Source organism: Coprococcus sp. AF38-1 (genome assembly GCF_003603945.1).
GTDB lineage: Bacteria > Bacillota > Clostridia > Lachnospirales > Lachnospiraceae > Coprococcus > Coprococcus aceti.
Window position 1 is genome coordinate 172,725 of sequence record NZ_QVGO01000002.1, and the last position, 57,671, is coordinate 230,395.

A 57,671-nucleotide genomic window follows, 5' to 3' on the forward strand; every position below is an offset into this window, starting at 1 on the left:
GATCTTCTCACCCATGACCTTCATGCTTGAGAACCAGTCTTCTGAGTCAAGGAAGAGATCCTTCTTGTACTCCTCGATAACCTCTGTGATCATCTCCGGTGTGTACTTCTCGTCTATCTCATACTGGAGATCCAGCTCATCCTCAGGTGTGTACAGATAACCGAACATCGCGCGCAGATCTGACCATTTGCCGACGTCCTTGCGGACCTTCTTGCCTGACATCTTCCACAGGTTGATGGTCTTCATGAAGCCGTCCTTGTCCTGTGTGCCAAATGTGTATATGTTCTCGTCATGCTCCTTTGCCCACTCCATGATGAGGTCGTAACACTCCTCGGCTGTGAGCTTTGAGATCATCTCCTTGCTGACATCATTAAGCTTCACCATGTCAAAAAGTGCGCCGCTGACAGGCATCTTCTTGAGTGATAATGTAAAGTCGTCTATTGTCTTGTCTGCATGTGCTGCATGCCACTCTTCGTAGTTGGAGTTTGCTATTGTCATAAGGTACTCAAGCACGCTGACTGATGGGAATCCCTGCTCTGCATAGAAGCCAACCGCAGCCTCCGGGTCCTTTCTCTTGCTGAGCTTTCTCTTTCTCTGGTGCTCGCCCTCCTCGTCCACTGTAACCTCAAGCTTCATGATAGGTGCGATGTGCGCATACTTTGGAAGCGCAAATCCACACAGATCAAAGAGCTGCTTGTGGAGTGGATATGATGCAAGCCACTCGTCACCTCTGATGACAAGATTTGTCCTCATGAAATGATCGTCAACTGCATGTGCAAAATGGTATGTAGGTATTCCGTCTGACTTCAGAAGTACCACATCCATGACATTCTCAGGCATCTCGATCTTGCCCCTGATAGGATCGCTGTAGATAACAGTCTTTCCTGCCTCGCCCGGACTCTTGAGTCTAACAACATATGGCTCGCCCGCTGCAAGCTTCTCCTCTATCTGCTCGTATGTCAGATTTCTTCCTACTGCATACTCGCCGTAATATCCTATGTCAACCTTTGCAGCCTCCTGCTTTGCCCTGATCTCATCAAGCTCCTCGGCTGTTGTAAAGTCAGGATATGCATATCCCTCCTGCATAAGCTTCTTGACACAGGTCTGATATATCTCTTTTCTCTCGCTCTGCTTATATGGGCCATATATAGTCTCGCCACCCTCAAATGGTCCCTCGTCAAATCCAAGGTCAAACTTCTTCAGCGAATTGATGATCTCATTTACACCATCCTCAAGCTCTCTCTTTCTGTCAGTGTCCTCTATTCTGAGGTAGAACACGCCGCCACTCTGCTTTGCAAGCTTTCTTGAGATCATGGCTGCATACAGTCCACCGATGTGCATGTATCCTGTAGGGCTTGGCGCAAATCTTGTTACCCTTGCCCCCTCTGGAAGCTCTCTCTCCGGAAATCTCTTCTCAAGGTCATCCACTGTATCTGTTATATCTGCAAATATCAAATCCGCTAATTTGTTGTAATCCATCTCCTGTTTTCACCTTTCTGCTATATCACTTATCATCAAGAGTCTGCTTGATGATCGCTTCATTATATCCTGTCTGATTATAATTTGTATTATGTTTTACGTCAATTCCTTAAACCACAATGGCAATTGCATAGATTCCATATACTTATCGCCTTGACTTACACGTAAAATTTTCCACAACTATCTCATACACATTTACCGCTGCCAGCATCTGGTCTGAGTAGTTATACTTCTTCTTTTCTACCTTGTCAAACGATCTCATATTCTCGGTATTTCTCGCAAGCTGATGATTCATAAGGCAGTTGAGTGCCTCGCACTTTTCCTCAGGATCTGTCAGCTTTCTGGCTGTGCCATTTCCCATGATACTGCTGTAGAGATAACCAAAGCTGCAGGCATTTGGTCCCTCAACCAGATAGTGATCTGTATCCATCTCTATGGCCACATTCGGATCCGCTGCCAGAGCATCCACCTTCCTGCCCTCACCGGCAGAGTGGAAATAAAGCTTCAGAACATCCTCCTCGTAGGTATAACCGAAATTCAGCGGAACTATGTACATTCCCTCTTCATCGTGAACCGCCATCCGGAACACCTTACACGAATCAAGTACATCCACTATCTCTTCACGATCTGTTATCATCCTGTCACTTCTCCGCATCTCCCGCATACAATACCTCCTTTTTCAGCGTACAATCTATTAAAATAGTATAAATGACGTCAGCATATTTGCAAGTTTTTTGAACTTTATATTATTCGGATTTTCAAAACTTTTTTATTTCTGATCCAGGCTCCACGCTTTAACTTTATATGATGTAACTCCAAGTATCGTCTCGCCGTCTATCTGAAGTGGTGTCGGACGATCAAATTCAACCTCAACCTCTTTTGCGTTGAATATATCAACATACTTTTCGTACTTGACATGCTCTCCCTTGAATATAGAAGGAAAGATCATAAGGGTTCCAAGCTTGCCCTTGCCGCGGAACACCATAACCGAAACTGTATGCTCCGGATTCAGTCTGTCCTGCCCGGGGGCAGCCATCATTCCGCCGCCATAATATCTGCCATTCATGGTTGGCACGAGCCAGGCATTTTTATATTCATGACGGACTCCATCCACTTTCACCACAGCATTTCTCGGTTTGAATGCGTAGAGCAGGCCTTTGATAGCTATAGCCGTATAGTTCACAGGCTTGTTCTTATGAGTTTTCTCATTCTTTGTCCTCTGGCGGTCGCCCTCCTCACAGCAGTAACCGTCTATTCCGAATCCAACATTGTTGATGAACAGCCACTTTTTGCCGTTGATCGTCACCTCCGGGAGATGCTGTATGTACTGATTTATCTGGTAATCCGGAGTGTCATGACTGTTATGTCCTATGTCCTTTGCAAAGTCATTGCCGCTTCCGGAGGCATAATAGTAGATGGTATTCTTCACATCCATGTCCTTTATGTCATTCACAAATATGTTCAGCGTTCCGTCACCGCCGCACAGGATAACCTCGTCATCCTCTGCAAGCGATCCCATGAACTCCGCATATGAAGCGATCTCTGTCATCTTCTTGAGTATCGCATCAGGATATGTATCTGCAAGTGCCTGCACGTCATACATACATTTGCCGTTGCCCGCCAGTGAATTATATAAAATGTACTTCCTTCCCATAGTTTTTACCCTTTTCATCTTTCTCAAGAACAAGTCTCACCCTGTCGCTGATCTCATTCTTCTTCATTGCTTTTACCTCATCGGCAGGTATCACATCCACCGCATCTATATAGACGTCAGATCTGCGCCTCAGCACATTCCTGTAGATGTTCTCCGTTCCATGTATCGCCATGACGACTATCGGCGCATGCGCTTTCTGGGCTATTCTGAAAACACCCGTGTGAAATGGCAGAAGTCCGCCCTGTCTGTTTCTCGTTCCCTCCGGGTATACTCCAACTGCCATATCTCCCTTCTGGAGAATCTCGGTAGCCATCTTGATCGTAGACAATGCCTTACCCGGATCTGATCTGTCTATCGGCATAAAGCAGCATCTTCTGATGATCCTGCCGAATATCGGTATCTTAAAATTCTCCGGCTTGGATATAAATGCCACATCCCACTTCTTAAATACCTGCCATTCTATCAGCGGATCATAATTTGACAGATGATTTCCCACAAAGAGTGGTTTGACATCCACTGGAATCTTCTCCATGCCAGTCACATGCATTTTCACGCTTAGAAACCACATGGCAAATCCGGTGACACCATACAGCAGATGCCTGTAGAACCTGCTGTCCTCCGTATACTGCCTGTCAGTTCTCACGAACAGACTGCACACGAAGAGAAAAAGTATGTACATCAGAAATATGGCTATGATTCCGCCAAGTATATATATAATTATCACTTTTTATTCCACCCTTTTCTAATATCATCCATAAGCTTCATCATATATATAGACTCTGACAAAGGCATCGATTTACTCTGGAACTGTCCCTGTCTGATCATATCAAGGCTTTCCATGACCTCGTACTCGTAGCCGCTTATCTGCTTTGGCACATCCACATGTCTTATCAGTCTGTCCTCGCAGTCAAATACATCTATCCACTGTGGATTATTTATATTCTGGACTATCATGTATCCCTTCTCACCGTAAAAGATACCTTTTCTGTCTGATCTTCCGTACATGCTGTGGGTTGTCACTGCCATCCTGCCGTCTCTGTATTTGACGGTTATACTCTCCTGTCCGTCTACTCCAGTCTCGTGCATCATGACAGACGATTCGATAGCTGATATCTCCTTACCCATATGCATGACAATGAAATTCAGCCCATAAACTCCCACGTCTAAAAGGGCACCTCCTGCCAGTTCAGGTCTGATCAGACGCTCTATCTTTGATATCGGATAGGACAGGTTGCAGGTCATTGTCCTGATATCCCCTATCACACCTGATCCAAGAATTTCATTTATTATCTGTCTGGACGGCATATACCTCGTCCATATCGCCTCAGCCACATACACCTTCTTCTCCGCTGCCAGAGCTGCGATCTCCTCAGCCTGTGCAGCATTGTAGGTAAATGCCTTCTCGCATAGCACATTCCTTCCATGTTCTATGCAGAGCTTCATATGCTCATAGTGATGTGAATGCGGCGTTGCAATGTATATAAGATCTATAGCATCATCACTTACCAGTTCTTCGTAACTCCCATAAGTCTTATCTATATCAAATTTCCTGGCAAATGCATTTGCCTTTTCCAAAGTTCTTGAACCTACCGCATACAGCTCCACATCATCCATCTTATTTATCGTATCTGCCATGACACCGGCAATCTTGCCTGCGCCCATTATTCCTATGTTCACGTGCTGTCCTCCTGTTATTTCTGTATGTTTTCAAGTACTGTCGCTGCTCATATCAATCTTCCCAAGTATTTCTCTTGTTGTTTTTTGACAAATTTTGACACTACACATCCGATTATAACACACAGCCCGAAAAAAAGAAGAAAAACTCCTGATGCCAGCGATAACTGACACCAGGAGTCCTCCCCTTTATCTTGAGCACCATAATAAGCACCCAACCCACTATATATGTTGTACTATGCATCTCTATCGGCTACACATATTCTACAGTGTAAAATATGTTGTTCCACAATCCGCATGTTACTCTCTGTACATAAGGTAGCTGTACATATCTGCATAATCATGTCTTTCATTCTTGATGAAATCGATGGCTTCCCTTGGATGCTGATTCAGCATTCCGGTCAGCATGTATGGCACATCATAGCCCCATACTGCATCTCCCTTTGCCTTGAGCGGAACCATGTACTGCTCTATGAACTTCAAGATGTGGTACAGGTTGTACTTTGGATTTCTGAGGAATCCAAGAAGAAGCTCAAGCGCACAATTTCCTGCGCCCCTGCCCATACAGCTTACAGTTCCATCGAGCATGCTCGCACCACTCCTCATTGCCTCAACAGTGTTGGCATAGGCAAGCTTTAAGTTGTCGTGTGCATGTATTCCTATCTTCTTGCCATACTTCTCTCCAACTGCGACATATTTCTCCGCGAGTTTCTTGATCTGCTCAGGGTACAGTGAACCGTAGCTGTCAACAATGTATATTCCATCTACATTGCTCTTACCAAGCAGCTCAAGGGCAAGATCGATATCCGACTCCTGATCCTTTGAAACTGCCATGATATTGCATGTAGTCTCGTATCCCTTTGCATGTGCATCCTCAATCATCTCGATGGCTGCAGGCATGGTGTTGATGTATGTCGCCACCCTCACCAGATCGATAACACTGTCGGCTCTGTCGATGATATCCTTCTTGTAGTCGCATCTTCCGACATCAGCCATAACTGAAATTTTCAGATCTGTATTGTTCTCTCCAACGATGGCTCTTATATCCTCCTCGTTGCAGAACTTCCATTTGCCGAATTTGTTCACATCAAACATTTCCTTGGAGGCCTTATAGCCGAATTCCATATAATCAACCCCCGCCTTGATGTTCGCTTCATAGAGGGCTCTTATAAACTCGTCAGTAAAATAGAAATCGTTGACAAGTCCTCCATCTCTTATTGTTGCGTCAAGTACCTGAATGTCAGGTCTGTAGGTGATCAGATCTCCGCCTATCATAATAGTGTCCTCCTTCTTGTTTTTTGTTTTGATTTTCTCCTCGGTTTTCTCAATTTAAACTCACGTCACTTTAACGCGTTGGTGTATGTTAGTAACTTTATTTAGTATAGCACATAAATAAATTAATGCAAGGACTTTATTTTATCTTTTACGCAAGTAAATCTACGTTTTAGCACAATTATATCGCAAATAAATCTCAAGCAACTCTCACCCAGTCTCCCAGTGCTTTTACTCAACTACAAGCTAGCTCAGATCCTCGCCGTTAGTCTCGATGACCTTCTTGTACCAGTAGAAGGAATCCTTTCTGTATCTCGCAAGATCCTTCATGTCAAACTCATCTCTGTTGACATATATAAAGCCGTATCTCTTGGTGATTCCCTCGTGGGTGGACACGAGATCAATTGCTGACCAAGGACAGTAACCCATCATCTCTGCGCCCTCGTCTGCTGCCAGCTTAATCTGCTCTATATGCTTTCTTAAGTACTCTATACGATAGTCGTCGTGTACCTTGCCGTCCTCTGTAAGCTTGTCATATGCGCCAAGACCATTTTCTGTCACAATCATAGGAAGGTGATATCTGCTGTACATCTCTCTTATAGTTGCCCTGAAGCCGTCAGGGTCTATCTCCCAGCCAAACTCTGTGCGGAGAAGATTTGGATTTGGATACGCCTTGTATACCCCCGGCTCAATACCGGCTGATTGCTGATCCTTTTTTTCTGAGTCCGTCACAGCAACCGGGCTGTCATCCCACTCAACCGTTGCAGTGTTATAATAATTGAAACCTATAAAATCAGGCTTTGCCTGCGCCATGATATCCATATCTCCAGCCTCAATAACAGGGATAGCGTCATGCTCTTCAAGGAACTTCCACACCAGGTCGTTGTATCTTCCATACACTGCCATATCAAGGTAAAGCCAGTTTCTTATCGCGTTGAAGTTCTGTGCTGCCAGGACATCCTTCGGCTTACATGTGGCAGGATATACCAGAGAGATGTTCGGGGCAGGACCAATCTTTGCTCCAGGGCACATCTCGTGGAGAAGTTTCATGGCCTTTGCCTGAGCAAGGAGCATGTGGTGATTCTCCTGATAAAGCTTCTTGTATTTATTTGTCACGCCCTCCATGTTGCAGGTTCCGATCACGTCACCCACAAGTGTGAGCATGTTCTGCTCATTGATAGTCAGCCAGTACTTTACTCTGTCGCCATAATTTGTGTAGAGAAGCTTTGCAAATTCAACAAACTCGTCAACACTCTCTCTTCTCGACCAGCCACCTTTTTTCTCAAGAGCCGCAGGAAGATCAAAATGAAACATTGTGACAAGCGGCTCGATTCCGTACTTGAGGCACTCATTTATCACATTGTTGTAGAAGTCAATTCCCTCCTGGTTGACTCTGCCGGTTCCCTCTGGGAGGACTCTGCTCCACGCGATGGAGAATCTGAATGTCTTGAATCCCATCTCAGCCATGAGGGCTATGTCCTCTGCATATCTGTGATAAAAATCAGCACACACATCCAGCTCACTTGTTCCCGCTGGAACTGTCTTGATATCCTGCACACTTGGACCCTTGCCGTGTGACAGATTGGCACCCTCAACCTGATATGCGCTTGTCGATGCTCCCCAGAGAAAATTCTCCGGGAGTCCATGTCTCTTTGTGATTATCATAATTTTCCCTCCATAGATTTACATTTTCAGTAGTATTTATAAAAGAGATGAACCATCTGTTCCAGTTCATCTCCACCTTACGTTTGTTTTATTGCGATTTTATTTCACACCCTCATACTTCTGCTTATAGTTGTAAAGCGCGCCAAGAAGATTCGAATCATTGCGGAACTTGCATGTGTCGATAACCATGCCATCGTAGGTCTTTGTAATCTTTCTTATCTTGTCCACATACTTCTTAACCCCCGGAACAAAGTTCGGGTTGGCACTCATTCCGCCTCCAATAAGTATGACATCCGGATCTATCGTCATGTACAGGTTACAGCAGAGCTTTGCTATGGAGAAGTATGAATCCTCAACCATATCTACGATCTCCTGATTGCCCTCATCTATCCACTGATATACCATCTCACCGGTCACCTCCTCAGGCTTCATATGCATGATCTTGGATGCCTTGTATGTAATGGAACTTGCAGTACATGTTGAGGTTACCATGAACGGGTTATATTCAAATGTCTCCTCAACAGTCAGCTCTTCACAGCATCTGACATTATCAGCTTCTTCCCTTGTCATGTTCATGAGGGAATATGACAATTCACCTGCCAGAAGTCTCTTGCCTCTGTGGATCTTTCTGTCAATGATTATTCCACCGCCGATTCCTGTACCCACGACAACGACTGCTGCATTTGTAGCCGTGCTGGCATTGCCCAGCCACAACTCTGCGAGGGCCGCACATTTGCCATCGTTCTCAAGGGCTACAGACACACCGCCGCATGCCTCTGATATGAGATCACCAAGATGTGCACCATCAAGATACTTGATCCCGCCACCGCCGTACACTATGCCGCGCTCGACATCTATCTGTCCAGGAAGCCCCATGGCAATTCCTGTTATGTCACAGTCCAGTACCTTCTCGTCATACACCTTCTTGATCTGCGCCACAAATGCCGGAGTTCCAGCCTCGGCATATCTGTCGGTTGGAGTCTTACCCTTTCCCGATATATTGCCCTCATCGTCCATTAACGCATACTTTATAAATGTTGCCCCTACATCAAATACTAAATACATAAGTCCCTCCTACTTTTCTCATTACCCATTGTTTTTTTCTTTCTATATATATTTTTATATTCACCTTGTCACTCTCGTTCTCTCCACAGCATCCTTCCAGCCTGCAAGGAGCTTCTCCCTCTTATCCTCAGTTATCCCCGGCTTAAATCTTCTGTCGGCCTTCCAGTAGCCCTTGATCTCATCCAGACTGTCATAGTAGCCAACCGCAAGTCCAGCCAGATATGCAGCTCCCAGAGCTGTTGTCTCCGTGATCACAGGCCGCACTATCTCGGCATTCTCTATATCTGCCTGGAACTGCATCAGGAAGTTGTTGGCACTTGCACCACCGTCCACTCGAAGGCTTGTGATTGAAAGTCCTGCATCCATCTCCATAGCCGCAAGAACATCCGATGTCTCATATGCCAGTGATTCAACTGTCGCCCTGACAAAGTGCGCCTTATTTGTTCCCCTTGTGAGGCCGAACACTGCCCCTCTGGCGTACGCATCCCAGTAAGGAGCGCCAAGGCCAGTAAACGCAGGTACCACATATACACCATTACTGTCCGGCACCGACAGAGCAATGCGCTCAGTATCCGCCGCACTGTCTATGAGCTTCATCTCATCCCTGAGCCACTTGATGGCTGCTCCAGCCACAAACACACTTCCCTCAAGCGCATAGCTGACTTTTCCGTCAAGTCCTATGGCTATGGTGGTGAGAAGTCCCTGCTGCGAGTCAACTGCCTTATCCCCCGTATTCATGAGGAGGAAACAACCTGTTCCGTAGGTGTTCTTCACATCACCGGCCTCAAAGCAGCACTGTCCGAACAGCGCGGCCTGCTGATCTCCGGCAACTCCCGCTATAGGCACCTCACCGCCAAATATCTCTCTGTCCGTGTATCCGTATATCTCACTGGAATTTCTCACTGCCGGAAGCATGCTCTCCGGTATGTTGAACTTTGCAAGCAATTCCCTGTCCCACTCCAGTGTATGAATGTTGAATAGCATGGTACGCGATGCGTTTGTGTAGTCCGTTGCATGGACTCTTCCGCCTGTGAGCTTGTATATAAGCCATGTGTCAACAGTTCCGAACATCAGCTCCCCTGCCTCTGCGCGTTCCCTGGCTCCCGGCACATTGTCAAGTATCCACTCTATCTTCGTTGCAGAGAAATACGGATCTACTATCAGTCCCGTTTTCTCTCTTATCACCTTGTCATATCCTTCAGCCTTAAGCTGCTCTATCCTGTCCGCAGTTCTCCTGCACTGCCACACTATGGCATGATACACCGGATTGCCGGTCTTTCGATCCCACACTATGGTTGTCTCTCTCTGGTTGGTGATTCCTATGGCGGCTATGTCCTCGGTGCGGATTCCCATGGTCTCCCTCGCCTCCATCATCACCGACATCTGGGTTGCCCATATCTCCATTGGGTCATGCTCCACCCAGCCGTTATTCGGGAAATGCTGGGTGAACTCCTTCTGTTTCACTGAGCATATCCTGCCTTCCTTATCAAATATTATCGCCCTTGAGCTGGTCGTTCCCTGATCCAGCGCCATTATATAATCTGCCAAATTGCCCTCCTATTAACACGGACGCTCGGTTCTAGTGTTTTGCAACCAAACTGATGGGTATGCCTTCTCAGGGGACGCTCCCGCTCGTTTCGCCCTGCAGCGGTACTAAGATGCTGCTTAGCGCACCATCTAAGGACCGGCGGGCTCAAATGCCCCTGCGAAGGCATACCCATCAGCTTGGTTTATATACACTGTTAAGCCTCGCTGTTCTCCGTAATTATGTATGGTTCGTCGGGCATTTTTGCCCTGACAAACCTTTTTTCCTTCTTTCTTTTAAGTATCTATCAAATAAGCCAGAATCAAATAGTTCAGCTTAATTGTTTTGATCAAATTTTCTCAATCGTTTTTCAGATAGTTCTCTCTCAAATGTTCGTTCACCCTCTCAACCTCTGCCTTGAAGTCCCGTGAGGACATGCGGATCGCGCCCTGTCCCATGGTGACTATCTGCTCCAGTCCGTCCGATGTGACCACAGTGACCTTGTGCTTTCTCGCAAGCTCATGTGTGAGCTTTTCTATATGCGCATCCGCGGTCTCACCCTCCTTGGTGTACACCACCTCTATATCATCATAAGGGAATCTCTCGCCCTTGTTGTCCTTCACCTTGTAGCCGTCAAATACCACTATTAACTTACAGTTCATATATCCCTGATAGTTTGACAGTATGTCCATGAGCTTACCTCTGGCGGAGTCTATGTTGTGCTCCGACAGTTCCCGAAGTGTATCCCACGCAAATATGACGTTGTAGCCATCCACTATGACATAGTCCTCGCCACTCTTTCTGCGCTTGAATGCTCCAGGCGTGGCTATACCTCTATCAGCGGGTCTGCTGCCCACAAACGGTCCATTTCCGGGCTGCCTGTCTCTCGACTGACTTCTATTGTACCGTGCACCGCCTCGATATTCAGACTGGACCGAGGTCCCTGCGGCACCAGCAGACATACCGTTTCCGGCTGTGCCATCACTTCCTCTGCCGGAAGTTCCATTTACCTTATATTCAGATGTAGTTCTCCTGAATCTTCCGTTCAGTGCCACATCCTTATCCTTGTAATCTCCGCCAAATGTCCTTGCAAATATCTCGCTGAGTTCCTCGTCCGTGATAGACATATCCGACACGCTCTTTCCCGGCCTGTTCACAGGAATATCCGTAACATCACCATCCTCTGTATACCCCAGCTGACCTGAGATCTCAAATCCCGGATCCTCCTTCACATGCATGTTCTCATACACATCGTACCAGTCAACCAGATAACCTGCACCGTGAGCGCAGAATACCGATGATGATGGATTAAACCTGTCAAGCTCAGGATCATAATGTCTCTCAGCCAGAACCTCTTCGGTGTTGTGGCACGGCTGATAGCCGTCTATATCCACCTGAAGCCTGCCTGTACCTCTGGAAAATGCTGTGAGTTCACTGTAATACTCTCTCATGGTATATACCGGGGCATGTCCCGTGATGACTGTCGTCTCACCGGATATCTCCTGACCATCCATAGTTCCGCTCATCTTCACTATGTCTGCAAGAACCCTTCCGGCATACTCCTGTGGTACCTCTATTTTAAATGCATACACAGGTTCCAGCAAGACACTTTCCGCCATCATAAGGCCCTGTCTCACCGCCCTGTATGTCGCCTGTCTGAAATCTCCACCCTCAGTGTGCTTCTGATGTGCGCGCCCCGCAGTGATGCTTATCTTCATATCCGTGATCGGGGATCCCGTAAGCACTCCCCTGAACTCACGCTCCTGAAGATGGGTGAGTATCAGTCTCTGCCAGTTCTTATCCAGTACATCCTCGCTGCAAATGCTGTCAAAGCACATTCCACTTCCATTCTCCATAGGTTCAAGCAACAAATGTACCTCTGCGTAGTGCCTGAGCGGTTCAAAATGTCCTACACCCATGACTGGAGCCGCGATCGTCTCCTTGTATGATATCCTGCCCTGTCCGTATGTGATGGCAATTCCAAACCTGTCTCTTACCATCTGAGCCACTACCTCAAGCTGTACCTGCCCCATGACCTTGATGTATATCTCTCCTGCGGTCTCATTCCACTGCACCTGGAGCTGGGGATCCTCTTCCTCAAGCAGTCTGAGCTTTGACACCATCGTGACCGCATCCACATCAGTCGGGTACATGACATTATAGCTGAGAACCGGCTCCAGACTTGGAAGCTCTCCATCCGGGCAGGCACCGATTCCCTGTCTGCCGTAGGTATTCACCAGTCCCGGAACAGCACATACACAGCCCGCAGTGACATGATCCACCATGTCATACTTTGCACCGGAGTATACCCTTATCTGGTTGACCTTCTCATGGCTATCCTCCCCCTGACTGTTTCTGAGCGTCAGCACATCCTTGAGCTTCAACACTCCTCCAGTGACCTTCATGTAGGTAAGTCTCTCGCCCTTATCGTCACGTCCTATCTTGAACACTCTGGCGCCAAATTCTTCCCCGCGCACAGGTTCCACTACATATCTGTTCATGCCGTCAAGAAGCTCTGACACGCCCTCATTCTTGAGTGCAGAGCCAAAGTAACATGGGAACAGCTTTCTGCCCGCAATGGCATTTACCACGTCCTGTTCATCATTTGCCCCAGTCTCAAGGAAATGTTCAAGCATGGCCTCATCGCACATGGCGATCTGCTCTCCTGAATCTTCACATAAAAAATCGACACAGCCATCACTCAGTCTGTGTCTGATATTGTCCATGAGATACTCCCTGTCATACCCCGTCATGTCCATCTTATTTACAAATATAAATACAGGAATCTCATATCTCTCAAGCAGTTTCCACAGCGTCTCCGTGTGGCTCTGCACTCCGTCCATGCCATTGATGACCAGAACTGCATAATCGAGGACCTGAAGAGTCCTTTCCATCTCCGTTCCGAAATCCACATGTCCTGGAGTGTCAAGCAGTGCTATATGCATATCACCAAAGTTAAGCTCCGCCTGCTTGGAAAATATCGTGATCCCCCTGTCCTTTTCCTGACTGTCCATATCTAGATATGTATCCTGATGATCCACCCGCCCAAGCTTTCTTATCTGTCCTGCCTGATAGAGCATCGCCTCCGACAGGGTGGTCTTACCCGAATCAACGTGGGCCAGTATGCCCGCGACTATGTTCTTCATATGTATCTTTTTCCCTTCACCAGCCGATATATATCACCTGCCACGCATCTTGCTGACCATTGATATATATCGGTTCTTTATAAACTCATTTAACGGTTCAGCTATGAGTCTGTATCCGCCATACTATCGCCATACTAGATTCCCTGTTTTTCATTCTGCGCCGCCTTATATCTCTTGAACCTCTTGAAGAATATGGCTGTAAATGCACCTATGATAAAAGGGAACATGAATGTGGCAAATCTATAGAGAAGTGCCATGGCTCCGGCTGCAGCAGAACCAACAAGTCCCGAATAGATTGCTGTCATAACAAGCTCACTTGATCCGATTCCTCCCGGCATAGGAATGACTGCCGCCAGCATGACACTCATGGCTGTTATACCTATTGACGTGACAATATTCATATCACACAAGTTGTGACACACTATATAAGGTATGGCAAACCAGCACGCGAACTTGCATATATCAAGCAGCATGACTACCACTATAAGCCACGGTTTCTTAAGTACAACCCTGGTGGCATCCTCCATCATAGCTGTCTGCCCACTTAAACTGTCAATCTGCTTTGCAAATCGTCCTTTAAACAAAGCATCAGCTTTTTCAAGAAGCCATCTGAGGAATCTGTGAAACGGCGGCCAGCACGCAAAGAGCACTATCGCCATCGTTATGAGTATGGTCGCTATAACGCCGAGGACAACATATGAACTGTATTTGCCAAATACTCCAAGCATATATTCTCTGTTCGCAAGAAACAATGCCACCGCCATAACACATATGGTCATCTTGTGTATCGCATAATCAATAGAGTACAGACCAAGCGCTTTCGACGGCTGTATTCTGCAGTGTTTCATGAACAATGTGGATGCCACTATGGTACCGCTCCCAAGCGTTGACACCCTGTAAAATGACACAAAATACGTCATAATATTTGCATCGAAAAATGTCATATTATTCTCCACCTGTCGCATGAGGATAAACGTTATGCAGCTCTCTATCACTCCGTATAAAAGTGTCGCTCCTAGAATAGCTGCCACGACCACAGGACTTGTCTTTACAAGCTGCGACATTATAGGGCCTGCCATGTCACGGAACACATATATGATAAGTCCGACCAGCACCAGCACACACAACCATTTTATAAGTGTTTTCTGTCTATCTGATAGTTTTTTCATAGTCTTATATCCCTTTTCCCCTAATATCAATTCATTCAGATCAGTCTTATCCCAATCTGCCCACCATCTCAAATGCACCGGCAATTAGCGGCTGATCTCATGTTTCGTACAATAGATTAACAAGCTAAGGTGAAAAAAACAAGCATTTGTTATTTCATTCTGACATAATAGGTAGACTTGCCTGTACCGCCTCTGCCTATATCGCCCTCTTTTACGAGTTTTCTGAGTGCTCCCTCTACCGAACTGATGCTGAGAGACGGACAAAGTTCCATTATATCCTGCTTTGTAAACTTTCCTATTTTCAGCAGTATTGCTTTTCGCACCATCTCAATCGCCGGCAACTTTTCCTCTACGATTTCAAAGCGCTCATCAAAATCCTTATAAGCAGCAAGTATCGTTCCAAGGAGATACTTTATAAACGGAATCGCATCCTCCGTGCCCTCATGCCAGCCTGCCTGCGCTTTCCCAAGCGACTTATAATATAACTCCTTATTCCCCGCTATCTTTGCCTCAAGAGAAATATACTTTCCAACATAGAATCCACTTCTATATAGCAGAAGCGTTGTGAGCAGTCTGCTCATTCTGCCATTGCCATCATTAAACGGGTGTATGCACAGAAAATCATGTATGAAAACAGGAATGACGATCAGCGGCTCCACCTCGAAATTACCGATCACCCTGTTGTATTCCCCACATATCCTGTCCAGCGCTTCCGGTGTCTCAAATGGAGCCATCGGCGTGAACAGGACTTCCGTTTGCCCATCAGGATAAGTTGCGCTGATATAATTCTGCACCGTCTTTGTTCTTCCTGCAAATGGGTTATTCATATGACTGTACAACATCTTATGCAGCTGAAGTATATAATTCTGAGTTATAGGTATTGCATCAAAGCTTTCATGTATAATCCCCAGCACATCCCTGTAACCTGCTATCTCTTCCTCGGCTCTGTTCTTCGGTGTGGTCTTCTCCTCAACCAACTGCTTTATTCTTGTATTTGTTGTGACTATACCCTCTATGGCATTGGACGCCTCCGTGCTCTGGATCTTTGCTATCTCAACAAGCTTATCCAGTTCATCCGGACGCTGTCTTAAATACAGTTCCTGTTTACCTGCATATCTATATATTGCAGCTATGAGTCCAAGCACTTCAGAATCCCATTTTTCTTCTTTTATTTTACTGTAATTAAAAGTTCTCATTCCCTTAATTTACTCCTTTTCCCTTAAATATTAGCACATTTTAAGGGAAAGTCAACTCAATTAAGGGCATTTCCCCTCAAAGTTCTATCAGTTTTAAGGTTATCCAATTGTATACTATTTATGCAGCTAATTAAGGGTACTTTCAAAAAAAGCCACCACATCAAAACACGATGTGGTGGCTTTTTCATATAAATTCTATATCACAGCAATTACTATATATCCATTTAGCCGAATAACGGAGTTGAGTAATATCTGTCTCCACTGTCTGGAAGAAGTACTACGATATTCTTGCCTGCATACTCAGGGCGCTCTGCGATCTGCTTTGCTGCAAAGTAAGCTGCACCTGATGAGATTCCTACGAGGATTCCCTCTGCTGATGCGATCTCCTTTGCTGCTACAAATGCGTCATCATTCTCAACGGCGATGATCTCGTCATATACCTTTGTGTTAAGTGTGTCAGGAACAAATCCTGCACCGATTCCCTGTATCTTGTGTGCTCCTGAAACGCCCTTTGAGAGGACTGGTGATGTGGCAGGCTCAACGGCGATGACCTTTACATCTGGATTCTTCTCCTTCAGATACTCGCCAACGCCTGTGATAGTTCCACCTGTTCCGATACCGGCTACAAATACATCTACCTTGCCGTCTGTATCCTCCCAGATTTCAGGACCAGTTGTGAGTCTGTGTGCCTTTGGATTGGATGGATTTACGAACTGTCCAGCTACAAAGCTGCCAGGGATCTCCTTTGAAAGCTCATCAGCCTTTGCGATGGCTCCCTTCATTCCCTTTGTTCCATCTGTGAGAACTATCTCAGCACCGTATGCCTTGATGATGTTACGTCTCTCAACGCTCATGGTCTCAGGCATAACGATGATCGCCTTGTAACCCTTGGCTGTTGCTATGGATGCAAGACCGATACCTGTGTTACCTGATGTAGGCTCGATGATGGTTGCACCCGGCTTAAGTGTTCCATCCTTCTCAGCATCCTCGATCATCTGGAATGCGATTCTGTCCTTTACACTTCCTGCTGGGTTGAAATACTCAAGCTTTGCAAGGATATTTGCCTTGAGATTATTCTTCTTCTCTATGTTTGAAAGCTCCAGAAGTGGAGTCTTACCTATAAGCTCTGCTGCGCTCTTATAAATATTGCTCATTGTATAAAACCTCTCTTTCTAACTGCAAAATTTTAATATATGATTTGCGGTGCGAAAACCAAGTATATCTGTCGCAAGCCGCACCGCAAATATATTACTCCTGAATTACCTTGAATGCCTCGTCAAGATCCTCGATGATATCGTCTATGTTCTCAGTACCGATTGAAAGTCTGATAGTGTTCTGCTTGATTCCCTGGTCGATAAGCTCCGCCTCGTTCAGCTCTGAGTGAGTTGTTGATGCCGGGTGGATAGCCAGTGACTTAACATCAGCGACATTTGCAAGAAGTGAGAATATCTCCAGATTGTCAATGAACTTCTTGGCTGTCTCTGCGTCACCCTTGATCTCAAATGTGAAGATCGAACCACCGCCGTTAGGGAAGTACTTCTTGTACAGTCTCTGCTGCTCAGGATCTGTGGATACTGAAGGGTGATTTACCTTCTCAACAAGCGGATGGTTGTTCAGGTACTCAACTACCTTGAGTGCATTTGATACATGTCTCTCAACACGGAGTGACAGTGTCTCAAGTCCCTGAAGGAATATCCATGAGTGTATTGGTGAGATCGTAGCACCTGTGTCACGGAGAAGGATAGCTCTGATCCTTGTGACAAATGCTGCAGGACCTGCTGCGTCTACAAAGCTTACACCGTGGTAGCTCTCATTTGGCTCAGTGAGCTGTGGAAACTTGCCTGATGCCTTCCAGTCGAAGTTACCGCTGTCGATGATGACACCACCGATAGTTGTTCCGTGTCCACCGATAAACTTTGTCGCTGAGTGAACTACGATGTCCGCACCGTACTCGATAGGTCTTACGAGATATGGTGTTGCAAATGTGCTGTCGATAACAAGCGGAATCTTGTGTGCGTGAGCGATCTTTGCAATTGTCTCGATATCTGAAACCTCTGAGTTAGGATTTCCAAGAACCTCGATGTAGAGGGCCTTTGTGTTCTCCTGAATAGCATCCTCAAATGCCTGTGGATCAAGTGGATCAACGAATGTTGTATCTACATTGTAATCCTTGAGTGTATGTGCAAGGAGATTATATGTTCCGCCGTAGATATTCTTTGCTGCTACGATATGGTCTCCTGCAAGTGCAAGGTTCTGAATTGTATATGTAACTGCTGCTGCGCCTGAGCCAACTGCCAATGCTGCAACGCCACCCTCGAGGGCTGCGATTCTTCTCTCAAATACATCCTCTGTTGGATTTGTAAGTCTTCCGTAGATGTTGCCGGCATCCTTGAGTGCAAATCTGTCAGCTGCATGCTGTGAGTTGTGGAATACGAATGATGATGTCTGGTAGATTGGTACCGCTCTTGCATCTGTAACCGGGTCTGCTGTCTCCTGTCCTACGTGTAACTGTAATGTCTCAAACTTTAAATTTCTCTCTGCTCTTGTCTTCTTTGCCATGATCTTATTCTCCTTAAATTCAAATATTTTATCTGTCATGCGCACCTGCCTATTCATCTTGTCATGTATATGAGCTCATGTGGCATTATACTCTTCTTTATTATTCTCTGTCTATTATGTATGATCTGTTATTTATATCTGTGTCATGATTATTTGTTCTGTGTTCGCTTTAACAGCAGCAACACATGACTTCTATGAAACACATTCGTCTGTCTTCGTTAAGGTACTGTGGTTTAAATGTACTTCCCTGCATATCAACACCTCTTTCTCAATTTTCGTCTTTGAAATTTGACTTGATCGTATCATTTCTGTGATTATTGTTACTTTTCACACAATTCCTACTCGGAAACTATGAATTAAGCATAGCTGTATATTACAGCCTAATTCCCACTTTGTCAATAGGTTTTTTATGAATTATCTTGATTGTTTTTTTTCAGATGTTATAATAGACATGTAAATGATGTAAAATCATCAGTAAATACAGGCATTTGGGAGGTTTATATTATGAAAGTATCCACAAAAGGGCGTTACGCTCTGCGTTTTCTTATAAATATAGCATCGAGGACAGACGGCAAGCCCGTGAGCATCAAGGATGTTGCCGCACAGGAGGAAATATCCGAGAAATACCTTGAGCAGATCACTTCTGTGCTGAACTCCGGCGGGCTGGTGAAGAGCACCAGAGGACCGCAGGGAGGCTATCTTCTAAGGAAAGCACCGGAGGACATAACTGTTGGAATGGTTTTAAGGCTCACTGAGGGCGGCATATCTCCTGTTGCGTGCCTTGATGCAGATGAATTCCAGTGCGAACGCGAGGCAAGATGCTCCACCATAGGTCTCTGGCGCAGACTGGACAAAGCGATCCGGGACGTGGTAGACACCACCACCATCGCTGACCTTGTGGCAGAAAGACCTGAGGCGGCAGATAACTATTGCATTTAAAGCACATTTACCATATCAAAGCATAAAAGCATGTATATATGATTTCCAGCAGGGCAGCTGGGATTCATATATACATGCTTTTGTTATATTTTTATATTTTGACTTCAAAATCCGTACAACTTTCTCAACATACGGCCTTACACCATCCCCAGGGAACACATCTTCCGGCATCTCAAATCCGTGTTCCTCACGGTACATATAATACCTGTTATCTATTTATTCACCATATTTTTCACAGAGATCATATACCTCCCTCAAATTATGCATTTATTTACAAAAATAATACCCTGTCCTTGCGGACAGGGTAAGTGAACCTGTGGTGTAAAATTTTCGCTCTTACTTGTGAGCCATTGTCTTGATCTCTGTGTCGATCTTCTGTACGAACTCGTCAAGTGGAAGAACTGTTGTGTCAGCCTCACCGTGGAGTCTGTATGATACTGTTCCGTTCTCAGCCTCATTGAATCCGATTACGAGAAGGTATGGAACCTTCTGAACCTGACCCTCACGCATACGATAACCAAGCTTCTCTGCTCTGTCATCAAGCTCTACACGAACGTCGATGGCATCAAGGGCATCAACAACCTTGTGAGCATAAGCCATAAGATCCTCGTTGTCTGTCTTTACAGGCATAACTCTTACCTGTACAGGTGCAAGCCATGTTGGCAGATTGCCCTTTGTCTCCTCAAGGATGTAAGCCATGAATCTGTCGAGAGATCCAAGGATAGCTCTGTGGAGAACTACAGGTGTCTTCTTCTCGCCGTCCTTGTCGATATACTTCAGATCGAACTTAGCTGGCAGACAGAAGTCGAGCTGACATGTCGAGAGTGTATACTCATTTCCTACGGCCGGCTTAACATTTACATCAAGCTTTGGTCCGTAGAATGCAGCCTCACCGATCTCCTCTGTGTAATCGATTCCTATATCATCAAGAACTTTTCTAAGTGCATTCTCTGCTTTGTTCCACATCTCATCGTCATCGTGATACTTTACCTTGTCCTCTGGGTCACGGAGTGACAGTACGCATCTGTAATCTGTGATTCCGAAATCCTTGTATGTGTCAAATATGAGCTTAACAACTCCTGCAAACTCTTCCTCGATCTGGTCTGGTGTCACAAATATATGTGAATCGTTCTGACAGAAGTGTCTTCCTCTCTCAATACCCTTGAGTGTACCACTTGCCTCAAATCTGAAGTCGTGTGCGATCTCAGCGATCCTGATAGGAAGATCCTTATATGAGTGCATCTTGTTTGCATATATCATCATGTGGTGCGGGCAGTTCATTGGACGAAGTACAAATGACTCTCCCTCCATCTCCATTGCCGGGAACATGTTGTCCTTGTAGTGATCCCAGTGACCTGATGTCTTGTAGAGGTTTACTGTACCTACACAAGGTGTCATAACGTGGAGATAGCCAAGCTTTCTCTCCTTGCGCTTGATGTAGTTCTCAAGCTCCTGCCATACTGTATATCCCTTTGGAAGGAACATTGGAAGTCCACGTCCTACAAGGTCATCGACCATGAAGAGCTGCATGTCCTTGCCGATCTTTCTGTGGTCTCTCTCCTTTGCCTCCTCAAGTAACTGAAGATGCTCCTCAAGCTCCTCCTTTGTAGGGAAGCACACACCATATATTCTCTGGAGAACCTTGTTCTTGCTGTCGCCCTTCCAGTAAGCTCCTGAATGTCTGATGAGCTTGAAGTTACGGCAAAGCTTTACATTGTCTACGTGAGGTCCACGGCAGAGGTCTGTGAAATCACCCTGCTCATAGCATGTGATCGTTCCATCCTCAAGTCCATTTATAAGATCGAGCTTGTACTCGTCATCCTTGAACATCTCAAGAGCTTCTTCCTTGGATATCTCCTTGCGGATGATCTTCTTGCCGCTCTTGGCAACCTTCTTCATCTCTTTCTCGATGGCTGCGAGATCTTCCTCGCCTCTGATAACGTCATCGCCGAGATCTACATCGTAGTAGAATCCTTCTGCAACTACCGGTCCTACCCAGAACTTTGCCTGTGGGTACAGATGCTTGATAGCCTGTGCCATAAGATGTGCACAGGAATGATTCAGTGTCTTAAGCTGTTCGTCTTCTTTGAAATTAACCATGTCAGTTCTCCTTCTTACTTCTTATAAAGTGAAAATAAATTGCATGTAACAACTAAAAAAACACCCTTAGATATAATCTATCTAAGGGTGCGTATGCACGTTTCCACCTTAACTTTTAACTCAATTATGCCTTTAACGCAGCTACGCGGTGACGCTTATATCGCGCACGGCTCGGGAGTGGTCTTCATGTGATATATCATAAGCTGCTCCCACCATATGTTCTGGCTCACGTCTGATTCATATCTGAGTCCGATTCACATATGCAGCTCTCTCTGGATGCATCCACCACACTACTCTTTCCGTCTATGCCTTTGTCTTATCTGCCACCTAGTGTAGCACGATATATTTTTTTTCACAATAGTATTTTTTATTTTTTTGCCTTTATTTTTTCAACCATTTTCAGCCTTTTTCAGCCAATCAAACAGCCAACAGACTTCTCTCTACCTCATTTCCATGGAAAGACTCATATCCTGGCCGTCCACCATAAGAGTTCCCATGCTGCCGCATACCACAGGCATCATCGGTGACAGATGTCCGAGATCCACATCCATCACGACAGGCACATTGTATTTTCCTATGATCCCCAGCACAGCCTGATACTGATCAAGGCCCATCATCTCCTGTCCGAACTGCAGCGGTCTGCCGATCATAAAGCCCTTACAATATCTGAACCATCCGCCGTTGTCCATCTGCCACATGGCTCGTCTTATGGACATGACGTTCAGATCACAGGACTCGAGGAACCAGATAAATCCATCATCCTTATATCTCTCAAGGAATTCGCCAACATGGTCAAACTTTGTTCCTATAAGGTTCACCAGACAGTCCATGCAGCCGCCTATCATTCGCCCGCTCACCTGAAACTTCTCAGGATAGCCCTTTATCACTCTTGGCTCTGTGATGTTGTATGGCAGGAATGGATGTTCCTCATCCCTGAGGGATTCCTTCTCCCATCCGTCATATCCGGCAAATGACAGTTTCTGTCCCTGAAGGACCGCCATAGCATCCGCAACTGATCGGTGCCACGGCTCTTGTCCAAATGCCGCCGCACACGGACCATATATGGACGCCGTATCGCACAATGTCGTGAGCAGGAATGTGAGATTTGTGTTGTCCGAATATCCCATAAACCACTTCGGATCTGCTGCCCTCAGTCTGTCAAAATCAACATAGTTAAGTATCTCGCACATGAGCTCTCCGCCGCCGCAGGATATGAGTGCATCGTTCTTCTCCGATGTGTAATAGTCATTTATCTCCTGACCACACAGCTCCGGCTTGTTGCTGATTCCTATGCCCTCACCGGTATAACAATTTGGCCCGATCTGTATACCAAAACCCATATTCCTGAAGTTCTCCTGCGCTCTGCCAAATGCAGTCTTATACGGCTCTGTATCACAGCCAAATGATGGCGCAACGAAACCTATCGCATCGCCCTTTTTTATAAATTTCGGAAATCTCATATATCATACACAGGTATTTCCTGCTTACCTCCTTCTTATCGTTTTATCATATTCAGCCATCCGGTCCAAATCTCCAGACATCATAGATTTCTACATCAGTTTTAATATCCACTCAACCACGAACACCGTCACACACGCCGCAGCAGCCACAACTATAAGCCCCTTCTGCTTGATTCCAAGTATGAGTGCTACCACAAATCCACATACAGCGCTTATGATACTCTCCGTACTGTATAAAATTGACGGAAGTGTCAATGCCGTGAGACATGAATACGGCACATAGTAGAGGAATGAATTGACAAATCTGTTCTCTATCTTCTTGCGGAACGCCACCAGCGGCACCATTCTTATGAGGTAAGTGACGACCGCCATGGTTATTATATATATGTATATATTCATCACTGCACCTCCTTTTTCTCAGCAGTTCCCACTGGGAAGAATATAGCCCCTATCACAGAGGCTGCCACCGTGCTTATGATTATGGCAATTCCCGTCGATATAAACTTGAATATCGGAACGTAATACAACACGCATGATATGGCAGCAGCCACAAGTGCCACTATGGCAACCGGTCTCGATTTCTTAGCGACCGGCATGACTATGGCGACGAACATTCCGTAGAGTGCCAAGCTTAATGCGCTGCTGATGGACTTCGGAAGGATCCCGGATGCCACCGCACCGAACAGCGTTCCGCCCGTCCAGCCGACTATCGGAAGGATCTGAAGTCCTATCATATACCCAAATGTCAATTCCTTCACATGGCCCATCGCCACCGCAAATATCTCGTCAGTATTTGCAAATGCTATTACGAGTCTCTCCTTGATTCCAACTGCCTCCCCAAGCTTCTGTGAAAGTGACAGGCTCATGAGAGAATATCTCAGATTGATTATGAACTGGGTGAGTATCATCTCAACCAGCGTTCCCCCTGCAAGGATAATCTTGAGTCCTGCAAACTGTCCCGCACTGGTTACATTTGTCAGGCTTATGATGACCGCCTGAAAACTTGTGAGTCCGCCCTTTACCGCCAGCAGACCAAAACTAAAACTTACTGCGAAATACCCCAGTGCTATCGGTATTCCATCCTTTAACCCTTTTCTAAATTCCATCTTAAATACTACTTCTTTCGTGACAAATTATGTTATCTCTTCCTTCTGCGTCCTCCGCAGTCGTAACACTTTACATACTTCCACACAAATCTGTCCTTGAACCCAAGGCCAAGATATGTGTATGCCCTTACCTTTGTATACAGCTTTCTGGCAGCCGCGATCTGCCTGTCATCCGGCTCAACGCGTCCGTATACAGCAGCCTGAACCCATTTTATAAACTCTGTGAACTCATCGCCCTTTATAAAGCTGCACGACTCCGTGACAGTGTCGGCATACTCCGTGTCGTTCTCACTGACGTTCTGTATGGCACCAGAAAACACCATCATATCATACATCGCCGTGGACATCTCGTATATAGCTGATATCCTGTTTCTTCCTACAAGCCTGCGTCTCCTGCGCGCAACTATCGTCCTTCTTCTGAAGATGACTACGCCCCACAATATCAGTATCACGGCAAGCACAACAACTACTGTTCTGAACACTCTGTTCTGTACAAGCTCCGACAGACCATCCCCGGCATCCCCTGGTGATCCCGACTGCGCATCTCCACTGCCATCATTCGGGACATCGACCTGATTACCATTTTCTCCTGTGCCATTTGAAGAATCACCATCCGTCTCCGTAGTGACTTCTGTATTCTCTGACATCTGGGTTGTCGAATCAGTTGTCGCTTCCGTTGTTACATCCGGACTTGAAGTCTCCTCAGAAGTCTCCGGCTTCTCTGTATCATCCGATGAATTGTCCGCAGTATTATCACCGCTGTAATCCGGTTCCTTCGGTATCCCCAAAGTATCCGCCCTGTCTCCAAGCGGTGTGGCATCCACGATCACCCAGTCACCGGCATCCTCACTGTACGCTTCAATCCACGCATGACTGTATTTATCCAGAACCACCGCACGGTATGTTCCATCCGACTGCTTTATCCACGCAGACGACGGCACCACATAACCCGTATTATACACGGTGGAGATTCCCAGTATCCTGAAGCCCACCGCCGCCGCAGAAGCAAAGTGAACACAATATCCCTCATGAACGTCATACATCGCACTGTTGACCGGATCCTCACCATCGGTAAATTTCTTTGGTGCTGTGGTATATGACATATGCTGTCTTATATATGTCACCAGTTTGTCCATGACCTCATTGGAAAACTTCTTATCTGGCGCATATCCCTGTATCTCTGATTCGTATCTTGCAAATGTATCCTTATCATAATACACCATGACCTCATCATCAGGGCTGTGTCCATCCGCCCTTCCGTGCCACGACCCATTCTCATATGTAACATAGCTTCTCGACTTGACGTAGAGATTTCCCTGAGGCTTATCCTCCCTGATTATCTCATCCACAACTTCATCACCGGGATTGACCTCAGAATCATCCACCTTATAGTAACCTGAATATCCTTTGTTACTTTCCCCCGACAGAAAATATTCCATGTTGTCCACCATGTCGAGCAGTTTCCCTTGTTCCTTCACACCTCTGTCGTATACGCTGTCATATACAAGAAGGGTGACAACAAGGCACGCGGCAAATACCGTCACAGGAACTGCAATGTTCCACACCACCGACAGCGGCTGCCCCATTCTCATGAGAACATATCTCGCCACGATAAGTGACAATACAGTAAGCACTACTCCGGGTGCACTCACAGGTACACTGAGTGTTGCGCCAGCAAGCATAAACAAAAATGCAAGTCCGATAGCTATCATCAGACTGTTACACCTGTATATCATATAAGTGGCAAAGAACATTGACACCGCCACTATAAAAAGCACAAATTCCGTCACAGCACTCACGCTGACATAGTCAAGATCTATGAGTCCTGTCTTTATCCCATAAACCTTTTTCAGATCATATGCTATGCTGTATACCATGCCCTTTCCTCCGGCATAGAGCAGCTTTCTTCTGGCAAGCCCCCATCCCAGCAACACAGTAACCGGAACCACAATATCCAGTATCCTCTGTTCTTTTCTCAAAATGTACCACAGAGAATAAACCAGTGCTATCACCAGACTTCCTATGATATACGCACCCACAAGATTGGTGGAGTCCATATATTTATTTATATCCGAGCTGTATGCGATATCGCCCACAAGGTATGTCATACCAAGCGACAACGCCCATACAGCCAGTCCCAAAACAACTCTCAATTCCACACCTCTGTAATTCTATGATGATGCCTGGAGAATCTACACCGTGATATAGGATTTTGCAAGATCCTCCTTTATGGTTTCAAATCCCACCTGAAAACTTTCATCTCCACACTCTATATTGCCATTCATGTCTATGTCGATGAAGCTTGTGAAATCCTCACCTCTGTATCTCTCTCTGTACATTCCTATCACATCGTAGCTGTCATTTGTCCTGGCATCCACATACGACAACCTTGCAGCGGCATCGTACACATCCTCCTCACGGACTATGCGGTATCTCGTTATGGACATCTCCTCCGGATCATACCACGCTATAAAGTGAGGGACTTTAACATCTATCAGTGAAAAGCTCACCGATACCATGGATTCCAGCGCAACAGACATTGCCTGTCCATAGTGACGGCAGTTTCTTCCATCGAGATCCATACAGATGATGACCGGACACGACAATGCCTTTGATGTATCCCTGACCATTATCTCATCCTGTCTGGCCGACAACTTCCAGTGGATACGGGTCATCCTGTCTCCAGGTCTGTACTCTCTCACCTGATACACCTCGGTCGAGTCATCGCTTCTCACATCCGAATAATATACATCACTGTCCGTCACAAAATCTCTTGTGTTCTTCGTGACCTCCACCGGAACAAGATAGCACTGAGGCAATACGTAAATGTACGCCGTTCCACCAACCTTTTTCCTGATTGAGAAAATATGGAAAGCATCATATATCCTGACGCCCGATGCCTTTATCTCGTATCTTCCGCTGACATCCAGCTTCATCTTTCCCACGCACTTTCCATACCTGTCATCTATCTGTTCAAATGTACTCTTCCTCTTTTTCTTCATACCCGGAGCAAGAACACTGAACACCGCTGCCACATGGGGTACCTGACCACCGGTGGCAGATACCGCAAGTTCCGGACAAAATGTACTGTTCTTCTCAACCACAGGTATATTCATCTGCATCTTAACACTGGTTCTTATGTATCGCACGATCAGCCCGGCTATAAGACTCAGCATGACAGCAGTCATGATCACCGCTGCGAAAAAGTATGATTTTTCTTTATTGATTATTCCTATATATACACATGCCCCTATCAGGACAATATACAATATTCCTCGTCTCATACGACATCCTACCACTACACGCTTCCAAATCTCATGCTACTTTTTCGCCGAACTTCTTCGTCTAACCGACGGTTTGTACACCCTCTCCATTATGTCCTTGAGCACAGCCTCCTGTGTTATGTGGTTCACCCTTGCCTTGGCACTTAAGACTATCCTGTGTCTTATGACGTCCGTCCACACCATCTGCACATCCTCAGGTATGACAAAATCTCTCCCGCTTATATATGCCCAGCTCTTCGCCATCTTGGTGAGGGCTATCGTTCCTCTTGGACTCACTCCTAGCTCAAGGCTTGGATTCTCTCTGGTTCCAACAACAAGCTGGCCTATATAAGAATACACGTCATCACTGACCTTGACATGCTTTACTTCCTCCCTGATAAGCCGCAGCTCAGATGCACCTATTACAGGCTGTACATCCTGAAAGCCATCAGCGGAGGTCCTTCCCTTAACTATATCCAGTTCGCTCTCTATGGATGGATATCCCAGCTTAAGGCACACCATAAATCTGTCGAGCTGGGAATCAGGAAGAAGCTGTGTTCCGGCACTGCCGATAGGGTTCTCCGTGGCAATTACTATAAATGGATCCGGAACCTGATATGTCACTCCATCCACAGTCACATGCCCCTCCTCCATAACCTCGAGAAGTGCCGACTGTGTCTTTGGAGATGTTCTGTTTATCTCATCTGCGAGGAACAGATTGCACATAACCGCACCCGGTCTGTACACAAACTGATTTGTCGCCTTGTCGTACATCGTAAATCCCGTTATATCTCCCGGAAGGACATCCGGTGTAAACTGGACTCTCTTGTTCTGGAGCCCCATTGCATTTGCAAATGCAAGAGCCATCGTCGTCTTGCCGACTCCCGGTACATCGTCCATGAGAATGTTACCGCCTGCGATTATCGCCGCCATTATCTTGGCAATACACACATCCTTGCCTATGACGACCTTCTTCACCTCATCTATAACGTCCATTACCTTGTCATTATAATTCATCTCGTTCTCCCATCCTTCAGATTATCTGTCTACATACGCAACAGGGAGGAAGCTCTTCCACTTCCTCCCTGTTATCATTGCTGCTGAAGCTTCGCCTTTACCGTCTCTATATTATTCATTATAACTCTGTATGTATCATTGTCCCCATAGACACTGTAGAGTTCTTCTGCCGCAAGCTGATAAAATTTGAGTGCCTGCTGGTAGTCCTCCTGTCTGTACCACACCTCTGCAACAGCAGACAGCGCAGCACTGTAGTGATATCCTCTGACACCCTTGAGCTGATATCTGCGCACCGCCTCCGTCAGCTTGTCCTGAGCTTCCTTGAGCCGACCTGCCCTGAGAAGGCTCTCGCCGAGATTGGCATATGTGGCAACAATCTCCGTACCGGCATTCTCATGTCTTTCTATGATGCTGAGCGCGTGCTCCAGTGCATCAACAGCCTTGTCGTAATCGCCAAGCTCCTGATAAATGAGCGCCACGTTGTTATAATAACCCGCCAGCAATATATCATATGGACCGAGCTGCTCCGAATATATGTCATACACCTTCCTGCAATAGGACAGGGCTTCCAACAGGTTACCTGCAGCCCTGTTCTCATTTGCAATATTCATGAGAGCGGTTCCATATGGAACTGTATCTTCAATCCCCATCTTATGAGCGAGCCTCATGACCTGCCTGCAAAAATACAGTGCCTTGTCGTGTTCTCCCGTGGTGCGGTGAAAACCGATAAGCTCATTGTATATCGCAAGCATGGAATCAGTATCCTTTTCATATTCAGCATCGCTGAGTGCCTGGGTAAGGTATCTCTCCACCTCCGGTAGTCTGTTCTCTGCGAACAGCTTATCAAGCCCGCTAAAAACCTCATTTATATTCATATAGTCAACCTCAATTTCTCTCACAATATCCTGTCATCACATCATAACACAATATTCGATTCATTTACAGACCCATTAAGGAAATCCATGGCATTGTCCAGAGTGGTCCTGCTTATCGCCTCCAGTGCCTCCTCTGTAAGGAATCCCTGATGAGACGTCACTATCACATTTGGAAATGACAACAGTCTCGCAGTGATCGAGGACTCCAGTATGTCATCCTCCCTGTTCTCAAATACATTTGGAGTCTCCTCCTCGTATACATCCAGCCCGATTCCGAAGAATTTTCTGCTTCTGATCCCAGCTATGAGATCGTCGGTCTTGATGAGTGCACCTCTGGAGGTATTCACCAGGATCACGTGATCCTTCATCATGCCAATGGTCTCTTCATTTATCATATGGTAGGTCTCGTCGGTCAGCGGACAGTGAAGCGATATAAGATCAGATCCCGCCAGAAGCTCAGGGAGCTCCACATATCTGACAAAATCAAGGTCCGGATTCTTATACATATCGTAAGCGATCACATCCATTCCAAATCCATGACATATCCTCGCCATGGCAGCCCCGATCTTACCGGTTCCGACGATACCGGCTGTCTTGCCGTAGAAGTTCATGCCTGTAAGTCCGACCAGACTGAAGTTGTTCTCCCTCACCTTTATATAGCTCTTGTGCAGTCTCCTGTTCACCGCCATGGCAAGTGCCATCGCATGCTCCGCCACAGCCTCAGGCGAATAGCCCGGAACCCTCATCACAGTTATACCGCATTTTTTTGCCGCATCCATATCCACGTTGTTGAAGCCCGCGCATCTCATCAGTATAAGCTTCACGCCTGCATCACTCAGCGCATTCACAACGGGTGCACTCACATCCGAGCTGACAAATGCACATATGGCGTCATACCCCTTTGCAAGTCTTGCGGTCTTCACCGACAGATCTGTGTCCACATAATCTATGGTCAGCTTGTCGTACTGATCTTTTATCGCATCGAACGACTCCATGTCATAACGCTTTGTATCATAAAATAATATATTCATATCTGTTCCTCCTGTTTTTTCCTCTATCGGTATAATGTGTAGCATTGCTTTTTTCTATGTACAAAAACGGAGATTCTCTGAACTGTGTACAGAGGATCTCCGTTTATTATTTGCGTGACAGTATAGCTGTAAGTCCCTGAGTCGGAACATGTGAGTCATCGTTATCCAACATGTTAGGCAGTGTAAGTGTCGCCTCATACACCTTGCCCTTTCTGCAGGTCGTGAATGATCCATTCATCTCCTCCGCCATCTTCTGACATGTCAATGTTCCTATGTGTGTGCTCTCCGCCTTGCCACCTTCTGGATTTATATAATTTCTGAAATAAATTCTTACCTTTCTCCGGTCTATATATACCCTTATATCTATAGTTTTGGACTTGTCCGAATACTTTCTGATGTTGGTAAATACATTGTCGGTTATCCTCTTCATACCCTGAAGATCAACGTAAATTTCGGCTTCCTTGTCCGAGATATCAATGTCGAACTGATATCCATTCTCGCCCAGGAGCACAACATACTCTCCAAGCATCTGGTCAAGGAACGGCCCCGCCGGGAACATCTCCATGTTGAGATCCTCACCGCCCTTTGAATATACATAGAAGTATCTGAACATCTTGTCCGACATCGTCCTGAGCTGCTCCGCCTTCTCAGCACTTATCCTTATGTATTCGTCAAGCTCCTTCTGGGATGAATACTCCTTGTTCTGCATGAGCTCCAGATATCCCGCCATGACTGTGAGCGGAGTTCTTATATCATGGGCCATGGCTGTGACCAGATCACTGTTCGCCTGCCATGCCTCACGCTCCCTGCTGAGCTGCTCAATAATGGTCTGCCTCATGGTGTCTACATTCTCCGCCAGCATACAGATCTCATCCTGACCGTGTATTGTTATCGGCCCATTGATATCCACATCCTTGATATCCATGACCTCATTTGTGAGGCGTCTCATTCTGCCTATCTCTCTTCCGAAATAGACTATTATCACACCGATGAACAGGATACAGCATATGACAAATATCGCTATCTCTCCGACATCCTTGATCGTATCATCCGAATAGTCAACTATGCAGACATCAAACACTCCATCCTTGAATAGCACAGGATAGAAATCGTAGTCAAATTCATTGAGGTCTCCTCGCGGCATGCTGGAATTGCCGTAGTAAGCTCCCTCATCCGCGGTCACCGCATCGGATTTCTTCTGGGATTCGCTGCTCGAGGATGCCTTCCTCTTGATCTTTCTGATATTTCCATAGTTGTCCTGTAACAGAATGATTATCTCACCAGTCTCCGAATTCGTTATGACATATTTGTATGCGCCCTTCTTCTCTATCATCCAGTCAGAGTCGAATACTATATCATTGTTGTTATAAATCAGTATGTACACATTGTCGTGCTGCTCCTGCCATGCCCTGAGTGCCTGCGTATCCGTAGCCTTTATGGAATGGCTGGTCACATATGAAGCAAAGCTCTGGATCTGTCTGGCGGATCTCTTCTGTGTATTCGTGTCACTCATGTATACATTTTTCATGTAGCTGTTCAGTGCAAATGTTCCTGCAAAAAAAGCCGATATGGACAATATTAGCCCAAGCAGTATGATCACAAACAGCTTTACCCTGAGTGTCCGCTTAAATGGCATCTTCATATCAGTCTACCTGATATCCCTTTCCATATATGGTCCTAATGATCTCAGGCTGCGCTGAGTTGTCCTCTATCTTCTGTCTGAGTCTGAGTATGTGTACCATGACCGTATTGGAAGATGAAGGAAGATACTTCTCCTGCCATATATTCTCGTAGAGTGCCTCGAGTGACCATGGCTTTCCTCTGTGCTCCACCAGGAAGAACAAAAGTGCATACTCCTTGTCGGTGAGCTTGATGACCTCACCGTTCTTGATCACAATCCTCTTAAATGAGTCAATATTTATATTGCCGACTGAGATATTCTTTGGATCGGTCTCTGATTTTCCGCGGTACACCTTGTATCTTCTGATAAGAGCATTCACCTTGCGGTTAAACTCGCTCTGGGTGAATGGCTTTGCCAGGAAATCATCGCCACCCACATCGTATGCCTCGTTCTGATCCGGCTCCTTCGTCTTCGCCGTCAAGAAGAGGACTGGGATAGATGAAAACTCTCTGATCTGCTGGCATGCCTCAGTACCTGAAAGCTTTGGCATCATTATGTCCATAACTATGAGATCGATGTCCTTGTCCGCACGCACGGTCTCGACAGCCTCAACTCCATCGGCAGCCTCCACAACATCGTATCCAAGTCTCTTGAGATATATATTGAGCAGCGTTCTGATGTCCTGCTCGTCGTCCACTATAAGTACTTTTACAGATTCTTTTTCGTTCTCCATATCGCATTACTCCTTATCCACACCAAATGTATGTACATTATAACAAATACTCATATCTTTATTCCATTCTAAACTTCTTTGTAAGGAAATTTAAGTCATAAAAAAACGGGAACCCTCACTATGTGAGAAGTCCCCGCCTTTTCTTTATAAAATGATTGGAAGAGCTATAGTTAGGTGTGTCTAACTGTTTCTGAGTATATCCAAATTGCCAGCATATGTCAATAACCTGCCCGCCATTTGTAATGATATCATTTATCAGTTCGCTCTTCTCTCCTGTCTTCTTCGCTTTATGCCTCTCCATGCCCCCATGATCATGTCCCTGTACACGCCAGGATTGAATATGAGCAGCAATGGGAAGAGCTCCAGTCGTCCCGCAAGCATGTCAAACATCAGAACATACTTGGTAAATCCCGTCAGCCCGCCAAAGTTTCTGGTAGGTCCTACCTCGGAAAGACCCGGTCCTATATTGTTGAGACACGATGCCACCGCAGTGAAGTTGGTCACCAGATCCCTGCCCTCAAGAGACACAAGAAATACAGACAGGGTAAATATTCCCATCAGCGTGATGAAGTATACATTTACCGCCCTGACTACCTCGTGCTCCACCGGTTTGCCATCCATGTTTATCTTCTTGATATTCTTCGGATGGAAATACGAACTCAGTTCCTTGACAACGGTCTTGAACATTATCACGAGTCTCGACACCTTCATACCGCCACCGGTGCTTCCCGCACAAGCTCCGACAAACATCAGGATGACCAGCACCGTCTTACAGGTCTGTGACCACTGGTCAAAATCCGCCGATGCGTAACCCGTCGTGGTGATGATCGATGCCACCTGGAAGGCCGCATGTCGCAGGGCATCCCACATATTTGACATGGTGTTCATCAGACTTACAAACAGTATCACCACCGATGTCAGGATGATGAGGAAATATGTCCTGACCTCCTCCATGGAAAGTGCCTTTCGGATGTTCCTGAACAGCACAAAATAATAAAAGTTGAAATTCACACCAAACAATATCATGAATACTGTTACAACCCACTGTATATATGGTGAGAAGCTTCCAAAGCTGTCATTCTTTATTCCAAAACCGCCTGTTCCGGCTGTTCCAAATGCCGTACACAGAGCATCGAACAATGACATATGTCCAAACATAAGGAAAATGACCTCCAGAACCGTCATTCCGAAGTAGATAACATACAATATCCTGGCAGTGTGCTTGAGTCTTGGAACAAGCTTTCCAACGGATGGTCCCGGGCTCTCCGCCTTCATCAGGTTCATATTTGAACCGGACGCACTGTTCATCGGAATGATGGCAAGCAGGAACACCAGAACTCCCATACCGCCTATCCAGTGGGTAAAGCATCTCCACAGCATCATGCCGTGTGACATACTCTCCACATCGCTCAGTATGCTGGCTCCCGTTGTGGTGAATCCCGATATGGTCTCAAACAGTGCATTTGTGAACGAAGGGATCTCCCCTGAAATGACAAATGGCATGCAGCCAAATATACTGAGCAGTATCCAACTGAATGCCGTAGCTACACATCCCTCTTTGAGATATATGGTCTGATTTGCCGGTTTTCTAAGTGTCATAAGCGTTCCTATCACAAGACATGATATTATGACTATAAGGAACGCAAATATTTCATGTTCCTGATATATGAGAGATGTCAGGCATGGAATGATCATGAGCAGACCCTCAAGTCTTATGATCTGGCCAAGTATAAATACTATCATGGAATTATTCATAATCTTCTCCTAATCAAACTGCCTTAAGCAAGTATATCTCTTATATCCGTAAATCCTGTCTCAGTGGTGACTATCATGGCCGTATCTCCAACCTGTATAGAATCCTGACCTGTTGGAAGCAGGATCGAACCGTTTCGATTTATAAATGCTATGAGGAGGTTCTTCTTGAGATTGAGATCCTTCAGCGGTATATCCGTCACCTCCGACTTCTCATCCACACGGAACTCTATCGCCTCAGCTCTTGAGTCAAACATGTGGTAGAGTGTCTCTATGCTGTTACTGTTGGAATTCTTCTTCGCACGGACATATGCGACTATGGACTCCGCAGTTATACTGCATGGATATACAACACTTCCCAGATCGAGGCTGTTTATGACCTCTCTGAAATTGCTCCTGTTTATCTTGGTTATCGTCTTGGCATTTGAATGTTTGCGGGCGTGGAGAGTCAAAAGTATATTCTCCTCGTCGATTCCTGTCAGGGATACAAATGACTCAGTCTCCGCAAGGCCCTCCTCGTTCAGAGTCTCCTGATCCGTTCCATCACCGTTTATGATGATAGCTTTTGGTAAAAGCACAGAGAGCTCCTCGCATCGTTTCTTGCTCTCCTCAATGATCTTGACAGATATTCCCATGTTGACAAGCTGCCCAGCCAGATAGTAAGCGACATTGCCGCCTCCTATTATCATGGTGTCCTTGACCCTGGCAGTCTTAAAGCCTATATGCTCCATGAATTTTCTGGACATAGGTCTTGTTCCCACACATGACATGATATCTCCCGCCTTGAGCACAAAATCTCCGGAAGGGATATAGAACTCCCCGGCTCTCTCAACTGCCGCTATAAGTATATTTATCGGCTTCTGTTTATTTGCAAGATCCTTACCCAAATCAGCTATGCTCTTGTTGTCAAGCACGTTCTTCTCCGGGATCTTTATCCTGGTCATCTCCGCCTGTCCGTGTGCAAATGAATTTATCTCAAGAGCCGTTGGCAGATACAGTACCCTCGACACCTCGATTGCGGTCTCAAGCTCAGGGTTTATGATCATGGTAAGTCCAAGCTTCTCCCTGAGATAGCTTGCCTCCTTGCTGTAATCCGGGTCTCTGAGTCTCGCTATGGTCGCGCAGTCTCCGACCTGCTTGGCTATGGTACAGCACAGGATGTTGAGCTCATCCGACGACGTGACTGCAGCTATCAAATCTGCGTTCTGTATTCCCGCTTCAAGCTGCACGCTGTGATTTGCTCCGTTTCCAACTATTCCCATAACATCATACTGATTTGCGTATGTTGCGACCTTCTGGGGATCCTTGTCTATGATAGTTATATCATGCCCCTCATTTGCAAGCTGCTTGAGTATGGCCACGCCAACCTTTCCACAGCCCACTATTATGATCTTCAATCCCGTCTTCTTGCTTGATCTGCTACCAAACACGGATTTATCCTCCTTGATTACCTTCAATTAACTAAGCCAAGTATAGCATGCTAAATATAAAAATCAACACCTGCCATTTTTCTTTACTGAAACCTTACACGAACAGTCTTATTATGCAGCACACCAGCACAAATATGACAAATGCTATGCCGACTATCATATTTGTTCTCTTGCTGAAACCTTTGGTGGGTTTTCTGTAGATTCCGTCATCTTCTTTGTTCTTCTTCATAGCCTTTTCTGTCTCCTGTTTTATTGTTATGAGTTTATTTTATATGTGATTTTCCGCAATAGCCTTAAGCCTCTTTATGAGCAGATTCACATTTGTGTGCCTCTTCAAAGAATTTTCCCCACTCTTTATGAAATCCCATGACTCCCCATAAGTCATATCTGTAGTCACAGTCTCATTCTCCTCAAAAAAACGCTCCAGCGATCCCGACGTCTCATGCTTCATCGAGAACTCCGCCGCCCTCCGCACCTTGCCGTGCTCATCTGAATTTGCATCCCGATACAGGAAATGATCCAGGTTGCTCGAAAAATAGTATACGGAGTATTTTATCTTTTTACTTCCTATCTTTATTGATGACAGCGAAGTGAGCACATCCAGATTCGCACTCTTGCAGAGATTGCGCTCCTTCACGTGATCCGGATTTGCCGTCACAATGATATCCGGGTAGTATACCGGCTTGTCTTCATTTCCCCCATCAGTCACGACCAGATTGTCATCTATGTACGCCCCATCCATATCCACAAAATGAATTATCTCCACAATATCCTTCGGATACAGGCCCGTCCTCTTTAGCAGAGGACTGACCATTATCTCATCTATAAACCGCTCTATGTTGTCAGGATGTATGCCATTCTTTGAGGTTATATCACCGCCAAAGCTTCCGTCATCCTGCATGAGCATGGCAAATTCCAGAACAATATCAGGATCTATATCCTCAAGGAGCTGTCCAAATGGCACCTCAAGAGCATTCCGGTCCGACACTCCCTCGACAAGGAACAGGAAGATCTTCTTCTTAGGTCGTTTCCCCATGATCCATACCTGCCTTTCTGAATGCCGATACAATCTTGAACCTCTTCGTATTCCTATACAGCTCCTCGTCCTGTTCTCCAACCACAATCTCCCTGAAATAAGTATTTCTGAGATTGTTGCTGCTTCCGATTCCCTTCATACGGATATACCTATTTCTCGGATTTGTCGTGGTGAAATATATATAATCCTTGCTTATGACCTCCAACGGTCTGAGGTTATGCGATGTAAATATAAACTGCCCCTTGCCAGACTCCTGGAACGTCTGCAGCACCTCTCCCAGAAGATACTCAAACACACCGGCATCCAGCTCGTCTATGGCTATCGTGCACGACTGCTCATTGTACGCATCTATTATCAGACTGAGCACCGACACGATCTTGCGGATACCGTCGGACTCGTACCTGAATGGCATGTGTACTCTTCCGTCAGGCGCAGCCTCCTGATTGTGGAACACACTCATGTCCGTCTCATTCCTGCTGGACACTATCTCCACCACATGTCCCATACTGCCATCCTTCATGAGGGCAGGCGACAGCTCGTGAAGATCAACATTAAGTCCCGGAACTATCTGGCTGAGGACTATGTTTATATTCTCAAACTGGCTCTTTATCTCGCTGAAGACTATCTCCGGCATGATGTTCGGCACATCCGTCTTCAGAAGGAATTTACCGCTCTGTGTGTATAGCGGAAGTCCGTAGTTGAGTCTTATATATCCTGTTGATTTCGTGTCTACCACATGAAGATAGAGCTGACTGTAGTACGCCAGCTCCAGTATAACCTGATAAAACTCAGAGTATAACCCGCACTCATCGCACACCTTTGCAGTTCCGAGCGAGAAGATAAACGACGCCGACTTTTCCTGCGCCAGTCTTCTCACCACATTCAGCTCATCCACGAACTTTCTGTCATTTGTTATGAAATATTTCTGCTTCGATACAGGCCCGAACGGCATGTCGTCAGTGCATGTGTCAATCACAGGCTGAAGTATCATCTTCCTGCCCTCAAAATCACCTGACATACTCAGTTTCTCACCCGATATGCGGACTCTGTAGCTCGGCTGGCCACTGTTCTGATCCTCTCCTCCGTACTGTCTGAATCCGTTATTTGTCTCATTCTCCACGGCGGACATGAGGAATTCGTACACAACCTTTCGGATGCGTCCGTCCTCGTACTGAAGGTCAAATGTAAACTCCAGTCTGGCCATCTCCTGACCCTTTGCCACACATTCTGCATACACCGCCGGAACCTCAGCTCCAATCATCAGAAGCTTCAGTATGGCAAGCGCCTCTATAAAACTCGTCTTACCCGAGCCGTTCTGTCCATAAAGTCCCAATATATCTGATTCTGTTCCATACGGAACAAACTTCTTTCCACAGGCAAATACTATCTCTCCATGCTCCACACTCTTGAAGTTATCAAGCACCGCTTTCTGCAGTCTTATCGTGGGAAGCCTATCCCAGTGATCTTCTCTAAATTGTCTGATTCTCATTCACGGTCTCCTCAGATGCTCTTAATATAACGTCATAAAACTGTATTACCATTATATTGTTATCTCCAATTTCCGTCAACAGCCATCAAGTTTTTCGAATTTTATATTCTGTTTTTTTGATCTTTCACAGCTTTACCATTTCTATATCTTAACGGTGGTTCTCCCACCGCCGCAGAAAATTTCCTGATAAAATAACTTACATTTGGGTAACCTGATTTCATGGCAATCTCGGTAACCGACAGATCTGTGGACTCGAGAAGATGCCTTGCATACTTAAGTCTAACATAGTTCACATACTGTGTGAGCGTCATGTGAAATCTCTCACTGAAGAATCTTGACATGTACTTTTCCGACAGATGAAAATGTTCAGAAAGCTCAGCAAGACTTATGTGCTCATGATAATTATCCTGTATATATATAAGTATCTCCTTTTCCAGTCCACCTGACGCTCTTCCTGTCTTCGCTTCAAGCTGATCGTATTCCACTAAAAGATCTACAACCTGCAACAGTCTGATTCTCACCTGTATCTGTCTGTGTGTTCCAAATTTCCCATTTTCCTCTGACAACTCATCAAGAATAGGTATAAGTTTTTCAAGCAGATTCCGATTCGTCACTTCAGGTCTGAATTCCCGTGTGTGATTCCTAAGAGGAAAAAATATCTCATCCTCCAATTCATCCTTGGTCTGAAATGATATGAATTCCATCGGAAACAGAAATGTAAAATAATCCACCGGTGTTTCCGGGGCGGCCATCATATGCAGCACTCCCGGACTTACTATATATACAGCTCCGTCATCCCCTATAAATTTCTGTCCATCAATCTCAACCATAAGTGGACCTTTTCTTACATATATTATCTCCACCTCATCATGCCAATGAACCGGGATCTGGAATGCATGTGGCCAGTATCTCATATGATACTCACAAAATGGATATTCTCTTGTCCCGTGTGGATGATTTTCCTTTAATTCTGCGTACATCTTAATCTCCTGCCTCCACATTTGTCTCATACTATGTTGTCATACTACCCCATATGTGGAATATGTGCAACTTTTGATTGATATAGTACAAGATTCAGCCTGTGAAAATGCGATATTATACAATTTAGTTACAATATATAATTTGGCACTAGTCTGCAAAGGAGCAACGGTTATATGAAGAAATTATCTGCACTTTTTATACCTATATGTTTTGAAACACTTTTCTATATGTTGTCCGGTATGGTTGACACACTCATGCTATCATCAGTTGGGGACTATGCCGTGGGTGCTGTCGGAACCGCCAACAGTTATATCGGAATGTTCATCATCATGTTCTCCATCATATCATCCGGCATGATGACGGTCATGACTCAGAATATCGGCGCAGGCAGACCTGGGATTGCTTATCAGGCACGCCAGCTTGGTCTTATATTCAACTCAGTCATAGGTATGGGAATGTCTATATTCCTGTTCATTTTCTCCGGAAATATTCTTGATCTGATAGGAATAGCCGGAAACCTCAGAGAACCTGCCATGAGCTATCTTGAGATCGTGGGTGGCGGCTGTTTTCTGAATGCTCTGATTCCAATCTTTGCAAGCTACCTAAGGGCATTTGGACACACAAAGCAGCCTCTTATCGCTACCATAATCGGCAACCTTGTAAACTTTGTTTTAAATGCGGTATTTCTCTTTGTACTGCACAGAGGAGTACAGGGCGTTGCCACAGCTACGATCATATCTAAAGTTATCAATCTGTCGATAGTTATTATTTTCTCCTGCACCCTTGTAAAAGCAGGCAGAAGCCCTGAAAGGCTCTCAAATGGTACTGTTCTTTCACAGATTATCAAGGTAGGTCTGCCATCCGCATTTGAATCTATGCTGTACAATGTTGCAATGATGCTGGTTGTCAAATTTCTAAATCAGATGGATGCCGACGGATTAAATGTCACCGCCCGCTCATATGCCTCCCAGATAAGCAACCTCTCTTTCTGTGCAGGATCAGCCCTTGCCCAGGCAAATGCCATAATGACCGGATGGCATATCGGTGCTGGTGATATAGAGGCATGTAAAAGAGACACCAAAAAGGCCGCCATGATCGGTGTGATCGTGGCGACCTGTCTTGAATCTTTATTTGCTGTTACTGCCCCATGGACCATGAAGCTGTTCACCGACAACCCGGACATGATCCACATTGTTACAAGGCTTCTTACCATTGACATCATACTTGAAATAGGCAGAGTTACGAATCTTGTCTACGGCCAGGCCCTTAAGACCAGTGGCGATGCAGTATTTCCCGCTTCTATAGCCGCTGTCTTTATGTTTGTATGTGCCGCCGGCGGCACATGGCTGTTCGGATTGCATCTTGGTCTGCTCGTAACCGGAGCCTACATCGGCCTTACCTGTGACGAATGTGTGCGTGCGGTTGGCATGATTCTGCGCTGGCGAAGCGGAAAGTGGACAGAGAAGAAACTGGTGTGATAATACACTAATACCAAACGTATTCCAGAATGTATCAGCCCCATACTTCAGGCTTTTATCACAGTATTCCCCCTATCATATACACCACAAATGCTGCAAGCCACGCCACAACGCACTGCCATATCACTACGGCGATAGCCCAGCGGTGCCCCATCTCTCTCTTGATGGAGGCGATGGCTGCTATACAAGGCGAGTAAAGCAGGCTGAATACGAGCAGCGATGCTGCAGCCCTGGTTGTGATAGCTGCGGTCACTGATCCGTTAAACAATATCTCAAGTGTGGATACCACACTCTCCTTCGCCATGATACCACTTATGAGCGACGTACATATTCTCCAGTCGCCAAGTCCAAGAGGCTTAAATATCGGCACCAAAAGTCCGGCTATCGCAGCAAGTATGCTGTCCTGCGAGTCTTTCACCATATTGAGGTGCATATCAAAGCTCTGAAGGAACCAGATACATATAGTTGCAAGAAATATAACTGTGAACGCCTTCTGAAGAAAGTCCTTTGCCTTCTCCCACAGGAGCTGGCCTACGTTCTTCGCACCCGGAAGTCTGTAATTTGGAAGCTCCATGACAAAAGGAACCGCATTGCCCTTAAACAATGTGCTCCGATAAACCATAGCCACAATTATTCCTATCGCAATTCCAAGGAAATAAAGCCCTGCCATAATAAGGCCGCCCTTTCCAGGGAAGAATGCGCTTACAAAGAACGCATATATAGGAAGCTTAGCTGAACAGCTCATGTATGGAGTGAGCAGAATAGTCATCTTTCGGTCTCTCTCACTCGGGAGTGTCCTGGTTGCCATGACGGCCGGAACCGTACAGCCAAAGCCTATCAGCATCGGAACTATGCTCTTGCCGGAAAGTCCGATCTTCCTTAGCAGCTTATCCATGACAAATGCAACTCTGGCGATGTATCCGCTGTCTTCCATGAGCGACAGGAAAAAGAACAGAGTCACTATGATTGGAAGAAAACTGAGCACACTTCCGACACCCGCAAATATTCCATCCATAACAAGGCTCTTGACGACCACATTTACATTTGCTGCGGTGAGAAGCTTTCCCACCTGAACCGTGAGTGCATCTATCCCCATCTCTAAAAGTTTCTGAAGTCCAGCTCCGATCACGTTAAATGTCAGATAGAACACCGCCAGCATGATACCTATAAAGCATGGGATTGCGGTATACTTACCCGTAAGAATGCGATCTATCTTTTCGCTTCTGATCCTCTCCTTGCTCTCCTTTGGCTTGACTACACAGTTTTCACATACCTTTTCTATGAAATTAAATCTCATATCAGCTATGGCTGCACTCCGGTCAAGTCCTCGCTCTTTTTCCATCTGGATTATCAGATGTTCTATCGTCTCTTTCTCGTTCTCATCAAGTCCAAGCCTGTCAAGTATGAGATGATCTCCCTCTATGATCTTGGTAGCAGCGAATCTAAGCGGCAGATCTGCCGCCTTTACATGATCCTCTATAAGATGCGCCACCGCATGTATACATCTGTGAACAGCTCCGCCAAACTCATTCTCATCACAGAAGTCCTGTCTTCCAGGCTTTTCCTGATACTTGGCTATATGTATGGCGTGTCTTACAAGCTCATCCACACCCTCGTTCTTTGCCGCAGATATAGGAACAACCGGGGTTCCAAGCATGGCCTCCATCCCATTTACATCTATGGAGCCTGAATTGCCTGTGACCTCATCCATCATGTTGAGTGCAACGACAACCGGTATCTCCATCTCGAGAAGCTGCATCGTGAGATACATATTTCGCTCTATATTAGTAGCGTCTACTATATTGATGATAGCCTTTGGGTGATCGTCAAGCACAAAGTTTCTGGACACGATCTCCTCGCTGCTATAAGGAGACATCGAATATATTCCGGGAAGATCTGTCACGGAAGTATTCTCCCTGCCCCTTATCGGACCATCCTTTCTGTCGACAGTTACTCCGGGGAAATTGCCTATATGCTGATTTGATCCGGTGAGCTGATTGAACAGTGTCGTCTTTCCACAGTTCTGGTTTCCAACCAGGGCAAATGTAAGTCTTGTTCCTTCCGGAAGCGGATCGCCGTCCCCTTTGACGTGATATTTTCCTTCCTCGCCAAGTCCCGGATGTTCCTTCTCCTCTATTGTCTCAACCCTGGTGTGAGCTCTGGATCTTGTCTCTATCTGCTCTGCATCTATCTGCTCTGCATCTGCCAGTCTGAGTGTAAGTTCATATCCATGGATCTGAAACTCCATAGGATCGCCCATAGGAGCAAGCTTCACAAGGGTGAGCTCCGCACCGGGGATAACACCCATGTCAAGGAAATGCTGTCTTAGCTCTCCTTCACCGCCAACTGCCTTTATTCTGGCACTCTGTCCCACCTTCAAATCTCTCAGTGTCATAATTGATTATCCTTCTTTCATCATTCGTCCAGATTCATCCACGCAGTCTTTCAGTACCACAAAATCGTCTGTCGAATGCCGTCTATTTATGTCTATTGATATTTTTTCTCAATTATAGCACGATGCGTTGTATGCGCAATATATAGATCCTGATTATCGTCTATATTTTCACGGCTTTTTCATGTGCATCTCTGTCTATAGAAATCAGTTCCTTAAGTTCCCTCACCGTAAACAAACCACAGACAATCGCAGTTATTCCGTCCGCTATCGGTCCCGCATACATAACACCATCGATTCCCATGAATATAGGGAATATGATGATGAGAGGAAGCAGAAATAGTATCTGTCTTGTGAGTGACATGAACACACCAAGTCTCGCCTTTCCTATAGAGTTGAAGAAGTTTGATGTCACCGGCTGGATTCCATTTACGATGGTAAGAAACATATATATCCTGAAGTATCTCTCTGAAAACTGGAAGTACAGCTCGCTTCCCTCTCCAAATGCGCTGATGATCTGTCTGGGGAATATCTGGAATGCTGCAAATGCCACCACCGACAGAGCCGATGCTGCTGCCAGCGCCAGAAGATAAGTCTTTCTCACCCTCCTGTACTTTCCTGCGCCATAGTTGAAGCCTATGATCGGCTGGGTTCCCTGTGATATTCCTATAACGATCGCCATGAATATCATGTTTACCTTGCTTATTATTCCTGAACACGCAAGTGGTATGTCGCCTCCATACACCGACTGTGCTCCGTATCTTGAGAGAGTATTGTTCATGACAACCTGGACTATCGCCATGGCTATCTGATTGAAACACGCCGACGCACCGAATCTGAATATATTGCCGCAGGGCTCTCCTCGCATAACAAAACTTTCCCTGGTAAGATGTATTGTCTTGAAATGGAACATATATCTGAGGCTTATGGCAAATGATATGATCTGTCCTGTGATAGTTGCCAGCGCCGCACCGCGCATACCCATATCGAGCCCGAATATAAGTATCGGATCAAGTATAGTGTTGATGATGGCACCTGTCAGCATGGATATCATTGAATACCTCGGACTTCCATCAGCCATGATCAGCTTGCTCATTCCGGTATTCGCTATCAGGAATGGGAAACCTATCGCTGTTATCCTTGTGTACTCCTGTGCAAATGGCAGAACCTTGTCAGTTGCGCCGAATGCCTTTAGCATAGGTGTCAGGAATATTGTCGTCACAAGGAAAAGTGCCACGCCAAATATCGCCATGAGACAGATTCCATTTCCTGCTGCCTCAGCCGACTTCTTCTCATTTCCGGCACCAAGCTTCAAAGAAAAGCTGGTCGCACTTCCTATGCCAAGAAGAAGCGATATCGCAGTACATGCCGTTGAAAGAGGAAATGCTATATTTGTCGCAGCATTTCCAAGCATTCCCACTCCGTGTCCTATAAATATCTGGTCAACTATATTATAAAGTGCTGTCACCAGCATGGATATGATACACGGTATGGCAAAGGTTGTGAGCAGATGTGCCTCATTCTCATATCCAAGGGGATTGTTCTGATTTTCATTTGTCTTTGTGTTATCAGATGTCATGATTCTGTATTGCCTTTCTGTCTGTATTGCGACTCAGTTTTTCATTCCATATTTCTTCAGGTCTACCCGGTCATTTTCAACCTCTATGCCGTCTGCCCTCAGGCGGTCCGCCTGGACATTTGCTCCACCGAACGCAAATGCTCCCGCAAGCTCACCCTTGGAATTCACCACGCGGTAACACGGTATATTCTCAGGATCAGGATTCTTATGAAGTGCATTGCCCACGGCTCTCGCCATCTTCCTGTCACCTGCCATCTCCGCAACCTGGCCGTATGTTGCAACACATCCCTTCGGAATCTTCTTCACCGCATCGTAGATCCTCTTTGTCGGACTGTAGGTTACTATGTCATAGCTATCCGCTATCATCTGCTTCACCGCATCATCGGGCACACTTCCATCAAGTATGATCGTATTCCAGTGCTCCTTGTTCTGGTGCCATCCAGGTATAACTGATTCAAATGCCTGCCTCCAGAAATCCAGCGACTCTGAATCAGCTTTAACGTTCAGATTGATATATCCATTCCTCTCATAAGTCCATAGAAATGCTTTCTTACTTCCCTTGACTCTCACAAGCTGCCAGTTCTGATCGTGAAATGGAGCCTCCTGGTAAGTGTCCGGAAATGAGAGACCATATGCCAGAACTTCCTCTCTTGTTGTCATGTGTATTTTTCCTTTCCTGTGTTGCGATTATGTAATTATCTGTATCCCTTAAGATATCTCTTCTGCTCATCCGTTATACGGTAACTCTCCACTGCCTTCTGTATCGTCTTTCGGTGAACCCAGTCGGACATGCGATGCTCTTCTATATATGGAATGACTGTATCCCACTGCTTTGCCAGTGCTGTCGCCATGTACCATGCAATCATCATGTTGACATAATACTCATCAGACTCAACTCCCGCCACAAGCTTCACATACTCAGGCTCAAAATTCTCGTCAAGATAAAGTCTCATGAGCATTCCTATTCCGTACCTTATAGTATAGGTCTCGCTTGAGGCAATCCAGCACTTGATGACCGGTAGCAGTTCTTCCTTGTGCTTTTCAAAACACTTCGGCGCAGGAAAATCACATGTCGCCCAGTTATCTATATATGGAAGAAATCTTTCTATCTCCGAGATACATCTGTCATAATCCTTTATCCTGGTTATGAGCATCATGTGGAGATTGTTTTCCTCGTAATAACGGTGTGGAAGTTCTTTTATAAACTTTTCTGACAGTTCTGTTCCAGCTATACTCTTCGCATACTTTCTGAGCACTGGAACTCTTATGCCTATGACAGTCTCCTTGTCGGTGTCAGGCATAAGCCTGCTGTGAAAATCTCTGTACTTTATATCCTGAAGTTCAAACAGATGCTTTTGAATCTCCTCCATATTTTCACCTTACGCTTTCTAATTTTCTCGTTGTTAGTTTTCCATTTTCTACATTTTTCTATTCTAACTCATAATTGTATACAACTATTATATCTAATACTATCTGAATTTCTTCACATGCTCCGATATAAACCGAAACAGTTCGATATTGACCTTCTCATTCTTCTCCTCCGCCTCAAGATATTCAGGCACTGAAATATCTGTCTGAACCTCTCCGCATACATCAACACCCAATATTCTTGAATGTCTTATACCACCGGCATATCTTTCATCATTACGACAAGCGTCTGTATTTTTTTCTTCACCCTGACCGCCAAGAAAGACACCGAGCAGGTGTTCAAGTCCACCGATTGACATATCCCCCTGACTCCAGTTTGTCTCCGTGTATTCTGTTCCGAGGACGTCTTTGTCTATAGATATGTACAAAGGCAGATCTGTTCTGATATGGTTCAGCTTATCCTCAGGCAGTCCACCATGCAGGTCTTTGGCAGAAAATATCAACAGTCTTCCGCTTGAGATATCCCGGGAAATATCATACGAATCATCGTACTCAGCTTCTTGTACATTATACCCACATTTATAGCTTCCCACATTTTCTTGTCTCCCCTTGGAACCTTTATAACTTTCCAAAGTCTGCTCTATATCTGACTCCGGCGGACCTACAACCACCAGCTGTCTTAGATTTTCATTCTGTATAAGAGTCTGTCCCGCCCAGTCTCCGCAGCTCATCATTTCTGGAACCATAGGTATCTGCATGTCTGTATGATGATCATACATAACCAGCCCAAACGGTTCGGTTATATGATCTGTTATAATCTTCGTTATATAATGATAATTTCCCGAATCTATATAATGTATACCCTGGATTCCGTACGGCTCTATCCTGCCCCATATTTTTTCATACGCATTTTTTGAACAATACATATCTGTCTCTTGTATATCAGAGCAATCTATGTATCTGAATCTATCTATATCTTTTATATCCTCATCACGATATACGTGAGTAAAATCCAAAATCATATTCTCATTTTTCACCTTGCTGTCACCCATATACAACCCCCATATATACAATAACAAGTCAATTTCGCAGCAATATCGATTAACCTGTCAATAATAAAATAATCTTAATATAAAAATCGCCCGACTGTATTCTAACACAACCGGACGATTTTAATCACTATTTGTCTTTCTTTTTCCTTATGTGGATCTCCGGGATTGCCACCGTGTCATATGTCACAGACGAGTCATCCTCACCCACATTATCCTCATTGTCATCATGGCTCTTTGTGTTCACCTCAGGAATAGCCAGATTGTCAAATGACATGTTGAATCTGTGATGCTTTTTATGCTGTTCTTTATTTTTTTCTCTCATAGTTGGTTATACCCCCTAAAGTATGTTTATGAAAAATGTAATTACCAGGCTGTTCAGGAAGTCAGCAAATAAACTTCCTATAAGCGGTATTATCAGATATGCCTTGACCGAAGGAACATAGCGGTCGCATATAGCCTGCATGTTCGCCATGGCATTTGGCGTTGCTCCCATACCGAATCCGCATGTTCCGGCGGACAGAACCGCCGCATCGTAATCCCTGCCCATCACGTTGAACACAACAAAATATGTGAATAGCATCATGAGTATGAGCTGCGCCGAGAGCAGTATGATCAGCGGAAGTGCAAGTTCTGCAAGCTGCCACAGCTTCAGTGTGATCATCGCCATTCCAAGGAACAGTGACAGGCAGATACCACCAAGGTTGTTGATCTCACCCATGTATATATCAAACTTACCGGAATACTCTCCGATATTTCTGATGACCGCAGCCGCGATCATCGCACCTATATATATAGGAAATGTAAGTCCTGTCTTTGTGAGAAGTTCCGATATGATGGTTCCTATTCCTACGGCTATGATGAGCTGGAACACAGCTGCCGCATACATATTGGTATGGCGCTCGTGTTTCTTCTCATCCTCAACCAGTATACTGTCGTCCTCGGCAACTGCAGTGTCCAGAAGCTTCTTCCTGTCTATGAGTCTCTTGCCAATAGGTCCACCTATAAGACTTCCTGCGATAAGTCCAAATGTTGCCGCAGCCGTGCATATAGTTGTTGCCCCCTTGACATCAAAATCCTCCAGCACCGGTCCAAACGCTCCTGCAGTTCCATGACCACCTACCATAGGTATAGATCCCGTGCAGAGTCCAACAAGCGGATCAAGATGCAGCAGCTTACTCACCCCGAGTGCCAGAAAATTCTGGGACACTATAAGCACCACAACCAGTCCAAGGAATATGAACAACGACTTTCCTCCGCTCTTTAAAACCTTGAGATTCGCCTGGAATCCAACGGATGTGAAGAAGAATACCATGCACACCTCTCTCAGCGTATCGTCAAATGTAAATTCTGCTATGCCAAGACTGTAACACACACAGGTCAGGACTGCGAAAAGCAGACCTCCTATGACCGGCGCCGGTATGCAGAATTTCTCCAGGAAATTAATTCTTTTCTTCAAAAACTGTCCCAATATAAGTACCAGAACTGACACCGCCAGTGTCTGATACATATCTATCTGTATCTCCATGTAAGACCTCTCTTATCTATATTATATACACATGCAGACATCCGTGATCAGATACCTTCTTAATCCAATATCATCTGCATATATTCTTTTCCGCATTCAGTATATTTATTATCAGCAGCTGACAACTACTGTTCAGCCGGGATCTCTATTCCTTTTTTCTGATAATAAGCTTTCGCACCATCATGAAATGGAATGGTCACGTTCTTCACAGCCTCACTCTCATCTATCTGGAAGGTGAGTGCTATTGAATACTGGATATCCTGCGCATGTTCAAAGAGAAGTCCTGTGAGCTCCTCCACTATCTTCTCATCCATATCATCCCTGGCGAGGAGCACTGCTCTGACACCGAGTGTCACAACATCCTGAGTCTGTCCCTCGTAGGTTCCCGCTGGTATGGTGTAATCCGTATAGAAGCCGTACACGGATTTTAGTCTGTCCCTGCATTTGTCATCTATTCCGATGAGCTTTACGTCACATTCCTTAGACAGCTCCTCGATCACCGAGGTCTGTATACCTGCTGTACAAAAGAATGCATCTATCTGTCCTGATTTGAGTTCATTTGCCGCATCCACATAATCGAGATTAACCGTGTCCACAAGGGATTCCACAAGTCCGGTCATCTTAAGTATCTGCTCTGCATTTCTCTGGGTACCGGACTCCTCCTCACCCACAGAAATCTTCTTGCCCTGAAGATCATCCAAGCTGTCTATTCCCGAGTCAGATCTCACCACGATCTGACACGCCTCAGTGTACAGGCTGGCAACTGCCGAGTACCCTCTGTACCTCTTCTTGTCCGTGGCGCCTGTTCCGTTGTAGGCCGCATCCACCAGATCCGCCTGGGCTATCGCCATATCCACATATCCGTCGGACAGAAGCCTGATATTCGCCGTGGAGCCTGCAGTAGCCTTTACCTCAAAATCAAGATCCTCATCCTCCGAGGATGCTATCTGCGCAAATGCGTTGGAGAACGCATAGTATCCGCCGCCAACTCCCGCGGCTCCCAGCTTCACGGAATCACTGCCGATGCCACACCCGGTCAGCGAAAGTGTCACCGCCATGATGGCCCCTGCCGCCATCAGACGTTTTATCAAATTCCTCTTTATCATGTCGTCCTCCTTGCTCTTCGCACAGCATTCTGTCTGAATCTTCTTTGTTCGTTTATTCATCACACGAAATAAAGGGCTTTTCAGCCCTTTATCACCGCCATCCATTTATTGAAAATACAATTTAAAATACATATTATTATTTTATCTGATTGTATTTAAAAGTCAACTCAGTATTACTATTTACTTATTATTCCCTGTCCATGCTCTTTAAAGTACACCATCATCTCATGGGTAAGGCTCAGGTGCTCCGGATAGTCCGGGATATCCTCACGCTTTACCCACTCTCCAGTTGCAAGCTCCTGTCTGTCTATTGTCAGGTGATTGTCACTGCCCTCCGGTATGTCTGCCTGACAGAAATAACCCATGAGAAGATTGCTGTCATAGCCCCATGGCTGTGACTTGTAATAAGTGATATTCTTAACGCTGATGCCGACCTCTTCCATGACTTCTCGTCTGACTGTCTGCTCAGCGCTCTCTCCTATCTCGGTAAATCCCGCAATCAGGGCATATCTCTTGTATTCTCTTCCAGCATATGTGGTAAGTATTATCCTGTCGCCGTCGATCACGCCCACTATGACAGCCGGGGCTATGACAGGAAATATCAGCCTGCCACAGGACGGACATCTGAGCATCCTCTCTTTTTCATCATATACAGTTCTCTCTCCACAGGCGCCGCAGAACCTGTTGGTTCTGTACCACAGTGACAGATGCCAGCCGGTAGCCGCCGCAAGCACCGCAGCCTTCGGTTGGCACGCCCTTGTCTTATACATGCTTCGGTAATCATATCCCGGAGCTGTCAGTCGGTTATCTCCATTCCACAGAAAATATGCAGTATCATCTATTGAAAAGAGATAAACCAGATCCCCTATTTTCCTATCGCATCCGGTTATTTTCTGCAGTTCTCCATACGTCATAAACCCAAGCAGGTTCTCATCATCCATAACTTTCGCAAATATCATTTTCTCAGAAAAAGAGAGAACCATATCGTGATCCTCTGGTTCTCTCCTGTTACTATATTGATTATTAAACCTCTGTGGTTCTATATCCTGTATCATACCTATATTTCCTCCACTATTCCAGATGCCCAAAGATCTCAAAGAGAATGACATCCCTCATTTTCCCTATTATTTTCCTTCAAAGACTTCAACCTGTCAATCCTTAATGTTGGTTACAGCCATGCCATGTAAACATAAAAAATCAGGCAATCGGTATTTCGCCAATCGCCTGATCTTTTTTATGTAGATATTGTATTTAAAATCTTTACGGGGAACCCCCGCTCATCTATTAAGCCTCTGCCTTCTTAGCATTCTCCTTCTTCATATTAACAAGCTTCTTGATACATGTGATAGCCACGATGATACCAAGTACGATAAGGAATACTGCTACAATAAGCTGAAGTCCCTCTACAAGGAATGTTGCTGTTCCAGCCTGGAACTTCTGTACATTGCCTATTACATTGAGCACGATAGCTGTAAATGTAACAGCAAGCATTATCAGCATAGGTGGGTAGAGCATTGCGTGCTTTCTGTTTGTTGCCTTGAGGAATACTGCTACGCCTATAAGTACAAGGGCTGCAAGCATCTGGTTTGCTGATCCGAAGAGTGGCCATACATTTGAATATCCACCCTTGCAGAGAAGATAACCAAAGAACAGTGTTATAACTGTTGCAAAATACTTGTTTGTAAGTATCTTCTGCCATACAGGCATCTTGGATGTATCTGTTGTGTCTCCCATGAAGAGCTCCTGGAATGACATACGTCCGATACGTGCAACTGAGTCAAGTGATGTAAGAGCAAGTGCTGATACACACATTGTCATGAATACATTTGCAACTGAGTTTGGAAGTCCGAACTTCTCGAGGAATCCTGCGATACCCTGTGAGAAGATCTGGAAAGGTGTAAGACCCTCTGGAGCCTTGCCGCCAACTGCGACAGCACCAACTACTATAAGTGAGATAACTCCGAGGAGTGTCTCAAGGATCATTGCGCCGTAACCTACGAAAAGCATATCTTTTTCATTTCTTACCGTCTTAGATGATGTTCCTGATGAAACAAGGCTGTGGAAACCGGAAACAGCACCACAGGCGATCGTTACAAACAGTGTTGGGAACAGATAACTCTTAGCTCCTGTTGATGATACAACTGTGAAACCATTGAATGCATTCAGATTCATATCAGGATGTCCTACCAGAACTCCGACAAATGCACCAACTAACATACCGATGAGCATGAATGTTGTCATGTAATCTCTTGGCTGCATGAGTAACCACATTGGAAGCACTGATGCAAGGAAAAGGTAAGCCATGATTACGTAATTCCACTGGTCACCATTTAAGTACCAAGGACATTTCATACCTACTGCAAACATTGCAACGATGAGGACGATGGCTACTATAGCTTTGAGCCACTCCCTCATATTCCTGCATGTCTTCATAACCACACCAAATACCATGGCAACTACGATGAACAGCATGGAAACTGTAGCTGCTGCAGCGCCGTTGAAGTTCTTTGTCACAGCTCCATCAGCTCCTGCTGTGAAACCGTTAAATGTCGATGAAACCATCGATGTAAATGCTGCTATAACAAGAAGTGTAAAGAGCCAGCAAAATAATGAAAAGAATCTTCTTCCTGCCTTGCCTATGTACTTCTCAATGACAAGTCCTATTGACTTACCCTCATTCTTGACCGATGCGTACAATGAACCAAAATCCTGAACTGCTCCGAAGAACACGCCTCCGACAAGCAGCCAGAGCAGAACCGGCACCCATCCGAACATGGCTGCAATGATAGGTCCCTGTACAGGGCCTGCACCTGCTATCGATGAAAACTGATGTGCAAATACTGTAAGCTTTGACGATGGTACATAATCCTTGCCATCCTCATTTGCAACTGCCGGGGTCTTTGCATTTGGATCTACACCCCATTTCTTGGCAAGCCATCTTCCATAGCCCAGATAGCCAGCACCTAAAACTACTACTGCGATAAGAATGATAACTAAACTATTCATATCTTTCTCCTTTCTCCCGCCTTGCAGCGGCTCCTTTTTTTAGTATATACCTGCTCATGAATCCGTAATGACCTCAAGCTGGCTGATACATGATTTATTCGTACAAAGAGTTTATACATAAAAAACACATAAAAAAAGGCTTCCGTCTCTATGCAATCTCATAAAGACGAAAGCCTGTATACTTCCGCGTTACCACTTTATTTGCCATCATAAAAGGATGACCTCTCTGACCTTATCTCGCCTGACCACTACTCACTGTCTATTGAAATAAGCTTCTATGTAACGGTAGAAAACCGGTGACACCTAATGTCTCTGGCATCTCATGACCAGGGAATTCAGTGCACTGCTCGCAGAGGATAATCATCAAGGACATACACCGTCTCACACCAACCGGCGGCTCTCTGAAGTATGCGATCTTTGACGACCGTATTCTGTTCTTTGCATTTGCTCTTTGTTCGGTACCTAAACTAGCACTGAAGTATTTTAATGTCAACCCATTTTTGCAAGTAAACAAAAACTCGCATTTTTTTCAAGTGTTTCAGCGATATATGTACGCCTGCGGCATATTTTTTCTTGTGAAAACAAAGTAATTTTATAATCGGCTCTCAAGACGTTCATGCCATCTCTTTCTTTTCTCGTCCGACCGGGATCTGTGCAAGAAGTATTGCGGCAAATATCAGCCCGCATCCTGCAAGCTGTCTTACCCCCATACGTTCTCCAAGGATGATCCAACCGGCAATGACAGAGAATACCGACTCAAGGCTCATGATCATTGAAGCGACAGTGGGATTTAGTCCGTTCTGTCCAACTATCTGAAGTGTATATGCCACGCCACACGACAACACTCCTGCATAGAGTATCGGAATCCACGCACTCAATGTACCGAGAGGCTGCACCCATGCCGCAATTCCAGCCACACTATGATGCATCTCCGAGAAAAACGCCGGGAATATGCTGAGAATCCCGCATACCCAAAACTGTATACATGACATTCTGACTCCATCCACAAGCGGTGAGAAATGGTCTATCACAAGTATATGTACTGCAAAAAGCAATGCACATACAAGCACCATAAGATCACTGCTCTGAAATGACAGTGAGCCGCTCATACAAAGCAGATAAAGCCCCATCACAGCTATAACTATTCCAAGCCATATATTCCAGCCACACTTCTTCTTCAAAAACAGACTCAGAATTGGAACCAGCAATATGTAACACGCTGTGAGGAATCCCGCTTTGCCCGCCGGTGTTCCCATATAAAGTCCAAGCTGCTGTGCAGAGCTTGCCAGAAACAGAACAGTTCCACAGCATATACCTCCAATCACAAGTCTCTTTCTATCTGATCTACTACATGGTTTCCTGTCAGATGGTTTTATCCTGTCAATTATAAATATGACCGGTATAAGAACTGCACCGCCGATCAGCGATCGTATTCCGTTGAAAGAGAACGGTCCAACCGTATCTCCTCCCTGTCTCTGTGCAACAAAGGCTACGCCCCATATAAAAGCTGTCAAAACCAGCAGCAGTGAATTCCTTACCTGTCTACTCTTCATCTCTGAAACCTCTCGTTCTTTTTAGTCAGTGCCACAGCATACAACATACAGGCACTCTATTATGTGTTGAGAATTGAACTGAGAAACGCCTTTGTCCTGTCATTCTGCGGATCCCCGAACAGCTGCTCTGGAGTTCCATCCTCAACTATGATCCCGTTAACCATAAATATAACACGGTCAGCCACTTCCCTGGCAAACCCCATCTCAAGCAGCAGTTTTTGCTGTGTTTCTTTATCAATTCTCTCAACAGTTTTATCATTTTCCCGGTGAAGAAACAAGTCCCCATGTATATATATTTTACCGTTTTACTACATACACAAAAAGCGGCAATGGAGTTCATATGGCTCCATTGCCACTTTTTAATATCCCGATTCCAGCCTTTGCTCAAATTCATCCTTTGGCAGGGGCTTGTCAAACACATATCCCTGTACTATATCACAGCCAAGCTTTTCCAGGTAGCCAAGCTGCTGATGTGTCTCAACGCCCTCCGCAACTGACTTTTTCCCGAGTCTTCCTATGAGGTCTATTATGCTTGCAAACATCACTATATCCTGATGCTTATTATTGTTTACATCGTCAAAAGGTATCAGCGATTTGTCTATCTTGATGGTATCAAGGTCAACCTTTTTGATCATGTTGAGCGAAGAAAATCCTGTACCAAAATCATCTATAGATGTACTTATGCCTCGTTCCTTGAGTCTTCCTATCACGCTGGACATGATCTCATAATTCTGATAATCCTCACTTTCTGTGAGCTCTATCTCAATATAGCTTCTGTCTATCCCAAATCTGTCTATGGTACCGGTTATTCGTTCTACCAGATCGCCTTCTTCCAGATGTCTTCTGGAAAAATTGACTGATACAGGCACAATCTTCAGACCTTTATCCAGTCTGCTCTTCAAAAAACCGCATACCTGCTCAAGCATATAATAGTCAAGTCTGCACACGCTGCCCTCTCTCTCAAGCTGCGGAATAAATCTCGCAGGTGTGACCACCTGTCCATCTCTCACCCAGCGTACAAGTGCCTCCGCACCATATATGCTTTTGTCTGCAATCCTCACCTTGGGCTGATAATATACTACAAACTCACCCGCAGCAAGTGCCTGGGGAAAAGCAGCCAGAATCTCCTGGTCATCCATAAGATGCTTCTGAATCTCTTTTGTATATACAACTATGGAGCCCGCTCCGGTTTTTCTTGCTGCCTGATACGTAATGCTGGTTCTGGCCATAACTTCCCTCGGCTTATCAACGCCTTCCAGGCAGGCTATCCCCGCTGTAACTCCCAGCTGGAATTCTCTTTTGACAGATCTGAACTCATGACTCATATGAACATCTTTAATCTTGCTTATAAAATCAGACACATTCTCATTACGACAGATTACAACGAAATTATCTCCTCCAAGCCTTGCTATCTCCTCATCGCTGTCAAGATATGACTTCACCATCTGCGCATAATTTCTAAGTATCACATCTCCCTGTGAATAATCAAAAACCTTATTCACATACTTGAAATTGTGGATATTAAAAAATATGCCTGTATAATCACCAATCCGTCCGTTTTTTATCAGATTCACCGCATAATACATCAGGGAATCCTGACTGGCAACACCCGTGTTGATATCTGTATTCATGATCTTTTCAAGCATGCACTGAGCCAATGTCCGGTTGTACTGAATAAATATCTCCCTAAATATAAACCTGTGTGTCTGTATCTCCTCTTCTGAATAACCCGGACCATATGGATAATCCTTGATAAACACAGTACCACCGGTTCTGATCTTCATCTCTATATCAACGGGGGTACCCAATTCAGTCACTTCTCTCTCGTATAATACCGCGCTGCTTCTTTCTCCAAGCGGCATAAACCTGTTTTTCGGAATATCAACAGTAATCTCCGCCTTTCCCAGCCTGAGCCTGTCAGCAATAGCAGCAAGACCATTCCTTATACACTGGATTCTCTGTTGCTGTGTATCCGCGTCCCCGCCTATGCACTCGAAGAATTCTTTCATCTGGCTGTCCATTTGTATGCTTTTATCAATTGTATTATCCATTCTCTCTCCTCCAGCCTTCAACACATAGCCTATATCGTCCGGTCTTAAATATCAAAATCGACCCAAGCGCATTAAAAATTAATAAATATAAACTCTTCCTACATTATAGCAGGGGAAAAATGAATGCACAATGTATTATCCTACCCCTGGCGCCTTTTGCCCCAGAAAAACAAGGCAACTGTGCCAGGTCCTGTATGGCTTCCTATGGTAGTTCCTATATAATTGATCTCCACCTTGCCGTCAAGTTTTGGAAATCTCTCCTCAACAAGCCTTGCCACAGCCTCGGCATCCTCCATACATGCAGACTGCGATATATAGCACTTGCCGGAATAATCAAGCCCATCCTGTGCATTCTCCTCCATGCGCTTTACTATCTCCTGAATAACCTTCTTTTTACCTCTTATCTTTGATCTCGGTATCAGCCTTCCCTCATCATCCATGTTGAGAAGTGGACATATTCCAAGTATTGTGCCGACTGTTCCAGCAGTCTTGGATATTCTTCCGCCTCTGATATAAAACGTGAGATCTGTTGAGAAGAACCAGTGGTTCAGGTCCAGCTTATGCTGTTCTATCCAGTCATGCAGCTCGTCTATGGACCTGCCTTCATCTCTCATGCCTGCCAGCGTGTCCATGATGAGCCCATATCCCGAGGAAGCCCCCAGGGAATCTACCACATAGAGTTTCCTGTCAGGGAATTCTTCCTCCAGATCCTCCCTGGCAATATTTGCAGAGTTTATAGACCCGCTTATTCCCGATGACAATGTCAGGTGAAGTATGTCATACCCCTGTTCAAGATAAGGTTTCCAGAAATCATAATATTCATCTGAATTCACCTGCGAGGTCTTCGTAGCCGCACCCTCTGTCATCTTTCTGTAAAATTCCTCAAATGGCATGGTCTGTCCCAGGTCATCAGGATGCTCCACACCATCAAGCTCGTAGTGAAAGCATATATATTTTACGTCTATTTTGTCAAAATGCTCCTTTGAAAGATCTGCTGTTGAGCAGCAGCTCAAGATATACTTTGCCATGTTTGTCCACCTCTCCAATATATTTATGATTACTTTTTTACATTCGCGTTTTCTTTTGATCTAGTATTAGCATTTTCTTTCGATTTAACATCCACTTTTTCTTATCATCGTTTCTTGCTTACTATTGTATCATCATCTGTACTTTATTCATAGTCATAAATACGATAAAAAACGGGCAAAAGCACCCACAACACGTTGTTTTAAAAACCATGTCATGGGCGTTAATATATATGATCATTTGTCATTTAAAATACAGTTGTTATCGCAAGTCGTTCCTCAATCAGTTTTTTCGCAGT

Annotated in this window: 48 protein-coding genes, 1 pseudogene and 1 other annotated feature (2 of these 50 cut by a window edge); of the genes and pseudogenes, 2 read left to right on the forward strand and 47 right to left on the reverse strand. The window is 45.4% G+C overall.

Annotation, left to right across the window (positions count from 1 at the left end):
* The 14 genes from gltX to DW025_RS03490 form a co-directional block, all read right to left on the reverse strand.
* A protein-coding gene (gene gltX, locus DW025_RS03425) for a glutamate--tRNA ligase (RefSeq protein ID WP_119998707.1) crosses the window boundary here: on the reverse strand, positions 1–1,479 show its 5' portion. It extends 198 nt beyond the left edge of the window; 1,479 of the gene's 1,677 nt are visible here — the first part of the coding sequence; its start codon is at positions 1,477–1,479; its stop codon lies off the left edge, out of view.
* A gap of 145 nt (positions 1,480–1,624) precedes the next feature.
* Entirely contained in the window at positions 1,625–2,143 is a 519-nt protein-coding gene (locus DW025_RS03430) for a pyridoxamine 5'-phosphate oxidase family protein (protein WP_119998709.1), read from the reverse strand.
* A 105-nt stretch (positions 2,144–2,248) separates the two neighbouring features.
* Positions 2,249–3,133 carry a diacylglycerol/lipid kinase family protein gene (locus DW025_RS03435; RefSeq protein ID WP_118017794.1) on the reverse strand — a complete coding sequence of 295 codons (885 nt, stop codon included), beginning with the start codon at positions 3,131–3,133 and terminating at the stop codon, positions 2,249–2,251.
* Complete coding sequence (locus DW025_RS03440) at positions 3,108–3,857, reverse strand: lysophospholipid acyltransferase family protein (RefSeq protein WP_119998711.1); 750 nt, start codon at positions 3,855–3,857, stop codon at positions 3,108–3,110. The genes DW025_RS03435 and DW025_RS03440 overlap by 26 nt, the downstream gene beginning before the upstream one ends.
* Positions 3,854–4,810, reverse strand: a complete 957-nt coding sequence (locus DW025_RS03445) for a Gfo/Idh/MocA family protein (RefSeq protein ID WP_119998713.1) — start codon at positions 4,808–4,810, stop codon at positions 3,854–3,856. The genes DW025_RS03440 and DW025_RS03445 overlap by 4 nt, the downstream gene beginning before the upstream one ends.
* A gap of 297 nt (positions 4,811–5,107) precedes the next feature.
* Positions 5,108–6,082, reverse strand: a complete 975-nt coding sequence (locus tag DW025_RS03450) for an aldolase catalytic domain-containing protein (RefSeq protein ID WP_015534020.1) — start codon at positions 6,080–6,082, stop codon at positions 5,108–5,110.
* A 243-nt stretch (positions 6,083–6,325) separates the two neighbouring features.
* Positions 6,326–7,744, reverse strand: a complete 1,419-nt coding sequence (locus DW025_RS03455) for a glycoside hydrolase family 1 protein (protein ID WP_117874819.1) — start codon at positions 7,742–7,744, stop codon at positions 6,326–6,328.
* 99 nt (positions 7,745–7,843) lie between these two features.
* Positions 7,844–8,809, reverse strand: a complete 966-nt coding sequence (locus DW025_RS03460; RefSeq protein ID WP_119998715.1) for an ROK family protein — start codon at positions 8,807–8,809, stop codon at positions 7,844–7,846.
* 60 nt (positions 8,810–8,869) lie between these two features.
* Positions 8,870–10,357 (reverse strand): glycerol kinase GlpK, encoded by a 1,488-nt coding sequence (gene glpK / locus DW025_RS03465; protein ID WP_117551172.1) that lies wholly within the window; start codon positions 10,355–10,357, stop codon positions 8,870–8,872.
* A 336-nt stretch (positions 10,358–10,693) separates the two neighbouring features.
* The gene (locus tag DW025_RS03470) at positions 10,694–13,480 is read right to left on the reverse strand and encodes a translation factor GTPase family protein (RefSeq protein ID WP_119998717.1); all 2,787 of its coding nucleotides are present in this window, start codon (positions 13,478–13,480) and stop codon (positions 10,694–10,696) included.
* A 134-nt stretch (positions 13,481–13,614) separates the two neighbouring features.
* Entirely contained in the window at positions 13,615–14,649 is a 1,035-nt protein-coding gene (locus DW025_RS03475) for a lysylphosphatidylglycerol synthase transmembrane domain-containing protein (protein WP_117874825.1), read from the reverse strand.
* 149 nt (positions 14,650–14,798) lie between these two features.
* Positions 14,799–15,845: a Fic family protein gene (locus DW025_RS03480; protein WP_119998721.1), complete on the reverse strand. Its 1,047-nt coding sequence runs from the start codon at positions 15,843–15,845 to the stop codon at positions 14,799–14,801.
* Positions 15,846–16,069: 224 nt separating this feature from the next.
* Positions 16,070–16,999 carry a cysteine synthase A gene (gene cysK / locus DW025_RS03485; protein WP_119998723.1) on the reverse strand — a complete coding sequence of 310 codons (930 nt, stop codon included), beginning with the start codon at positions 16,997–16,999 and terminating at the stop codon, positions 16,070–16,072.
* A 94-nt stretch (positions 17,000–17,093) separates the two neighbouring features.
* A complete protein-coding gene (locus tag DW025_RS03490) occupies positions 17,094–18,404 on the reverse strand; it encodes an O-acetylhomoserine aminocarboxypropyltransferase/cysteine synthase family protein (protein WP_119998923.1) in 1,311 nt (436 codons plus the stop codon).
* 504 nt (positions 18,405–18,908) lie between these two features.
* On the opposite strand from DW025_RS03490, the gene DW025_RS03495 reads away from it, so the two are divergent.
* A complete protein-coding gene (locus DW025_RS03495; RefSeq protein ID WP_015534027.1) occupies positions 18,909–19,343 on the forward strand; it encodes an RrF2 family transcriptional regulator in 435 nt (144 codons plus the stop codon).
* Positions 19,344–19,679: 336 nt separating this feature from the next.
* On the opposite strand, the gene thrS is transcribed toward DW025_RS03495, so the two are convergent.
* The 18 genes from thrS to DW025_RS03580 all read right to left on the reverse strand — a co-directional run bounded on the left by thrS (position 19,680) and on the right by DW025_RS03580 (position 39,236).
* Positions 19,680–21,443 (reverse strand): threonine--tRNA ligase, encoded by a 1,764-nt coding sequence (gene thrS, locus DW025_RS03505; protein WP_022216928.1) that lies wholly within the window; start codon positions 21,441–21,443, stop codon positions 19,680–19,682.
* Between the two features lie 440 nt (positions 21,444–21,883).
* Positions 21,884–22,903, reverse strand: a complete 1,020-nt coding sequence (locus DW025_RS03510) for a S66 family peptidase (RefSeq protein WP_119998726.1) — start codon at positions 22,901–22,903, stop codon at positions 21,884–21,886.
* Positions 22,904–22,993: 90 nt separating this feature from the next.
* Positions 22,994–23,302: an AzlD domain-containing protein gene (locus DW025_RS03515; RefSeq protein ID WP_055147111.1), complete on the reverse strand. Its 309-nt coding sequence runs from the start codon at positions 23,300–23,302 to the stop codon at positions 22,994–22,996.
* Positions 23,302–24,009 (reverse strand): AzlC family ABC transporter permease, encoded by a 708-nt coding sequence (locus DW025_RS03520; protein ID WP_117551158.1) that lies wholly within the window; start codon positions 24,007–24,009, stop codon positions 23,302–23,304. Before DW025_RS03520 ends, DW025_RS03515 begins: the two co-directional genes overlap by 1 nt.
* A gap of 32 nt (positions 24,010–24,041) precedes the next feature.
* Positions 24,042–26,162: a transglutaminase-like domain-containing protein gene (locus tag DW025_RS03525; protein WP_119998728.1), complete on the reverse strand. Its 2,121-nt coding sequence runs from the start codon at positions 26,160–26,162 to the stop codon at positions 24,042–24,044.
* 39 nt (positions 26,163–26,201) lie between these two features.
* Entirely contained in the window at positions 26,202–27,293 is a 1,092-nt protein-coding gene (locus DW025_RS03530; RefSeq protein WP_119998730.1) for a DUF58 domain-containing protein, read from the reverse strand.
* A gap of 36 nt (positions 27,294–27,329) precedes the next feature.
* Positions 27,330–28,289, reverse strand: a complete 960-nt coding sequence (locus tag DW025_RS03535; protein ID WP_015534031.1) for an AAA family ATPase — start codon at positions 28,287–28,289, stop codon at positions 27,330–27,332.
* 74 nt (positions 28,290–28,363) lie between these two features.
* Positions 28,364–29,164, reverse strand: a complete 801-nt coding sequence (locus DW025_RS03540; protein ID WP_015534032.1) for a tetratricopeptide repeat protein — start codon at positions 29,162–29,164, stop codon at positions 28,364–28,366.
* A gap of 41 nt (positions 29,165–29,205) precedes the next feature.
* The gene (locus DW025_RS03545; protein WP_015534033.1) at positions 29,206–30,195 is read right to left on the reverse strand and encodes a 2-hydroxyacid dehydrogenase; all 990 of its coding nucleotides are present in this window, start codon (positions 30,193–30,195) and stop codon (positions 29,206–29,208) included.
* Between the two features lie 106 nt (positions 30,196–30,301).
* Positions 30,302–31,837, reverse strand: a complete 1,536-nt coding sequence (locus DW025_RS03550; RefSeq protein ID WP_119998732.1) for a HAMP domain-containing sensor histidine kinase — start codon at positions 31,835–31,837, stop codon at positions 30,302–30,304.
* 1 nt (position 31,838) lies between these two features.
* A complete protein-coding gene (locus tag DW025_RS03555) occupies positions 31,839–32,549 on the reverse strand; it encodes a response regulator transcription factor (RefSeq protein WP_015534035.1) in 711 nt (236 codons plus the stop codon).
* A gap of 118 nt (positions 32,550–32,667) precedes the next feature.
* A complete protein-coding gene (locus DW025_RS14925) occupies positions 32,668–32,850 on the reverse strand; it encodes a hypothetical protein (protein WP_133302870.1) in 183 nt (60 codons plus the stop codon).
* On the reverse strand, positions 32,805–34,304 hold the full coding sequence (locus DW025_RS03560) for a TrkH family potassium uptake protein (RefSeq protein ID WP_117551151.1): 1,500 nt from the start codon (positions 34,302–34,304) through the stop codon (positions 32,805–32,807). Before DW025_RS03560 ends, DW025_RS14925 begins: the two co-directional genes overlap by 46 nt.
* A 23-nt stretch (positions 34,305–34,327) precedes the next feature.
* Positions 34,328–35,731, reverse strand: a complete 1,404-nt coding sequence (gene trkA / locus DW025_RS03565) for a Trk system potassium transporter TrkA (RefSeq protein WP_165854738.1) — start codon at positions 35,729–35,731, stop codon at positions 34,328–34,330.
* 94 nt (positions 35,732–35,825) lie between these two features.
* Entirely contained in the window at positions 35,826–35,960 is a 135-nt protein-coding gene (locus DW025_RS15270; protein WP_015534037.1) for a hypothetical protein, read from the reverse strand.
* A gap of 39 nt (positions 35,961–35,999) precedes the next feature.
* The gene (locus tag DW025_RS03570; RefSeq protein WP_015534038.1) at positions 36,000–36,767 is read right to left on the reverse strand and encodes a hypothetical protein; all 768 of its coding nucleotides are present in this window, start codon (positions 36,765–36,767) and stop codon (positions 36,000–36,002) included.
* Complete coding sequence (locus DW025_RS03575) at positions 36,751–38,256, reverse strand: AAA family ATPase (RefSeq protein ID WP_015534039.1); 1,506 nt, start codon at positions 38,254–38,256, stop codon at positions 36,751–36,753. Before DW025_RS03575 ends, DW025_RS03570 begins: the two co-directional genes overlap by 17 nt.
* A 101-nt stretch (positions 38,257–38,357) precedes the next feature.
* Positions 38,358–39,236 carry an AraC family transcriptional regulator gene (locus DW025_RS03580; RefSeq protein ID WP_015534040.1) on the reverse strand — a complete coding sequence of 293 codons (879 nt, stop codon included), beginning with the start codon at positions 39,234–39,236 and terminating at the stop codon, positions 38,358–38,360.
* 174 nt (positions 39,237–39,410) lie between these two features.
* Here DW025_RS03580 and DW025_RS03585 point away from each other — a divergent pair, with 174 nt between their 5' ends.
* Complete coding sequence (locus DW025_RS03585; RefSeq protein ID WP_119998734.1) at positions 39,411–40,715, forward strand: MATE family efflux transporter; 1,305 nt, start codon at positions 39,411–39,413, stop codon at positions 40,713–40,715.
* Between the two features lie 58 nt (positions 40,716–40,773).
* On the opposite strand, the gene feoB is transcribed toward DW025_RS03585, so the two are convergent.
* The 15 genes and pseudogenes from feoB to DW025_RS03660 all read right to left on the reverse strand — a co-directional run.
* Positions 40,774–43,110 carry a ferrous iron transport protein B gene (feoB, locus tag DW025_RS03590; protein ID WP_118017812.1) on the reverse strand — a complete coding sequence of 779 codons (2,337 nt, stop codon included), beginning with the start codon at positions 43,108–43,110 and terminating at the stop codon, positions 40,774–40,776.
* A gap of 160 nt (positions 43,111–43,270) precedes the next feature.
* A complete protein-coding gene (locus tag DW025_RS03595; RefSeq protein ID WP_119998736.1) occupies positions 43,271–44,686 on the reverse strand; it encodes an MATE family efflux transporter in 1,416 nt (471 codons plus the stop codon).
* Positions 44,687–44,719: 33 nt separating this feature from the next.
* Positions 44,720–45,346: a methylated-DNA--[protein]-cysteine S-methyltransferase gene (locus DW025_RS03600; RefSeq protein ID WP_119998738.1), complete on the reverse strand. Its 627-nt coding sequence runs from the start codon at positions 45,344–45,346 to the stop codon at positions 44,720–44,722.
* 35 nt (positions 45,347–45,381) lie between these two features.
* Positions 45,382–46,056: a DNA alkylation repair protein gene (locus DW025_RS03605; protein WP_119998740.1), complete on the reverse strand. Its 675-nt coding sequence runs from the start codon at positions 46,054–46,056 to the stop codon at positions 45,382–45,384.
* Between the two features lie 99 nt (positions 46,057–46,155).
* On the reverse strand, positions 46,156–47,106 hold the full coding sequence (locus DW025_RS03610) for an arginase (RefSeq protein ID WP_117551137.1): 951 nt from the start codon (positions 47,104–47,106) through the stop codon (positions 46,156–46,158).
* A gap of 127 nt (positions 47,107–47,233) precedes the next feature.
* A complete protein-coding gene (locus DW025_RS03615) occupies positions 47,234–47,428 on the reverse strand; it encodes a hypothetical protein (RefSeq protein WP_004851427.1) in 195 nt (64 codons plus the stop codon).
* A 15-nt stretch (positions 47,429–47,443) separates the two neighbouring features.
* Positions 47,444–48,631 (reverse strand): sodium/glutamate symporter, encoded by a 1,188-nt coding sequence (gltS, locus tag DW025_RS03620; RefSeq protein WP_055273905.1) that lies wholly within the window; start codon positions 48,629–48,631, stop codon positions 47,444–47,446.
* A gap of 125 nt (positions 48,632–48,756) precedes the next feature.
* The gene (locus DW025_RS03625; RefSeq protein ID WP_119998925.1) at positions 48,757–49,734 is read right to left on the reverse strand and encodes a TAXI family TRAP transporter solute-binding subunit; all 978 of its coding nucleotides are present in this window, start codon (positions 49,732–49,734) and stop codon (positions 48,757–48,759) included.
* Positions 49,735–49,913: 179 nt separating this feature from the next.
* On the reverse strand, positions 49,914–50,792 hold the full coding sequence (gene nudC / locus DW025_RS03630; protein ID WP_119998742.1) for an NAD(+) diphosphatase: 879 nt from the start codon (positions 50,790–50,792) through the stop codon (positions 49,914–49,916).
* Positions 50,793–51,021: 229 nt separating this feature from the next.
* Positions 51,022–52,743 carry a carbon starvation CstA family protein gene (locus tag DW025_RS03635; RefSeq protein ID WP_117551134.1) on the reverse strand — a complete coding sequence of 574 codons (1,722 nt, stop codon included), beginning with the start codon at positions 52,741–52,743 and terminating at the stop codon, positions 51,022–51,024.
* 159 nt (positions 52,744–52,902) lie between these two features.
* Positions 52,903–53,191 (reverse strand) — a binding site (T-box leader).
* Positions 53,192–53,357: 166 nt separating this feature from the next.
* Positions 53,358–54,296 (reverse strand): DMT family transporter, encoded by a 939-nt coding sequence (locus tag DW025_RS03640; protein WP_119998744.1) that lies wholly within the window; start codon positions 54,294–54,296, stop codon positions 53,358–53,360.
* A gap of 59 nt (positions 54,297–54,355) precedes the next feature.
* Positions 54,356–54,502, reverse strand: a pseudogene (locus tag DW025_RS03645) (polar amino acid ABC transporter ATP-binding protein); the annotation flags it as partial.
* A 153-nt stretch (positions 54,503–54,655) separates the two neighbouring features.
* Positions 54,656–56,347, reverse strand: coding sequence for a putative bifunctional diguanylate cyclase/phosphodiesterase (locus DW025_RS03650; protein ID WP_119998746.1), 1,692 nt, complete (start codon positions 56,345–56,347; stop codon positions 54,656–54,658).
* 140 nt (positions 56,348–56,487) lie between these two features.
* A complete protein-coding gene (locus DW025_RS03655; RefSeq protein ID WP_055280611.1) occupies positions 56,488–57,375 on the reverse strand; it encodes a DegV family protein in 888 nt (295 codons plus the stop codon).
* A gap of 245 nt (positions 57,376–57,620) precedes the next feature.
* Positions 57,621–57,671, reverse strand: the 3' end of a protein-coding gene (locus DW025_RS03660) for an AAA family ATPase (protein WP_119998747.1). The gene runs 993 nt beyond the window's last position; 51 of the gene's 1,044 nt are visible here — the last part of the coding sequence; the start codon falls outside the window, past its right edge; its stop codon occupies positions 57,621–57,623.

Excerpts from the sequence above, each read along its gene's own strand:
- DW025_RS03430 (WP_119998709.1), bottom strand. The coding sequence starts at position 2,143 with ATGCGGGAGATGCGGAGAAGTGACAGGATGATAACAGATCGTGAAGAG.
- DW025_RS03435 (WP_118017794.1), bottom strand. The coding sequence starts at position 3,133 with ATGGGAAGGAAGTACATTTTATATAATTCACTGGCGGGCAACGGCAAA.
- DW025_RS03450 (WP_015534020.1), bottom strand. The coding sequence starts at position 6,082 with ATGATAGGCGGAGATCTGATCACCTACAGACCTGACATTCAGGTACTT.
- DW025_RS03455 (WP_117874819.1), bottom strand. The coding sequence starts at position 7,744 with ATGATAATCACAAAGAGACATGGACTCCCGGAGAATTTTCTCTGGGGA.
- DW025_RS03460 (WP_119998715.1), bottom strand. The coding sequence starts at position 8,809 with ATGTATTTAGTATTTGATGTAGGGGCAACATTTATAAAGTATGCGTTA.
- DW025_RS03470 (WP_119998717.1), bottom strand. The coding sequence starts at position 13,480 with ATGAAGAACATAGTCGCGGGCATACTGGCCCACGTTGATTCGGGTAAG.
- DW025_RS03475 (WP_117874825.1), bottom strand. The coding sequence starts at position 14,649 with ATGAAAAAACTATCAGATAGACAGAAAACACTTATAAAATGGTTGTGT.
- DW025_RS03480 (WP_119998721.1), bottom strand. The coding sequence starts at position 15,845 with ATGAGAACTTTTAATTACAGTAAAATAAAAGAAGAAAAATGGGATTCT.
- cysK (WP_119998723.1), bottom strand. The coding sequence starts at position 16,999 with ATGAGCAATATTTATAAGAGCGCAGCAGAGCTTATAGGTAAGACTCCA.
- DW025_RS03490 (WP_119998923.1), bottom strand. The coding sequence starts at position 18,404 with ATGGCAAAGAAGACAAGAGCAGAGAGAAATTTAAAGTTTGAGACATTA.
- DW025_RS03495 (WP_015534027.1), top strand. The coding sequence starts at position 18,909 with ATGAAAGTATCCACAAAAGGGCGTTACGCTCTGCGTTTTCTTATAAAT.
- thrS (WP_022216928.1), bottom strand. The coding sequence starts at position 21,443 with ATGGTTAATTTCAAAGAAGACGAACAGCTTAAGACACTGAATCATTCC.
- DW025_RS03510 (WP_119998726.1), bottom strand. The coding sequence starts at position 22,903 with ATGAGATTTCCGAAATTTATAAAAAAGGGCGATGCGATAGGTTTCGTT.
- DW025_RS03515 (WP_055147111.1), bottom strand. The coding sequence starts at position 23,302 with ATGAATATATACATATATATAATAACCATGGCGGTCGTCACTTACCTC.
- DW025_RS03520 (WP_117551158.1), bottom strand. The coding sequence starts at position 24,009 with ATGGAATTTAGAAAAGGGTTAAAGGATGGAATACCGATAGCACTGGGG.
- DW025_RS03530 (WP_119998730.1), bottom strand. The coding sequence starts at position 27,293 with ATGAGACGAGGAATATTGTATATTGTCCTGATAGGGGCATGTGTATAT.
- DW025_RS03535 (WP_015534031.1), bottom strand. The coding sequence starts at position 28,289 with ATGAATTATAATGACAAGGTAATGGACGTTATAGATGAGGTGAAGAAG.
- DW025_RS03540 (WP_015534032.1), bottom strand. The coding sequence starts at position 29,164 with ATGAATATAAATGAGGTTTTTAGCGGGCTTGATAAGCTGTTCGCAGAG.
- DW025_RS03545 (WP_015534033.1), bottom strand. The coding sequence starts at position 30,195 with ATGAATATATTATTTTATGATACAAAGCGTTATGACATGGAGTCGTTC.
- DW025_RS03550 (WP_119998732.1), bottom strand. The coding sequence starts at position 31,837 with ATGAAGATGCCATTTAAGCGGACACTCAGGGTAAAGCTGTTTGTGATC.
- DW025_RS03555 (WP_015534035.1), bottom strand. The coding sequence starts at position 32,549 with ATGGAGAACGAAAAAGAATCTGTAAAAGTACTTATAGTGGACGACGAG.
- DW025_RS14925 (WP_133302870.1), bottom strand. The coding sequence starts at position 32,850 with ATGGAGAGGCATAAAGCGAAGAAGACAGGAGAGAAGAGCGAACTGATA.
- DW025_RS03560 (WP_117551151.1), bottom strand. The coding sequence starts at position 34,304 with ATGAATAATTCCATGATAGTATTTATACTTGGCCAGATCATAAGACTT.
- DW025_RS15270 (WP_015534037.1), bottom strand. The coding sequence starts at position 35,960 with ATGAAGAAGAACAAAGAAGATGACGGAATCTACAGAAAACCCACCAAA.
- DW025_RS03570 (WP_015534038.1), bottom strand. The coding sequence starts at position 36,767 with ATGGGGAAACGACCTAAGAAGAAGATCTTCCTGTTCCTTGTCGAGGGA.
- DW025_RS03575 (WP_015534039.1), bottom strand. The coding sequence starts at position 38,256 with ATGAGAATCAGACAATTTAGAGAAGATCACTGGGATAGGCTTCCCACG.
- DW025_RS03580 (WP_015534040.1), bottom strand. The coding sequence starts at position 39,236 with ATGTACGCAGAATTAAAGGAAAATCATCCACACGGGACAAGAGAATAT.
- DW025_RS03585 (WP_119998734.1), top strand. The coding sequence starts at position 39,411 with ATGAAGAAATTATCTGCACTTTTTATACCTATATGTTTTGAAACACTT.
- feoB (WP_118017812.1), bottom strand. The coding sequence starts at position 43,110 with ATGACACTGAGAGATTTGAAGGTGGGACAGAGTGCCAGAATAAAGGCA.
- DW025_RS03595 (WP_119998736.1), bottom strand. The coding sequence starts at position 44,686 with ATGACATCTGATAACACAAAGACAAATGAAAATCAGAACAATCCCCTT.
- DW025_RS03600 (WP_119998738.1), bottom strand. The coding sequence starts at position 45,346 with ATGACAACAAGAGAGGAAGTTCTGGCATATGGTCTCTCATTTCCGGAC.
- DW025_RS03605 (WP_119998740.1), bottom strand. The coding sequence starts at position 46,056 with ATGGAGGAGATTCAAAAGCATCTGTTTGAACTTCAGGATATAAAGTAC.
- DW025_RS03610 (WP_117551137.1), bottom strand. The coding sequence starts at position 47,106 with ATGGGTGACAGCAAGGTGAAAAATGAGAATATGATTTTGGATTTTACT.
- DW025_RS03615 (WP_004851427.1), bottom strand. The coding sequence starts at position 47,428 with ATGAGAGAAAAAAATAAAGAACAGCATAAAAAGCATCACAGATTCAAC.
- gltS (WP_055273905.1), bottom strand. The coding sequence starts at position 48,631 with ATGGAGATACAGATAGATATGTATCAGACACTGGCGGTGTCAGTTCTG.
- nudC (WP_119998742.1), bottom strand. The coding sequence starts at position 50,792 with ATGATACAGGATATAGAACCACAGAGGTTTAATAATCAATATAGTAAC.
- DW025_RS03635 (WP_117551134.1), bottom strand. The coding sequence starts at position 52,743 with ATGAATAGTTTAGTTATCATTCTTATCGCAGTAGTAGTTTTAGGTGCT.
- DW025_RS03640 (WP_119998744.1), bottom strand. The coding sequence starts at position 54,296 with ATGAAGAGTAGACAGGTAAGGAATTCACTGCTGCTGGTTTTGACAGCT.
- DW025_RS03650 (WP_119998746.1), bottom strand. The coding sequence starts at position 56,347 with ATGGATAATACAATTGATAAAAGCATACAAATGGACAGCCAGATGAAA.
- DW025_RS03655 (WP_055280611.1), bottom strand. The coding sequence starts at position 57,375 with ATGGCAAAGTATATCTTGAGCTGCTGCTCAACAGCAGATCTTTCAAAG.